A 56134-nucleotide genomic window follows, 5' to 3' on the forward strand; every position below is an offset into this window, starting at 1 on the left:
GCGAGGACTATGGCCGACTCAACGCGTTGATGCGGCGCGGGTGACGCGCGAATGCTCCCATTCTTTCCACGTGTCACCGGCCGTTGGTCACTTTGTCTGCTCCGCGGGTTACGATCGCGGCAACGGCGCGGTTTTGCAGGTCCGCGCCCATGCAGAACGCGAGGATCCCCCGTGCCCTTCAGAAGCAAAGCGACGCTCGAGACCTGGCTCGAAGAGTTCCACCGCTCACGCGAGGCGGGGGACCTGATCCGTGTCGCAGTGCAGGATGGGTCCGAGGGCGCTGACACCGGTCTCGTGATCGTGCCGCTGCACAACGCGGACATCTCGCTCTACATGGAGCCGATCGAGGTCGGAGACTCGCGGTGGCGCGTCACGATCGAACCTCAGGCCGAGATGACGGTCCTCACGAGCTTCGAGATGCAGCGCCTCGCCGCCGAGCTCTCGGTCGCGGCCGAGCTCTGCGCCTTCCTCGAGGCCAAGTCGGTGGGCCACGAAGAAGGCTGAGCCCCCTCACCGACTGCGCCGCCGTTCGAGTGACCGGCGCTCAGCTCTGCAGCGGCCCGACGTACACGTTGCGCGAGACGGCGACGAAGCCCTCCGGTGAGGCACCGCCGTCGGGGACGACCGTGAATAGGCGCTGGTCGGGCCCCGAGACACCGATCTCCCCGCGTTCTCCTCCGCACACCCCGGCCCACGCTCCGTCGCTCGGATAGGTGAGTACGCAGATCTCCCCAGCCTTGCTTCCGCGCCCCAGCCACACGTCGGTTCCCTCGTGCTCGCCGACCCACCTCATCGAGTCCATATCGAAGTTGGCTCGCGCATCCTCTGTCACCGCGGCCGGCAGCGCCCTCGTGTGGGTGCTTTCCAGATCGGAGTATGCGGCCGTACTCGTACAGCCGGCGAGCGCCAGCGCCGCCGCCGCGACCGCCAGGGGAAGGACGAATCTTCGATGAGGCGTCATGCCCCCACTCTGGCAGTGCCAGGGGGTGCGCTGCCTCATGCGTTCCACCTGGTCACCCGTCGAACTCGTGGATCGGCACGTACTGCGCGCCATCGTCCAGACGGTCCACGAGCACCTCGGGGCACGGCTGCTCCGTGTCGTCCCGGGGCCGGTCCCAGCTCACGAGGCGGTCGTCGAGGAACCGGATGCGGACGGTGAAACACGTGTACACACCGGAAGGACCCGCGTACGGCACGCCGGAGGAACGGTTGACATCTTCACGAGGCAGCGCTGGATCGCGGAGCCCGGACGAAGCGAAGACGTCGAACGCCAGCAGGTTCTCCACCGCATACGTGACGTCTCCGCGCTCCCACCGATAGTTGTGGGTGAGGACGGCCGGCGCGGACGCGTCGAGCGAGTCGGGCGCTGCTCCCCCGGCCCAGTAGGTGCCCTCCTCGAGCACGGCCACCGCATCCGCCCGACTCGCCCCGGCTTCACGAAGGTCGCCGATGCGACCCACGAAGCCGCCCTCCGTGGCATCCATCTGTCGCCAGAGGACGCCGTCGTAGGACTGCGTGCATCCGCTGAGCGCCATAGCGGCGACGCCGAGCACGGCGACCGCGACCACACGACGGATCATGTGTGAAGACTATGCGGCGCACGAGGAGGAGACCGGCACTCACCGTCCGGCTCGCCCCGCCCGCCCGGAGCTCGATCAGGGCATCGTCAGGCGGGACGCAGACAAGACGAAGTGTCGCCGCAGCAGAGCTTTGGCGTCGAGAGTCTGCTGGTTATCGGGACCGGTCCGCTCGGGCGAAAACATGGAGTGCAATGTCCTCCCAGTCAACCGCGTCGGCAACGGTGGGAGCCACGTCGCCCTCCAGACTCAGCGCTGAAGCGAGTGCTGAGTTGCAGAGATCCAGCCACCGAGCATCGCTCACTTCCCCGTCACCGTCGAAGGCAGGGGCGCCTCTGTCACGCCAGACCCCCACCACGGCATTCACAGACAGAGACCGCGTCAGCGCTCCGGACGCCCATCGCCCGTACGCGAACATGTTGTTGTACGACGCAGACGTGAGCAACTGAACGTCGGGCCACTCTTCGAACCTCAGGTAGCGGCGGTGCAGGATTGCCGGGTCGTAGAGGTGAGCGTCCTTTGTCGCGATGAGGACACCGTCACCGAACACTCCAATCGCGTGCATGCCTCGCGGCTGCCAGCATGCGTCGAGAAGCCGCTGAGTCCCGACCTGCTCATATGCTGTCCGCGGATAGAGTCGCCGAATGACCGCGTGGGCCTCTTCGGCGCTGCCGGGCTTCCTGAGGTCGAGATGACCCTCCGTCGTGTAGACGATGAACGCGAAGCTCAAACCCATCGCCGCACCCTACCGCGGCAGAATCAATCAGTGTCGGACTGTCCCACATCGCTACCCTGAGGTTATGGATGTGAGCTGCGACGTCTGCGAGACCGCGCTCGTGCACAACGATGGAACGCCTCCCCACGACATCGCCATCCAGCGCACGAGCGAAGAGCTGCAGCGGCGTGTAAACGAGGGCAGGATGCGATTCATCCACGGTGATGTGCCGCTCGGCGACATGCTCGCGCTCGCGATGTCGGACCTGAAGTTCACGATCATCAGCTACCTGGAGTGCCTGGCGTGCGGGCGAACCTGGTTCTGGGGGCTCTGCATCCGCGGAGCACCGATCTACCGTCCCGTCGATGCGGACGCGCCGTTGCGGGAGCGGTGGGAAGAGGTGCCGCCCCGCGAACGGTGGGCACGCGACGCCGCATCCTGAGCTAGACGGCAGGCTTCATCCGTTCGACCGGGAGCCACAGCTCACAGGTCGCCGTGCGGAAGTCGTCGCTCCGTTCGAGCACCGCGACGATCGACGGGCCCGAGCGCAGCTGCCACGGGTTCGAGGGGAACCACTCGGTCGCGGATGCGGCGTACGCCTCCTGCAGGACCTGCGGATACGGGCCAGAGGTTCGGAACACGACCCAGGTTCCCGCATCCGCCTCGATCACATCGAGATCGGCCGGAGCATCCGCATCGGCGGCGAGCGCGACACCGTGCAGATAGGTCAGCTCGCTCCCCTCCGAGTAGTCGGGGTCGACGTCCGCGCTCACCTGCAGGAGACCGGCGGGCTCGGCGCTGCTGAGCGACGTGAGACGCGCGTGCTCCTCGACGGGCAGCGACGCGATGTGCGCCTGGATGTGCGGATTGACGCCTTCGTGGATCAGCGGCACGCGTGCGGCGTGGCCGGCGAGGCGGAAGGCGGGGCGTTCGATGAGTCGGGCGTCCATGGCGGAGCTCCCTTCGACGGTCAGGCGGAACCTGAGGATGGATTGCGGACGAAGGGGCCCACCGTCGCGACGCACGTCGCCGTGGCTCACGCCGTGCACCGCGCGGAACGCTCTGCCGAAAGCTTCGACGGACCCGTAGCGGAAGCGCACGGCGATCGTGAGCAGATCGTCGCCGTCGATCACGTCGGCGGCTGCCACAGTCATCCGTCGGCGTCGCACGTACTCCGACACGGGCATGCCCGCGAGCGTCGAGAACATCCGACGCAGGTGGTAGCCCGTGACTCCCGCGGATGCGGCGAGCGAATCGACGTCGATCTCGTCGCCCAGTCGGCGTTCGATCTCGTCGACCAGGCGATTGAGCACTTCGATCATCGCGGCTCCCTTCGCGATCCACTCTCGTCGGGCGTGGGCCCGCGCGCCCGATCGTTCCGGACCGATTCTGTCGCCTGGATCTGTGTGGTCGTTGCCCCGGATATTGAGCGAGCCGAAGGCGAGACGAAACGCTACGCGGAGGTGGACCCGCGGAGCGCATCCACGATGACCTGCGGATCGACGTCGATGCTGCCGACGGCGATCGAGCGCTTACGCCGCTTGCCCGCATCCTGCCGAGTGAACTCGATGCGCGCCGCGTGCAGGCCGGACGCGGGGATGAGAGTGGCACTCGTTCCCTCCCGGGGCCATTCCTCGGCGCGGATGCGGGGGGCCAGCACGGAAGGACGCACGACGGCCGGGAAGAGCACGGCCCAGGGAGTGATCGTCACTGCGATCTTCGGCAGGCGTGGCCATCGACGAAGCTGCCGCACACCCAGCGCGCCGATCGCGACGGGAATCGAAACGAGCAGGATGGAGCCGAGGATGAACGGCAGCGGGTTTCCCTCCACGGCGGTCGATGCGGCAATGAGCGGAACCAGCGTGATCAGGCCCCACAGGATGCCCAGAGCCACCATCGCCGCACCCTGCTTGCGCACGAGCCGGCGCAGCGTCTGTTCGACGGCCACTCGGCCAGCCTCGTCGTAGCGCACCACCAGCGTCGCGTCGGGTGTCATCGCCGATCAGCCCCGTCGTCTACGGAGGGGCGATTCCGGAGCTTCTCGAAGGCGAACAAGCGGAACTTCACCGGGCTGGGTCACGGAAGAGCGTCTCCGTCGGACAATTCGACTGGACTCGCCTGACCTTGCCCGGACAGGTCCGACTTCAGCTTCCCTCGGAGACGGTCATAGCGCCATTCCAGTTGACGAGCACGTGCAGATATGGACCCGCAGTCTCTCGTAAGAACGACATACATCTCACCAAAGTAGGCAAGCAGGTCGTCATCCAACCTCCGCACCCTCGTCACGGGAGCAGTCCTATCCATGAGGCCTTCGACCTGAACGCTATCGATAGCAGATAGGGCTTGGTTAAGAGCACCGACGTTCAGCAATCCGCATGCCGTCAGCAACTCCATTCCGAAATCCAGGCCCCGCGGACTCGGGGCGCGATCTCTGGGATACCGCTCACGCAGGAGATCGTCGAGTTCCTTGTGCGAGAGTGTCGGATCGGTGGAATCTGCGGGCAGCGAGTCCACCGAGCGACGATTCTCAGGCTTGACCTCTCCCTCGTTGGACGGGCGAGCAAGGATCCGATCAATGGCCACGAAGGTCTCGTCTAGTGCCCGTCTCGCGTCGGCCGCCGCGCCAAACAGCTGATCGATCGTGCCCCTGTCCTGTTCCCCGATCGCTCGGTAAGGCGCCCCCTTGTATCGCCGGGCATGCTCGAACTCCGCCCAGGCGTGCCCCGCGACAGTGCGCACTTGGATCTCGAGGCCGCCGAACTCATCGAAGTACTGCTCCAACTTGCCGCCCGCCGTAAGCCATTCCCCAGAGAGGTCCTCGTTCTCGTGCGAAACGACCAGATGCTGGCAGTCATAACCCCGCAGGTGCGTAGGTTTGACGTCTCCTGGATTCTTGTCTTCCCCGGGAAGCACATGGAACCTTTGCCGCAACAGGTCACACGTACGATCACGGTCGGTGACCGAGTACGTGATCACGCGCAGCGCGACGATGTCGGTCATCGCAGTTCTCGGGTCGGCGTAACCCTTCGCTTCCTGCTTACGGCGAAAGGATGTGATCGACTTCGCTCGGGCAGTTACATCGTGGGGAGTGATGCCCGACTCCTCAAGAAGCCTCAATACGTATGCCTGCATCTCCACGGCAGCAGCGGGAAGCCAGTCCCATGCGGAAAAGTCAATGGACTCGGCCGCGCTGCCCTCCCGGTTCTCCTGACCGCCACTAGCCTCGCTCCCCATGCGCACGACGATAGCCGGAGGTATACGAATCGCGCACGAGTCAGCCAGCGCGCCTTCCGTCCCGAACGGCTCGCTCAGTTGTTGAAGCGGAACTCCACGACGTCGCCGTCCTGCATGACGTAGTCCTTGCCCTCGAGGCGAGCCTTGCCCTTCGCGCGGGCCTCGACGACCGAGCCCGTCGCGACGAGATCGTCGAACGAGATGACCTCGGCCTTGATGAAGCCCTTCTCGAAGTCGGTGTGGATGACGCCGGCAGCCTGCGGGGCCTTCCAGCCCTTGCCGATCGTCCAGGCGCGCGCTTCCTTCGGACCCGCGGTGAGGTAGGTCTGCAGGCCGAGCGTGTCGAAGCCGATTCGCGCGAGCTGGTCGAGGCCGGATTCGTCCTGACCAGTCGAGGCGAGAAGCTCAGCGGCCTCCTCGGGGTCGAGGTCGATCAGCTCCGACTCGATCTTCGCGTCGAGGAACACCGCCTGCGCGGGCGCGACCAGCGCGGCGAGCTCGGCCTTGCGGTCCGCATCCGTGAGCACGTCCTCATCCACGTTGAAGACGAAGATGAACGGCTTCGCGGTCAGCAGGCCGAGCTCCTTGATGGGAGCCAGGTCGATTCCGGATGCCGACAGCAGCTGTCCGCGCTCGAGCGCGTCCTTCGCGGCCTGCGCCGTCTCGAGCACGACCGGCTCCAGCTTCTTGCCGCGCACTTCCTTCTCGTATCGCGTGATCGCGCGCTCGAGGGTGTCGAGGTCGGCGAGCTGCAGCTCGGCGTTGATGGTTTCCATGTCGTTCTTCGGGTCGACGTTGCCGTCGACGTGCACGACGTCGGAGTCGGCGAATCCGCGCACGACCTGCGCGATCGCGTCTGCCTCGCGGATGTTGGCGAGGAACTTGTTGCCGAGCCCCTCCCCCTCGCTCGCGCCGCGCACGATGCCCGCGATGTCGACGAACGACACGGCGGCCGGCAGGATGCGCTCGCTGCCGAAGATCTCGGCGAGCTTGTCGAGGCGCGCATCGGGCAGGTTGACGACACCCACGTTCGGCTCGATCGTCGCGAACGGGTAGTTCGCCGCGAGCACCTGATTCTTCGTCAGGGCGTTGAACAGGGTGGACTTGCCGACATTCGGCAGCCCGACGATTCCGATGGTAAGAGCCACGGGCATCAAGTCTAGGCGCCCCACGGCTCGGCGCCCGCCGGAGTCTGCCGGGGTGGCCCGCCCGGTCCGCCTCAGTGCGCACCGCACGAGCCAGCCCGCCGCATCCGCCGCTCGGAGAAACGCACGAATTTCGGAGAATGCGGCGCAAAACCTCCGAGGGAACGCCGAATCTCCGACATCCGTACGCCCGAGCAGTCACCGCCCGGCACCCCAGCCCGACCACCACGCGCCCCCGGATGCCCCCACCCCGGCGCGCCTCACCGCGCACCGCACGCATCCGGGTGAGGGTGAGGGCGTGTCACTGGATTTCACCGCGATCGACTTCGAGACGGCGAACTCCTCCAGCGCTTCGGCGTGCGCGGTGGGTCTGGCCCGCGTCCGCGATGGGCGCATCGTCGCGACCGCCGGTTGGCTGATCCGCCCACCCGAGGGTCACGACCGCTTCTTCGAGCTGAACATCGGCATCCACGGCATCCGCCCGGAGCACGTCGTCGACGCGAAGGGCTGGAGCGAGCAGCTCGATGACATCGCCGCCTTCGCCGGTGCGGATGTGCTCGTGGCGCACAACGCCGGATTCGACATGGCCGTGCTGCGGCGCGCGTGCGCCGCGACCGGCGACATCTGCCCGCCCTACCGCTACGCCTGCAGTCTGCAGCTCGCGCGCCGCACTTACGACCTGCCGAGCTACCGGCTGCCGATCGTGGCGGCCGAGGCGGGCTTCGCCGAGTTCCGTCACCATGACGCGACAGCGGATGCGGCTGCCTCCGCCGCCATCATGATCGATGCCGCACGGCGCTGGAACGCGCCCGACATCGATGCCCTCGCTGATGCCTCCCGCATCCGTATCTGCGAGATCGACACGGCGGTCGCCGCAGCCGCCTGACCGGCGATGTCCGGAGCCGGGGGCATGCTGTGCACATGGACCCCGTGATCCTCCTCGTCGCCGCGCTGTGCCTCGCCGCCGGCATCGCCCTCGGCTGGTTCGCCGCGCACTCGCGCGCCTCCGGGCAGCAGGGCGCGCTGTCTGCCCGAGCCGCCGCCGCGGAGTCCGCCGCCGCGGCCGCGCGTGCCGAGCTCGAACGACAGGGCGGACTGTACCGGGAGTTCGTGGAGCGCCAGCGCGCCGAGCAGCGAGAGCGCGACGACCGCGATCGTCGCGAGAACGCGGTGGTGGCGGCCCTCGCGCCGGTGCGCGACACCCTCGCCCAGGTGCGGATCAAGGTCGACGACCTCGAGCGGGAGCGCCACGCCCAGTACGGAGCTCTGGCCGAACAACTCCGCCGCGCGCAGGAGACCGACGACCTGCTGCGCGACACGACGGCATCGCTCTCCTCCGCCCTGCGCTCGACGAGCACCCGCGGCGTGTGGGGCGAGGTGCAACTGCGGCGTGTCGTCGAGGCTGCGGGCCTCACGCGCCACGTCGACTTCGACGTGCAGTCCTCGATCAGCTCGGATGCGGGCTCGGGCCGCCCCGACATGATCGTGCGGCTCCCCGGCGGCAAGGCGATCGCCGTCGACGCCAAGGTGCCGCTCGACGCGTTCATCGAGTCGCAGGCGATCCCCGACACCGCGCAGGGAGAGGATGCGGTGCGCCGCCGCGCGCTCCGCGACAAGCATGTGAAGGCGCTGCGCGCCCACATCGACGCGCTCGCGAAGAAGCAGTACTGGGCAGGGATCGATTCCAGCCCTGAGTTCGTCATCTGCTTCGTGCCGAACGAGGCGCTCCTGGCGACCGCCCTCGACGAAGACCCCGCGCTGCTCGACTATGCGTTCCGCCAGCGTGTCGCGCTCGCCTCCCCCGTGAATCTCTGGGCGGTGCTGCGTACGGTCGCTTACACGTGGACGCAGGAGGCCGTCTCCGACGACGCCCGCGAGCTGTTCACGCTCGGCACGCAGCTCTACGAGCGGCTCGGTGGGCTCACCAAGCACATCGACGACCTGCGGCGCGGCATCGAACGCACGGTCGACGGCTACAACCGGTTCGTCGGTTCGCTCGAGAGCCGCGTCCTGGTGACCGCACGACGCTTTCCCGGTATCGACGAGACCAAGCTGGATGCGGTCGCCGCACCCGCCGCGCTCGAGTCCACGCCGCGCCGGCTCAGCGCCCCGGAGTTCACCGCCGCGCTCGACGAGGTGCGACGGGCCGCATCCGATTCTGCGGTTGAGACCGCATCCGCCGACGAGGCGCAGCTGCCGACATCCCCCTCCTGACACGGGTGTTCGCCCGTCGCGGATACGCCTGCGCGGACGCGCATTCCCGACGACGATGAGGCTATGAAGCTTCTCGTTCTCGGCGGCACGGCGTGGCTCGGGCGCACGACGGCCGCATCCGCGATCGCCGCCGGCCATGACGTGACCTGCGCCGCCCGAGGCACGGACGTTCCGCACGGGGCGCAGCACGTTCGCGTCGACCGCGACATCGCCGACGGCCTCGCGTCCTTGATCGACACCCGGTGGGATGCGGTGATCGACGTCTCGCGTCAGCCGGGGCAGGTGCGGCGCGCCACACGCGGGCTGCGCACCGACCGGTTCGTCTTCGTCTCGACCTGCAACGTCTACGCGAGCCAGGCGGAGATCGGCGCCGACGAGTCGGCGACACTGCTCGACCCTCTCGACGCCGACGTCATGACCGACCCCGAGGACTACGGGCGCGCCAAGGTCGCCTGCGAGGATGCGGTGCGCGAGGCGTTCGGTGCCGATCGCTCGGTCATCGTGCGCCCCGGCCTCATCGGCGGCCCCGGCGACCCGACGGGACGCAGCACCTACTGGCCACGCCGCTTCGCCGCGCCGTCGAACCCAGACGACGTCGTGCTCGCGCCGGACGCACCCGGCTTGCCGACCGCGCTCATCGACGTGCGCGACCTCGCCGCGTGGCTCGTGCGACTCGCGGAGGGCGCGGGATCGGGCGCCTTCAATGCCCAGGGCGAGCCGCATCCGTTCCCTGCGCACCTCGATGCGGCGAGGGCCGCAGCCGGAAAGCGCAGCGAAACGGCGACCGCAGCAGAAGACTGGCTCGCGGCGCAGGGCGTCAACGAGTGGTCAGGGCCGCGGTCGCTACCGCTCTGGCTGCGTGACCAGACCTGGTACGGGATGAACGCGCGGTCGACGCAGCGGGCGGTGGCGGCCGGGCTCGAGCGTCGTCCCCTGGAATCGACCCTCGCCGATGTGCTCAGCGGGGCGGTGGTATCGGGAGCAGGACTCACCGACGACGAAGAACGCGAGCTGCTCGCGCAGCTGACGGCGTAGGTCAGGCGCCGCCGGGAACGAAGCTCAGCAGCAGGAGCACGACGGCGGAGACGCCGACGAACGCGCCGATCGCCCACCACGGGCTCGGCTGGTGACCTTCTTCGCGGCGGACGCGGAAGAGGACATCGGGGCGGCGCGCGGGGTCGGGGTTGTTGACAGCCACGGCGTCGGCGACGACGGCGAGCGCTCCGGTGTGCGGATGCGCGTTCTCCTGGGTTGCGGACATCGTTCGTCCCTTCGTCTCGGTGCAGAGATCGACATCGACGGTGATACGACGTCGTTCATTCTGCCACCTGCATCCGCGAGCGCACCGGAGGCTTGCGCTCCTTGCCGCATCCGGCTCCACGCCCCTCCGTCGCAGCATGTCCCACTTGCTGCACTATTCAGGCCCCAAACCTGCGGGAAGTGGGACATGCACTGCGGGAAGTGGGACATGACCGATCGGCGCAGCGAAGGCACTGGATCGGCGCAGCGAAGGCACCGGTCCGGGACCAGTCCGGCGCGGCAGCGCCGCGGCTCAGCGCTCCGGCGTCAGAGCCACTTGGAGGTCAGGTGCTCGCTCGAGATGCGGCGGAGGGTGCCGGAGGCGCCGCGCAGCACGACACTCTCGGTGTAGATGTGCTCGCCCTCGCGGCGCACACCGGCGACGAGCTGGCCGTCGGTCACGCCGGTGGCGACGAAGATCGTGTTCTTGCCCTTGACGAGATCCTCGGCCTCGTAGACGGTGCCGTCGACCTTGAGCCCCGCGTCGATGCCGCGCTGCTTCTCCTCGTCGTTCCGCGGCGCGAGACGGCCCTGGATGTGGCCGCCGAGCGCCTTGATGGCACAGGCGGTGACGATGCCCTCGGGGCTCCCGCCGATCCCGACGCACATGTCGGTGCGAGCGTTGTGGCGGGCGGCATTGATGCCGCCGGCGACGTCGCCGTCGCTCATGAGACGGGTGCCGGCGCCGGCCTCGCGGATCTCCTCGATGAGCTGGTCGTGGCGCGGGCGGTGCAGCACCGACACGACGATCTCGTCGACGGGCTTGCCGAGGGCCTTCGCCAGCAGACGGATGTTCTCGCCGATGGGCAGCCGGATGTCGACGACGCCCACGCCTGCGGGACCGGTGACGAGCTTGTCCATGTAGAAGACGCTGGATGCGTCGAGCATGGCGCCGTGGTCGGCGACCGCGATGACCGACAGCGCGTTGTTGCGGCCGGCGGCGGTCAGCGAGGTGCCGTCGATCGGGTCGACGGCGATGTCGCACTGCGGGCCGCGCCCCGTGCCGACGTGCTCGCCGTTGAAGAGCATGGGCGCGTTGTCCTTCTCCCCCTCGCCGATCACGATCACGCCGTCGAAGTTGACCGTGGTAAGGAAGGCGCGCATCGCGTCGACCGCGGCGCCGTCGGCCAGCTCCTTCTGACCGCGCCCGATGAAGGGAACGGAGCGGATGGCCGCCGCCTCCGTCGCGCGCACGAGCTCGAGAGCGAGGTTCCGATCGGGATGCAGCGGGCTCATGTCCGCGGTAAGACTCACCATGCGGCCCAGCCTAAGCAGGATCCCGCAGAGCCGACGCGACTTTCGGCTCTGAAGACGCGAAGAATTCGACGTTCTTTCAGCAGGAGGAAATCCACCGCCCCCGCGGCGATATTCCTGGCGCTCCGAGCACGCGGGCGCCCGCATCCCCTTCGATAGAGTGACGGGTAACCACTGCACACAGCAAGGAGCGGACATGCCCGTCGCAACACCCGATCAGTATGCCGAGATGCTCGACCGCGCGAAGGCGGGCGGCTTCGCGTACCCGGCCATCAACGCGGCGAGCTCGCAGTCGATCAACGCGATCCTGCAGGGCCTCACGGAAGCCGGTTCCGACGGCATCATCCAGGTCACCACAGGTGGCGCCGACTACTTCGCCGGCCACACCGTCAAGGGGCGCGCGACCGGCGCTATCGCCTTCGCGAAGTTCGCCACCGAGGTCGCCAAGAACTACCCCATCACGGTCGCCCTCCACACCGACCACTGCCCCAAGCCCGCCCTCGAAGACTTCGTGCTGCCGCTGATCGCCGCATCCGAAGAAGAGGTCAAGGCCGGTCGAGGCCCGCTCTTCCAGTCGCACATGTGGGACGGCTCGGCCGTGCCCCTCGACGAGAACATCGCGATCGCCAAGGAGCTGCTGCCCCGCATCAAGGCGATCAACGCGATCCTCGAGGTCGAGATCGGCGTCGTCGGCGGCGAAGAGGACGGCGTGAAGCACGAGGGCTCGAACGAGGCGCTCTACACGACCACGGCGGATGTGGCCAAGGCCGTCGAGGCCCTCGGCCTCGGCGACGCGGGCCGCTGGATCGCGGCGCTCACCTTCGGCAACGTGCACGGCGTCTACAAGCCCGGCAACGTGAAGCTGCGCCCGGAGCTGCTCGGCGAGATCCAGGAGGGCATCGCCGCGCAGTTCGGCACCGGCCCGAAGCCCCTCGACCTCGTGTTCCACGGCGGCAGCGGCTCGACCCCCGAAGAGATCGCCCTCGCGGTCGCGAACGGCGTCGTGAAGATGAACATCGACACCGACACCCAGTACGCGTTCACGCGCTCGGTCGCCGGCTTCATGTTCTCGAACTACGACGGCGTGCTGAAGGTCGACGGCGAGGTGGGCAACAAGAAGGCCTACGACCCGCGCGCCTGGGGCAAGGTCGCAGAGTCCGCCATGGCCGCTCGCGTCGTCGAGGCGACGCAGCAGCTCGGCTCGGCCGGCAAGTCGCTCGGCGCCTGACCCGACATCCTTAACGCGAATGCCCCGGCCCCGGCCGGGGCATTCCGCGTTTCAGGATGCGGCGCGCTCATACGCCGTCGAGCAGCCCCGGGGCGCCTTCGGGACGCGAGAGCACGACGATCTCGTCTCCGGCGGAGATCGCACCCGACTTCACGACGCGGAAGTAGGGGCCGAGCCGGCGCTCGTCGGCGAAGCGCTTGACCCAGCCCCGCGCCTCGGGACCGCCGAGGCGTCGGGCGAAGGTCTGGCAGGGATTGCGGTGCCGGGTGACCTCGAGCTCGAGCGTGTCGCCGATGCGCCACCGCTCCCCGATCACGACCGCATTGACATCGACGCCCTCGGTGCGCAGGTTCTCACCGAACCAGCCGGGTGCCAGCTCGCGGCCCAGCTCGCTCTCCCAGAACTCAGCGTCCTCCTGCGCGTAGGCGTAGACGGCCTGCTCGAGCCCGCCGTGGTGCTTGCGGTTGGCCTGCACGTCGCCGCGCACCCCATACGGGCCGACGCGCACGGCGCCGTCGAGGGGGCGCTTGTCGATCGCGGTCACGCCGATCGTGCCCGCATCCGGGATGAGCGCGTGCACGGCACAGACGGCGACGATGCGCGCCGTCATGTCGCGCTCGGAGTGGGAAGGGGCGTGACGCCGGCGATCTGCTGCATGAGGGCGGGGTCCATGAACACCGGAGTCAGAATCAGAGCGCCCGCAATGAACATGAAGACCACTCCGCCCACGAGAGGAATCCAGAAGCTCAGACGGCCCGCACGCAGATTCCAGACCGATACGGCGGCGGTCGTGAACCAGCCCACCACGACGACGATGGCGGCGGCCGCTCCCCAGGCGCGGGCACCCGCGGCATCCGCCAGTCCGCCCTCGATCCCGAACTGCCCCAGCACCTGTGCGAGCAGCGCGTTCGGGTCGACGTACCCCGGCATCGAGCGCAGGACGTCGATGAGCCCGATCGCGAGCAGCGCGATCGTGGCGACGCGGTCCATGGCCCGCGGGTTGCGCGCCACGGGCCCCGCGGCAGGAGTCGGGGCGGGTGCGGGCGGCGCCGCATCCGGAGCCTTGCCCGCGTCGAGATCGAACGTCGCGTCGGGCTGACGGATGCGGGCGCGCTGCTCTTCGGGCGTCGCGTACTCGCCGTACTGGGGGCGGGGGCGCTCGTCGCTCATGCGCGCCCCCGTCCGCCGCGGGCACGGGCGTCGGTGGCGCCGGATGCGTCGCGGCGCAGCTCCTTGGGAAGCGAGAAGATGAGGTCCTCCTCGGCGGTGCGCACCTCGGCGACGTCGGCGTAGCCGGCACCGGCGAGCACGTCGAGCACCTCCTGCACGAGGACCTCGGGAACCGACGCACCGCTGGTCACACCGACCGTGGCGACGCCGTCGAGCCACTCTTGGCGCACCTCCTCGGCGTAGTCGACGCGGTAGGCGGCCTTGGCGCCGTGCTCGAGGGCGACCTCGACGAGGCGCACGCTGTTCGACGAGTTGGCGGAGCCGACCACGATCACCAGATCCGCGTCGCGCGCGACCTTCTTGATCGCGACCTGGCGGTTCTGCGTGGCGTAGCAGATGTCGTCGGAGGGCGGGTCCTGCAGGTTCGGGAACCGCTCGCGCAGGCGCCGCACGGTCTCCATCGTCTCGTCGACCGAGAGGGTGGTTTGAGAGAGCCACACGACCTTGTCGGGATCGCGCACCTCGACGGTGTCGGCGTCGGCAGGCGAGTTCACGATCGTGACGTGCTCGGGCGCCTCGCCGGCGGTGCCCTCGACCTCCTCGTGTCCGAGGTGGCCGATGAGCAGGATCTCGAAGTCGTCGCGGGCGAAGCGTACGGCCTCGCGGTGCACCTTGGTCACGAGCGGGCAGGTCGCATCGATCGCCTGCAGGCCGCGGTCGGCGGCGGCCGAGACGACGGTGGGCGAGACGCCGTGCGCGCTGAAGACGACGTGGGCGCCGGCAGGCACTTCGTCGACTTCCTCGACGAAGATGGCCCCCTTGGCCTCGAGCTCGGTCACGACGTGCACGTTGTGCACGATCTGCTTGCGCACGTAGACGGGGGCGCCGTAGCGCTCGAGCGCCTTCTCGACGGCGATGACCGCCCGGTCGACACCCGCGCAGTAGCCGCGGGGGGCTGCCAGCAGCACTCTCTTGCGTCCGACGACCGGGATATCCTGAAGCCGGCCGCTGCGCGCCGGCATCCGGGGGGTGGGAAGGTGCACGGCGGGTGAGCTCACGCCCGTGATTCTACGGGCGCGTGCTGGGCAGAGGCCGAGCGACGGAGGATGCATGACGAGGTTCGCACCGGATGCGGCGGCAGAGGCCCCGCACGGCGATGACGTCCACCCCCGTGACGCGACCCGCGAGGCGCCCACATCCGTCGCCCGGTTCAACGAGACGATCCGGGCGTTCATCTCGTCCTGGGGATCGGTGTGGGTCGAGGGCGAGATCACCTCGTGGAACGTGCGCGGCGGCAACGTCTACGGCCGGTTGAAAGACCTCACGGGCGACGCCAGCGTGTCGTTTCGCATCTGGTCGTCGACGCTGCAACGCCTGCCCGACGATCTGAAGGTGGGCGATCGCGTCGCCGCCAGCGTCAAGTCCGATTACTTCGTGCGCACGGGCGACTTCAGCGTGCTGGTCTCCGCGATGCGCCACACCGGCATCGGCGACCAGCTCGCCGCGATAGAGCAGCTGCGCGCCAAGCTCCGCACCGAAGGGCTGTTCTCGGCGGAGCGCAAGCGCCCGCTCCCCTTCCTCCCGCACCTCGTCGGACTCATCACGGGTGAGCGATCTGATGCGGAGAAGGACGTCCACCGCAACGCCGAGCTGCGTTGGCCGCAGGTGAGCTTTCGCACCGAGTACGCCGCGGTGCAGGGCGACAGGTGCGTGCCCGAGACGATCGCGGCGCTGCAGAAGCTGGATGCCGACCCCGACGTCGACGTCATCATCATCGCCCGCGGCGGCGGCGACCCGCAGCACCTGCTGGGCTTCAGCGACGAACGGCTGCTGCGCGCGGTCGCCGCGGCCACGACGCCCGTCGTCTCGGCGATCGGTCACGAGAACGACCACCCACTCCTCGACGACGTCGCCGACCTCCGCGCCTCGACGCCGACCGACGCCGCCAAGCGCGTCGTGCCGGATGTGGGCGAGCAGCGCACCCTCGTGCGCCAGCTGCGCGCGCGCCTGGGCTCGCGGCTGAGCATGCGCGTCTCGCACGACATCGCCCAGCTCGAGCAGCTGCGCTCGCGCCCGGTGCTGCGAGACCCCGACGCGCTTCTCGAGCGCCGCGCCCACGAGATCGAGCTGCTCGCGGCCCGCGGTCGCGACACGATCGACCGCTCGCACACCCATGCGGCGCGACAGACGGCCGAGCTGCGGGCGTCGCTGCGGGCGCTCTCCCCCGGCGCCACGCTTGCCCGCGGGTACGCCATCGCCCACATCGACGGCGGCGTGATCGTGCGGGATGCGGCGCAGGCGCCGGAGGGCACCGAGCTGACCGTCACCGTGGCGCGCGGCTCCTTCGCGGCCACCTCCGGCGGCGAGGTGCCCGAAACCTCCTCGGCAGCGACGGACGCCTAGGATGGAAGCCATGTCCGCGCCCGAGGAGACCGCTCCCGAGATCGCGTCGTTGTCGTTCGAGCAGGCGCGCGACGAGCTCGTGCGCGTGGTCGCCGAGCTCGAGCAGGGCTCCCCCACCCTCGAGCAGTCGCTCTCGCTGTGGGAGCGCGGCGAGGCGCTCGCGGCCCGGTGCGAGGAGTGGCTGCTGGGCGCCAAGCGTCGACTGGATGCGGCGCGCTCCAGCGCCGAGGGCGAACTCTGATGGCCCGAGGTCCCCGCGTCGTCGCCGAGCTCGGCCGCCCCGAGACTCCCGACGAGACCGCCGCCCGCAAGGCGGAGTCCTCGCGCATCTATCGCTCGAGCCAGACGTTTCGCAACCTGATCGCGGCGCTGCTCGCGACCCTCGGCGTCGTGATCGTCATCGTCTTCGCCGTCCCGCGCGGCAACCCGGCGCCCGCACCCGCCGTGGACGTCGCCGAGATCGCGGACGGCTTCGCCGACGCCTACGGGCGCCCCGTCATCTCCCCCGACGTGCCGGAGAACTGGCGCGTCAACCAGGCGCAGCTCGAGGGCAACAGCGTGCCCGCCTTCACGATCGTCTACGTGCCCGACGCCGAGAGCTACATCAACATCGCGCAGGCCTTCGACGCGGACGAGGGGTGGGTCGCCCGCACCCTGAACGGCGCCGCCCCGACCGGCACCGAGACGATCGACGGCATCGAGTGGCAGCGCTACGAGATCTCCGACGCCCGCTCCGCCGGCGGCGTGTCCTACGCCCTCGCCACCCCGGCAGGACCCGACCAGATCCTCGTGTACGGCACGGCCAAGCCCGACACCGCCGCACAGCTGGCCACGACCGTCACCGACACCATCCTTCAGCTGCGCGAGGAGACACCGTGACCGACGCCCACCCCACCCCCGCCCAGGTCTGGGCAGAGATGCTCGAGGGCAACGCCCGCTTCGTCGCCGGCACGCCGCGCCACCCGCGGCAGGACGTCGAGCGCCGTCACGAGCTCGCGACCGGCCAGCGCCCGCGTGCGGCCCTGTTCGGCTGCTCCGACTCCCGCCTGGCCGCCGAGATCATCTTCGACGAGGGCCTCGGCGACCTCTTCGTCGTGCGCAACGCCGGTCAGGTCATCTCCGACTCGGTCGTGGGCAGCCTCGAGTACGCGGTCGAGGTGCTCGAGACCCCGCTCATCGTCGTGCTCGGCCATGACGAGTGCGGTGCCGTGCGCGCCGCCATCGACAGCACCTCCCCCGACGCGCCCGCTCTCCCGCCGCGCATCTGGCGCCAGGTCGCGCCCATCGTGCCGGCCGTGCGCCGGGTGCAGGATGCGGAGGGCACCAACGCCGCCACGGTCGACGCCCTCCACGTCGGACGCGAGCACCTGCGCGACACCGTGACCGAACTGCTGCACTCGTCGGAGCTCATCAGCGCCGCCGTCGCGAACGGCTCGCTCGCGATCGTCGGCGTCAACTACCGCTTGGCGCAGGGCGTCGCCGAACCCGACTTCATCGTCGGCGCGGCGACCGAATCCGCCGCCTGAACACCTACCGCCCGCACACCGTCAGAGGAGACACCCGTGGCTGAGACCGAATACCGCATCGAACACGACACGATGGGCGAGGTCCGCGTTCCCGCATCCGCTCTGTACAGCGCGCAGACCCAGCGCGCCGTCGAGAACTTCCCGATCTCGGGCGACGCACTGGCGCCGGCGCAGATCGTGGCGCTCGCACGGATCAAGAAGGCCGCCGCCCTCGCGAACAAGCAGCTCGGCACCCTCGACGCGCAGATCGCCGACGCGATCGCCCGCGCCGCCGACCGGATCATCGCCGGCGAGTACGCCGACCAGTTCCCGATCGACGTCTACCAGACCGGCAGCGGCACGTCGTCGAACATGAACATGAACGAGGTGCTCGCCACCTTGGCAACGCGCGACCTCGGCTCGACGGTGCACCCGAACGACCACGTCAACGCCTCGCAGTCCTCGAACGACGTGTTCCCCACCTCGGTGCACATCGCCGTCACGCAGGAGATCATCGACGCCCTGATCCCTGCCCTCGACCACCTCGCGGTCTCGCTGGAGGAGAAGGCGGAGGCGTGGAGCGACGTGGTGAAGTCGGGCCGCACGCACCTCATGGATGCGACTCCCGTCACCCTCGGCCAGGAGTTCGGCGGCTACGCGCGCCAGATCCGCCTCGGCATCGAGCGCGTGCAGGCGACCATCCCCCGCGTCGCCGAGGTTCCGCTGGGCGGCACCGCGGTCGGCACCGGCATCAACACTCCGCTGGGCTTCCCGCAGAAGGTCATCGAGCTGATCGTCGCCGAGACCGAGTTGCCCATCACCGAAGCCAAGGACCACTTCGAGGCACAGGCGAACCGCGACGGTCTCGTGGAGGCATCCGGAGCCCTCCGCACGATCGCGGTGTCGCTCACCAAGATCAACAACGACCTGCGCTGGATGGGCTCGGGGCCGAACACGGGTCTCGGCGAGTTGCACATCCCCGACCTGCAGCCCGGCTCCTCGATCATGCCCGGCAAGGTCAACCCGGTCGTTCCCGAGGCCACGCTCATGGTGTGCGCCAGGGTCATCGGCAACGACGCCACGATCGCGTGGGCGGGCGCATCCGGCTCGTTCGAGCTCAACGTCGCGATCCCCGTCATGGGCACCGCGCTGCTCGAGTCGATCCGTCTTCTCGCCAACTCGGTTCGCGTGCTGGCCGACAAGACGATCCGAGGCCTCGAGGTCAACCGCGAGCGCGCCGCCGCCTACGCCGGCATGTCGCCCTCGATCGTCACACCGCTGAACAAGCTCATCGGCTACGAGGCCGCGGCCAAGATCGCCAAGCATGCGGTCGCCGAGGGCATCACGGTGCGCGAGGCCGTCATCGCTCTCGGGTACGTCGAGCGCGGCGAGCTCACCGAGGCGCAGCTCGACGAGAAGCTCGATCTGCTCTCGATGACGCACCCGGGCTGAGCTACACGCGAAACCGCCCGACGAGACATAATCGGAAGGTGAAGCAGACGCCGAGAATGCTCTCGGCGCGCGTGAAGACTCTGGGGGCGATCCTCCTTGTGGCGTGCGTCGGGTTGATCGTCGCGGGCGGGGTCTCCTTCTGGATCCAGCGGGCGCGTCTCGTCGACGACGTGGACGACCGTCTGATCGAGAAGGTGCAGGCTCTGCGACCCGTGGGCGATGCGCCGTCGCCCGGCATCTATCTCACGCGCACCGTGACCGGCTTCCTGCCCTCGCAGACCGAGGGCGTCGTCGGGGTCGTCGACGGCGAGATCGTCGTGTCGCCCTCGGCGGGCAACCTCTTCCGCGCGATCGAGGACCCGGCGGTGATCGCCGCGGCCACCAAGGCGGTCACGGGCAGCGACATCGTGCTGGGCACGGTGTCGACCGACCAGGGCGAGGTGCGCTACGTGGCCCTGCCGGTGCAGATCGGCGGCGAGACGGGCATCTACCTGCGCGGCGTCGACATGGAGGCCGAGATGGCGCCGTTCCAGGCGTCGATCATGACGTATGTCGTCGCTGCCGTGGTCGTCATGGCCGCCCTTGGTTTCGCGAGCTGGTTCTTCACCGGCCGGCTGCTCTCCCCCCTCCGGCAGTTGCGCGAGGCAGCGGATGCGGTGACGCTCGACGATCTCGGCACACGTGTGCCCGAGGAAGGCGATCACGAGATCGCCGACCTCTCGCGCACCATGAACTCCATGCTCGACCGCCTCGAGTCGTCCGTCAGCAGTCAGCGACAGCTTCTCGACGACATCCGGCACGAGCTGAAGACGCCCATCACGATCGTGCGCGGGCACCTCGAGATGATGAACGTCGACGATCGCGAGGATGTCATCGGCATCCGCGACATGGGGATCTCCGAGCTCGACCGGATGACACGTCTCGTCGACGACATCGACCTGCTGTCGTCGGCGCAGGGCGATCAGTTCGAGATGCGCCCCGTCGACCTCGGAATGCTCACCGAGCGCGTCGGCGAGCTCGTCTGCGCCATCTCCGGCCATCCCTTCTCGCTCGCCCGCAGTGCGCGCGGTGTCGTGGTCGCAGATGCCGACCGGCTCACCCAGGCCTGGTTGCAGCTCGCCGACAACGCCGCGAAGTACACGCCCGCCGGAAGTCCCATCGAGGTCGGCAGCGACGTCGTGGACGGCGAGGCGAGGCTGTGGGTGCGCGACCACGGTGCGGGCATTCCGCCTGCGGCCCGGCGCCGCATCTTCCAGCGGTTCGCCCGCGTCGACGCGAACCGCGCCGTCGAGGGCTCTGGTCTGGGTCTCGCCATCGTCGAGGCGATCGCGCAGGCCCACGGCGGCTCCGTCGACGTGACCGACACGCCCGGCGGCGGCGCCACGTTCACGGTGCGTGTGCCGACCAGCGGCCATCCGTCCACTCTGGTCCCGACGCCCGTGCGCGCCGGCGACGTCGTTATGCAGCGAGAGGCAACCACATGACCTTGATCCTGATCGCGGAGGATGAACCCCGCATCTCTGCTTTCGTGAAGCGGGGACTGGAGTCCGCGGGATTCGCCACCGAGGTGGTCGAGGACGGGAACGACGCTCTGGAGCGTGCGCTCTCGGGCGAGGTCGACCTTCTCCTGCTCGATGTCGGGCTGCCCGGCATGGACGGCTTCGAGGTGCTCCGGCACGTGCGCGGGCAGGGTTCGCACCTGCCGGTCATCATGCTGACCGCCCGCAGCAGCACCCGCGACACGGTCGACGGCCTGAATGCCGGTGCGAACGACTATGTGCCGAAGCCGTTCAAGTTCGACGAGCTCCTGGCTCGCGTGCGCTCGCGCCTGCGCGAGAACGTCGCGACCGGCAGCATCGCGATCGTCCACGGCGATGTGATCCTCGACGTGCTCTCGCGGCGTGCGAGCGTCGAAGGACGCGAGATCGATCTGTCTGCGCGAGAGTTCGCCCTCGCGGAGCAGTTCCTGCGCCACCCCGGTCAGGTGCTCAGCCGCGAGCAGCTGCTGAGCCGCGTCTGGGGACTCGACTTCGACCCGGGCTCCAACGTGGTCGACGTCTATGTGCGCTACCTGCGCGCCAAGTTCGGTCACGAGCGCATCGTCACGGTGCGCGGCGCCGGCTACCGCTGGGAGTGAGCGCCCCGCATCCGCACCTGCCCGAGGGCGGGTGATCTCGCGCGCCCCGAAACGGAGAAGGCCCCCGGCGCTGGGGGACGCCGGGGGCCACAGAGAGATCACGGGACCCGAACCCGTGATGCCCGCCACCTCACCGGGGGGAATCGGTGGCGGATTTCTTCTCCAGTTTTTCTTCGCCGTCAGAGTCTGGGGGAACTCGTTCCAGCGGTGAATGACAATGTCGCGTCATCCGTGTTCTCCATCATCCGCGGCCGCCGTGAGAGCACAAGGAGGATCGGGTGAGAAAGCTCTCATACGGCCTCATGAGAGCTCCCCTGCCTCCAGCAGGTCGGTCACGAGGGCCGCGATCGCGGAGCGCTCCGAGCGCGTCAGGGTGACGTGCCCGAACAGCGAGTGCCCCTTGAGGGTCTCGATGACCGAGGCGATGCCGTCGTGGCGTCCGACCCGCAGGTTGTCGCGCTGGGCGACGTCGTGGGTGAGCACCACACGCGAGTTCTGGCCGATGCGGCTGAGCACGGTCAGCAGCACGTTGCGCTCGAGCGACTGCGCCTCGTCCACGATCACGAACGCGTCGTGCAGCGAACGTCCCCGGATGTGGGTCAGCGGCAGCACCTCGAGGATGCCGCGCGCGACGACCTCTTCCAGCACGTTCGAGCTGACGACCGAGCCGAGCGTGTCGAACACCGCCTGACCCCAGGGGTTCATCTTCTCCTGGGCGTCACCGGGCAGGTAACCGAGCTCCTGGCCGCCGACGGCGAACAGCGGGCGGAACACGATGATCTTCCGCTGCTGCTGGCGCTCCAGCACCGCTTCCAGCGCCGCGCACAGGGCGAGCGCCGATTTGCCGGTGCCGGCGCGGCCGCCGAGCGAGACGATTCCCACATCCGGGTCCGAGAGCAGGTCGATCGCGATGCGCTGCTCCGCCGAGCGGCCGTGCAGCCCGAACACATCGCGGTCGCCGCGCACGAGCCGGAACTCGCCGTCGCCGGTGACCCGGCCGAGAGCGGACCCGCGCTCGGAATGCACGATGAGCCCCGTGTTGACGGGCAGACCCCGCACGTCGTCGCTCGAGGCGACATCGCTCTCGTACAGGTCGCTCATCTCGTCGCCCGAGACGTCGATGTCGGCGATGCCGGTCCAGCCAGAGTCCGCCGCCTGCTCGGCGAGGTACTCCTCCGCGAGGATGCCCAGAGAGGCAGCCTTGACGCGCATCGGGAGGTCCTTGGAGACCACCGTGACGTCGTGGCCCTCCTGCTGGAGGTGCATGGCGACGGCGAGGATGCGGGTGTCGTTGTCGCCGAGCCGCATCCCGCTCGGGAGCACCGAGGGGTCGGTGTTGGTCAGTTCGACGCGCAGCGACCCGCCGGCGCCGACGGGGACGGGGAAGTCGAGGCGACCGTGCTCGACACGAAGCTCGTCGAGGTGTCGCAGCGCCTGGCGCGCGAAGTAACCCAGCTCCGGATCATGTCTCTTGGCCTCCAGTTCGGTGATGACGACGACGGGGATCACGACCGAGTGCTCCGCGAAGCGGAAGAACGCTCGGGGATCGCTCAGAAGCACCGAGGTGTCCAAAACATAAGAGCGCAGGTCAGTTTCCTGATCTGCGCTCTGCTGGACGGTCGCCCGCTGCTGCTGGTGTGGTGCTCGTGTGGTCACAACCCACTCCCCTTCCGGGCCCGTGGCCCGGGGTCTCTCGAGTCGACCGGTGGGTAGCGAGTCGCTTCCTGGGGCCGACTCGAACGGGCGCCGTGCCCGTTGTGATGACCGTACGACCTCCGCGGGATCCGCGGGGCCGAAATCGGCGCGTGTCGCGTTAAGAGTTCGTGAACGGCGCCGCGGCGCTCACTTGCCGAAGCGACGGTCGCGGCGCGCGTAATCGCGGATGGCGCGCAGCAGGTCGACCTCGCGGAGGTCGGGGCCGAGGGCCTCCACGAAGTAGAACTCGCTGTGGGCGGACTGCCAGAGCAGGAAATCGCTGAGGCGCTGCTCGCCCGACGTGCGGATCACGAGGTCGGGGTCGGGCTGGCCGCCCGTGTAGAGGTGCTCGCCGATCTGCTCGGGCGTGAGGCTCTCGGCGAGCTCTTCCAGCGAGCCGCCGGTGTGGTCGTACTGCGTGATGATGCTGCGCACCGCATCCACGATCTCGCCGCGACCGCCGTAGCCGACGGCGAGGTTGACGTGCATGCCGGTGTTGCCCGCCGTACGTTCCTGCACGTCGGCCAGCACGTGGGCGAGCTCCTGGGGCAGCGGGGCCGCGCGGCCCACGTGCTGCACCCGCCAGTCGCGTTCGTGCGACAGCTCGTCGGCGAGCTCGGCGATGATCTCGATGAGATCGGCCAGCTCCTTCGAGTCGCGCTTGGTGAGGTTGTCGATCGAGAGGAGGTAGAGCGAGACGACCTTCACCCCGAGCTCGTCGCACCAGCGCAGGAACTCGCGCATCTTGGCCGCGCCCGCACGATGCCCGTGCGCCGCGGAGTCGTACCCCAGCTGACGCGCCCAGCGCCGGTTGCCGTCGATCATCATCGCGACGTGTCGAGGAACGGATGCGGGCGGGATCTGCCGGCGCAGACGATTGCTGTAGAGACGGTAGAGGGGCCCTCGCCCCTCACTCTCCCGACCGCTGGTCACTCCCCTACGCTACCGCCAGCACGGCTCAAGACACGCGCATTCGGCGAACGCTGAGGCTATGTGCGGCCTGCGGCATACCCCGCGGCATACCCTGGGCACATGACCCCCTCCGGCGTTCCCGACGTGCCCTCGCTGCCGCTGATCGACGCCGCTGAGAAGGATGCCAACACGGAGATCCGCCCCACCTGGCGCGGCTGGATCCACGCGGGCACCTTCCCGGTCGCGATCGCCGCCGGCATCGTTCTGATCGTTCTCGCGCACGGCACCGCGGCCAAGTGGTCTGCGGCCGTGTTCATGACCACCTCGCTGCTCTTGTTCGGCAACTCCGCGTTGTATCACCGCTTCGATTGGAAGCCGCGCACGAAGGTCGTCCTCAAGCGGATCGACCACGCCAACATCCTGCTGCTGATCGCGGGAACCTACACACCGCTGGCGGTGCTGGCGCTTCCTCCCGAGAAGTCGGTGCTGCTGCTGAGCCTCGTGTGGGGCGGGGCGATCCTCGGCATCCTCTTCCGGGTCTTCTGGATCCACGCGCCGCGCTGGCTGTACGTGGCGCTGTACATCCTGCTCGGCTGGGCGGCGGTCATGTACATCGTCGACCTGCTCAATGCGAACGTCGCGATGATGGTGCTCGTCATCGTCGGCGGTCTGCTCTACACCGGCGGCGCCGTCGTCTACGCGCTCAAGCGGCCCAACCCGTGGCCCGGAAAGTTCGGGTTCCACGAGATCTTCCATGTCTGCACCGTGCTGGCGTTCCTCTGCCACTGGGCGGCGTGCCTGCTCATCTGCCTCGCCCCCGCCTACAACGGCTGAGACTCAGCGCTGCGCGGGGTCGATGTCCTCGTCGTCGGTCTCCGAGTCGCGCTCGGCGGCATCGCCCTGCTTCGCCGCCAGCTCTTCCGCATCCAGCTGCTCGCGGATCTCGGACCGATAGCGCCCACGACGGATGCGGCGCAGCATGTCCCACACCAGCACGATCACCGCGACACCCACGAGCGCGATGGCGGCGAAGCCCCAGGGGCCGGGGGTCACGAGCAGCGGGTCGACATCGGTCGGCGTCGGGGTCGGGGTCACCTCGGCGAGCCACACGGCCAGGTGCATGGATGTCTCCGTTCCGCGCGCGAGCGCTTAGCCTGGACTCAAGCCTAATTCCCGATCCGAGGGTCCATGACGACGCAAGAACTGCTCGACGAGCGTTACGGCCGCACCCGCGGTGCCCGTTCCGGACGTTTCTGGGCCGTGTTCGCATCCGTCGGTATCGCGGCTGCTGTGATCATCGCCGGCTGGTACGCGTTCTCGGCCAGTTCCTCGTCGGTGGATGCGGTCACGACCGGCTACCAGCTGGTCGATGAGCACACCACGAGCGTCTCGTTCCAGGTGACCGTGCCGCCGAACACGGCGGTCGCGTGCGTGCTCGAGGCGCAGGATGAGGAGCACGGTGTCGTGGGCTGGCGAGTGGTCGAGTACCCGCCCTCCCCCGAGCACACGCGGGCTTTCGTGGAGCAGATTCCGATCACCGCTGAGGCGACCACGGGATTGGTCAACGGATGCTGGGTGCCGTAGGCTGACGGAAACTGATCGACGACGCCCTGGCAACCGCCAGGGCGTCTTGGCATAGTTGCGGCGCCTTGCGCTGCGACTCACGACGAAGGAGAGACCGTGTCTTCTGACGCAACGGTGAGCTTCCTCACTCAGGACGCCTACGACCGGCTGGTTGCCGAGCTCGAGCACCTGTCCACGACCGGCCGCGAGGAGATCGCGAAGCGGATCGAGGCGGCTCGTGAAGAGGGCGATCTCAAGGAGAACGGCGGCTACCACGCCGCGAAGGACGAGCAGGGCAAGCAGGAGGCCCGCATCCGCACGCTGCAGGCGATGCTGAAGAACGCCAAGGTGGGCGAGGCTCCCGAGTCGACCGGTGTGGTCGAGTCCGGCACCGTGGTGACCGCGATCGTCGCCGGCGGCGAAGAGGTGTTCCTGCTGGGCAACCGCGAGATCGCGGCGGGCAGCGAGCTCGACGTCTACAGCGAGGCGTCGCCGCTGGGTGCCGCCATCCTGGGCCTGCGCGAGGGCGAGAAGACCTCGTACACCGCCCCCAACGGCCGCGAGATCGCGGTCGAGGTCGTGAAGGTCGAGACCTACACGGGCCAGTGAGCGCGGACGCGCCGGTCAGTCGGCGACGACGACCGGCGCGAACCCCGCAGCCTCCAGTGCTGCGATCACTTCCGCGCGGTGCTCCATGCCCCGCGTCTCGACGCTGACCTGCAGGATCACTTCGCTGATCTGCAGGCCCTGCCCGTGACGGGTGTGCTGCACCTCGGTGACGTTCGCCCCGACGCGCGCGATGACCTCGGAGACCTGCACGAGCTGACCCGGACGATCGGGCAGCGGGATGCGCATCGTCATGTAGCGGCCCGCGGCGCTGAGTCCGTTGGAGATCACGCGCTGCAGCAACAGCGGGTCGATGTTGCCGCCCGAGAGCACTGAGACGACCGGACCCGACGCCGAGATCTTGCCGGTCATGAGGGCTGCGACGCCAACCGCACCCGCAGGCTCCACGACGAGCTTCGCGCGCTCCAGCAGCATGAGGATGGCGCGCGCGATGTCGTTCTCGTCGACCGTCACGACCTCGTCGACCAGCTGGCGGATGATCTCGAACGGCACATCGCCGGGGCGGGCCACGGCGATGCCGTCGGCGATCGTCGGCGTCGTGGCGACCTCCAGGGGCACGCCCGCCGCCAAGGATGCGGGGTAGGCGGCGGAGTTGGCCGCCTGTACGCCGATGATGCGCACGGTGCGACCCTCGGCCGCGGCGCGGGCCTTGATGGCGGCGGCGACGCCGGCGGTGAGCCCGCCTCCGCCGATGCCGAGCACGACGGTGTCGACGGCCGGCAGGTCGTCGTAGACCTCGAGGCCGAGCGTGCCCTGGCCGACGACGATGTCGCGGTGGTCGAAGGGGTGGATCAGCACGGCGCCGGTGCGCTCGGCGAACTCGGCCGCGAGCCGCAGCGGCGTCTCGACGGTGTCGCCTTCGAGCACGACCTCGGCGCCGTAGCCGCGGGTGGCGAGAAGCTTCGGCACGGGCACACCCAGCGGCATGAAGATCGTCGCGGCGATGCCGAGCCGCTGCGCCGCGAGGGCGACGCCCTGTGCGTGGTTGCCCGCGGATGCGGCGACCACGCCGCGGGCGCGCTCCTCCTCGGTGAGGCGGGAGAGCCGATAGATCGCGCCGCGGATCTTGAACGAGCCGGTGCGCTGGAGGTTCTCCATCTTGAGGATCACGGGGGCGCCCACAATCTCGCTGAGCACCTGCGACTCGTCCATGGGCGTGCGGGTGATCAGGCCGGTGAGGGTGCGGGCCGCATCCTCGAAATCGGCCAGTGTGGGAAGACTCACCGCGTGGTTCTCCTTCGTTCGCGGGGCACAGTGCTCCAGATGAGTTCGCCCGGTTCGGGTGGCCTACCGGTCTCCCACGCGCGGCGGGAGAGGTAGAGGGCGAAGACGTTGACGAAGGCGGCCAGCGGTACGGCGAACAGGGCGCCCGGGATGCCGGCGATCATGGCGCCGCCGGCGACCACGAGCACCACCGCGAGCGGGTGCACCTTGACGGCGGTGCCCATGAGGATGGGCTGCAGGATGTGGCCTTCGATCTGCTGCACGCCGAGCACGACGACCAGCATCCACAGCGCGATCCAGGGCCCGTTGTAGACGAGGGCGAGGAAGACCGCGAGGGCGCCGGTGACGACGGCTCCGACGAACGGGATGAACGCGCCGAGGAAGACGAGCACGCCGACCGGGATCGCGAGGGGCACGCCCAGCAGGAACGCGCCGAGGCCGATGCCGATCGCGTCGATCGTGGCCACGAGCAGCTGGGTGCGGGCGTATGTGACGACCGTCAGCCAGCCGGACTTGCCGGCGCCGTCGACGGCGGGGCGGGCGGCCTTGGGGAACAGGCGGATGACCCACTTCCAGATGCCGCCGCCGTCGGCGAGCACGCAGAGCAGGATGAAGATGGTCAGCAGCAGGCCGGTGGCGACGTGGCCGACGGTGGAGCCGATCGCGAGCGCGCCCGACCAGAGGAGCGAGGCCTGCTGTTCCAGCATGCCGAGACCCTGGCGCAGCATCCCGTCGATCTGGTCGGCGGTGAGGTGCAGCGGGCCGTCGATGAGGTAGGTGCGGAGGTCTTCGATCGCGCCGACGGTGCGGTCGCGCACCGATCCCCACTCCCGGGTGATCTGCCAGATCGCGAGCCAGAACAGGCCCGAGACGATGGCGATGGTGCCGAGCACGGAGGCCACAATGGCGAGCCAGCGCGGCCACCGGTGGCGCAGCATCCACGTGAACGCGGGCCACACGAGGGCGGCGATGAGGATCGCGATGAGCAGTGGAATGACCAGCAGCTTGAGCTGGATGATGATCCAGATCGCCACGCCCAGGGCCGCGGCGATCAGCAGGAAACGCCACGAGTATGCGGCGGCGATGCGGACGCCGCGCGGCACGCTGTGCGTGGTGTCGGAGCTGACGGTGCGCTGACGCAGGGCGTCGAAGAACGATCCGCGAGGCTTCTCGTCGGGCTCGGTCATCACGTCAGTCTAGTTGTCGGAGCCTGACGCTACGCTGACGCGGTGCGTGACAGATTGAGCCGGTCCGAAGCCCGACGTATCGCGCTGCGCGCGCAGGGTCTGGGCGCTCCCCGACCCGCCGAGGTGACGGGTGTGCACCTGCGGCGCGAGATCCGGCGGATGTCGGTGCTGCAGATCGACTCGGTCAACGTGTTTGCCCGCTCGCACTACATGCCGCTGTTCTCGCGGCTCGGTCCCTACGACCCCGCGAAGCTCGACCGGCTGCTGTTCCAGCGCCGCGCGCCGTTCGTGGAGTACTGGGCGCACCAGGCATCCTTCATCGACGCGGCGGACTGGCCGCTGTTCGCGTTCCGGATGCAGCACTATCGCGCCCGGCATGAGGCCAAAGGCTGGCGCGGCATCGACGCCGCGACGCTCGACTGGGTGCGCGGTGAGCTGGCTGCGCGGGGGCCGCTGCGTCCGGCCCAGATCGAAGACGACGCGTCGCGCGCGCCGCGGGGGCCGTGGTGGGACTGGAGCGTCGTGAAGAGCGCGCTTGAGCTGCTGTGGTTCACCGGCGAGGTGGCGATCGCCGGGCGCCGCGGGTTCGAGCGCGTGTACGGGCTGGCGGAGCAGGTGCTGCCCGCATCCGTCGCCGGCGTGGAGGCGCCGAAAGACGACGCCGTGCGCGAGCTGGTGCGTCGTGCGGCGCGGGCATACGGGGTGGCGACCGCGCGCGACCTCGACGACTACTGGCGGCTGGGTGATCAGCGCGCGACGCTGCAGGCGATCGGCGAGCTGGTGGATGCGGGTGAGCTGCAGCCGGTGCAGGTGGAGGGGTGGACGCGGGCGGGGCGCCCGGCGCCGGCGTGGGTGCATCGCGAGGCGACGCTCCCCCGCACGATGGATGCGGCCGCGCTGCTCACGCCGTTCGATCCGGTCGTGTGGTTCCGGGATCGCGCGGAGCGGCTGTTCGACTTCTCGTACCGCATCGAGATCTACACGCCCGCGCCGCAGCGACGGTTCGGCTACTACTCGCTGCCGGTGGTGATCGGCGACCGGGTGGCGGCGCGGATCGACCTGAAGGCGGATCGCGCCGCATCCGTGCTGCGAGTGCAGTCGGCGTGGTGGGAGCCCTCGCGTCTGCCGGGCGATGTGGAGCGGGTCGCGGATCTGTTGCGGGACGCGGCCGCGTGGCAGCAGCTGGAGACCATCAGCGTGTCGCGGTGGGGCGATGCGACGGATGAGATCGCGGCGGCGCTGAGCGCCGAGCGCCACGAATCTCGACCCGAGCCCGTCGCCCTGGCGGGCGACGAACCAGGCTGAGTCTCAGAACTGGATGCGGGGAGGTTCGGCGATGGCGGCGCCGTCGACGACCTCGAAGAACTCGCGCTCGTGGAAGCCGAGGTTGCGGGCGAAGAGGTTGTTGGGGAACACCTTGATCTTGGTGTTCAGCTCGCGCACTCCCCCGTTGTAGAACCGGCGCGAGGCCTGGATCTTGTCTTCGGTGTCGACGATCGACTGCTGCAGGTGCAGGAAGTTCTGGCTGGCCTGGAGCTGCGGGTAAGCCTCGGCGACGGCGAACAGCGACTTGAGCGCCTGCTGCAGGTGGCCTTCCGCAATGCCCGCTTCGGCAGGGCCCTGCGCGTTGATGGTCTCGGCGCGCGCCTGGGTGACGTTCTCGAAGACCGCCTTCTCGTGGGCGGCGTATCCCTTGACGGTCTCGATGAGGCTCGGGAGCAGATCGGCGCGGCGCTTGAGTTGCACCGTGATGTCGCTCCAGGCCTCGTCGACGCGGACGTTGAGCTGGACGAGCGAGTTGTACGTCGCCCACAGATAGATTCCGACGACCAGTACGATCAGTACGACGACCGCGACAGGGATCAGCCATTCCCACATATGACGAGCGCTCCGTTCTCTCCGGGTCATCCTACTGCCGCGGCCCGCGCTGATGACGGGCGGTTGCGGACTCTCAGCCCATGCCCACCCCCGGCATCAGCTCGGCTGCGTGGAAGGCTTTCGCGAGGCGTCGATCTCGAGGAGGACGACGACGCCGATCATGACGGTCGCGGCGACGATGTACTCGCCGACCGGCAGCAGTCCGGATGCGGCGACGAGCGCGACGCCGCCGAGGATCACCCACCAGATCGTGCGCCGCACGGTTCCGCGCAGCAGCACGGCCCAGGTGGCGAGCAGGAAGAGCGCGAGCGGCAGGGTCAGGGCGAGGCCGGCAGCGGCGCCTGAGATCTCGGTGGCGCCGGTGACGTGATCGATCTCGACCTCGACGCCGGACGAGACGGCGCCGACGGCGGCGAAGAGGAAGTAGTGGAGGTAGCCGAAGACGAAGCCGTCGGAGGTGCTGCGCAGGCGGGCGGCCTGTTCGCGGGCGAAGTAGATCCACCAGATGGATGCGGTGATGACGACGCCGGATGCGGCGAGGCCGATGAGCTGGCCGGTGTGCTCCCCCGTGCTGAGCGCGTCGATCATCGCGTTGGCGCTCGCGAGCAGACTCTCGCCGAGAAGGATGAGGGTGAACAGCCCGTAGCGTTCGGCGATGTGGTGCGGGTGCCACTGTGTGCGCCCGTGCCGCTCCGCCCAGACCGGCACGGCGATCTCGACGAGCATGAGCGCGAAGAACCCGACGAGCTGGGGCGCGCCCTCGGGCAGGGCGAGGCGGGCCACCCAGAGCACCTGGACGCCGGCGACCCCGATGGCGAAGCGGAGGGCAGTGGGGCGGGATGCCGCATCCGAGATCGCGGCGCGCAGCCACTGCGCGACCATCGACAGGCGCATGATGACGTAGCCGATGGTGACGATGAGGAAGTCGTCGTGGAGCATCGCCTGTTGCACGCCCGCGGCGAGCACGAGCACGCCGCCCATCTGGGCGATGGTCATGACGCGGTAGAGCCAGTCGTCGGTGTCGAACGCGGAGGCGAACCAGGTGAAGTTCATCCACGCCCACCACACGGCGAAGAACACCATCGCGTAGGAGAGGAGCCCGTGGGCAGCCTGCCCCTCGCTGATCAGATGATGCAGCGTGCTGGACGCCTGCGACACCGCCACCACGAACACGAGGTCGAACAGCAGCTCGAGCGGACTCGCCACACGGTGGGGCGAACGCGGATCGAGCGCCCGCATCCGGCGCAATCCCGCCCGGGTGGTTGCGATCATGAGTCGATTGTGGCTGATGTGCCAGGTTCGGTGGATCTCAGGCGTACCCGCTCGCCCGGTGCCTGATCGCATTCCACGGTCAGTGAGCCGGTGCGGCGATCGCGTGTGCCACTAGTGTCAACAGAAAGCGTGGGGACGCGTAAACAAACTGGGGGTGAGCGTGGGCTTCTACGTGCGCACGAGCGTCAAAGCCGGACCGTTCCGATTCAACATGAGTCGGAGCGGGGTGGGCGTTTCGGTCGGAGTTCCTGGATTCCGAGTAGGAACGGGCCCGCGAGGGAACTACATACGCACCGGCCAGCACGGCGTTTTCTACGGGTCGACCCCAAGATCGTCGTCTGTTCACGCGACACCGACCTATCCCCTCGCACAACCGTCGAACGACGTGGTGATGGAGGACGTCACCGGTGCAACGGTGTCGGAGATCATTCCGTCGGGTCGCGACGATGTTGTCGAGCAACTCAACGCAGCGGGCAGTGCGTTCCGCTGGGGTTGGCTCACTTTGATTGTGGCCCTCATTCTGGGTGCGGCAACGCTTCCGTGGGGTCTGATCGTCTGGCTGGCGGCCGCGCCTCTTTGTATCTGGTTGTTCCTCCGTGACGCGGCCAAGCGCAAGGTTGTGTTGTTCTACGACCTGAACGACCTCTCCGCCGCCTGGTACAACAGCATCGTCGATCGTTGGTCGTGGTTCACCGAGTCTCAGAGGTTGTGGCGCACCGTGTCGTCGGGCGCTGTCACCACGTTGAATCAGCACAAGCGCAACGCTGGCGCAAGCGCACTCATAAGACGCATCCCAGCCCTTGCTGGGCTCAGCGGCCCGCCGCACCTTGCGTCGAACATCGCCGTTCCGGGCTTCACCGCAGGCAAAGACGGTATCTACTTCCTGCCTGACCGCATTCTCCTGCGCGACGGCAAGCGGTACACCGATATCTCCTATCGGCAGGCGCAGTTGATGGGGGTTCAGACCCGATTCATCGAAGACGAAGCGGTGCCCCGCGACTCGCTCGTTGTGGGGGAAACGTGGCGCTACGTGAATAAGAACGGCGGCCCGGATCGGCGGTTCTCGAACAACAGGAAGCTTCCTATCGTTCGTTACAGCGAATTGAGGGTCACTAGCGTCCACGGGGTCGACTGGCGCTTGCAGTGTTCGCGGGCAGATGCAGCACCGGCGGTCACAGCGACGCTGGATTCTGCGCCTCTCGCTGAGCTCGCCTAACGTCAGGCACGGCTCCACGTACGTCGACAGCCTGGAACACTCCTCATCGCGTCATCGTGTCCTGAGGTCCGGCAGGATGTGTATGCGCCCGGATTAGTTCCGGGATTCCGTTGGGGCGGAAGTTGCACGAGTGAATGGATCAAGCCACATGGGGATGTTCGACCGACTCTTCCGCAGACGCACGCCAGCACCATCGGTGGCCACGTCTCCCCCGCCGCCACCCGCATCGGTGAGGGTCGCTCCTCACTTCGCGATTCTCGATGTAGAGACAACGGGGTTATCGCCGCACCAGAGTCGAATCGTCGAGATCGCTGTCGTGCGGATCGACGGCGCCGGACAGATCCTAGATGAGTGGTCGACTCGGCTTAACCCAGAGGGGCCTGTGGGGGCCACTCACATCCACGGCATCACTGAGGCTGACGTGGCAACAGCTCCGCTGTTCCGCGACATCGCAGCCTACTTGACTTCATACATCGCGGGTATGCCGATTGCGGCGCACAACGCTGCATTCGACCTTGGATTCCTCGGAGCGGAGTTCCAACGGGCAGGCTGGGACGTGCCGCGGCTTCCTTCCTTCTGCACTCTCAACGGCAGCCGCGAGTATCTGCCGCACCTGGATCGCCGTCGGCTGGCAGATTGCTGCTGGGCAGCAGGCGTTCAACTCGAGAACGCGCACTCAGCTCTCGGCGACGCGCGTGCCACGGCGCAGCTCCTTGGGTTCTACCTCAACCACGCGGGACGACGTCAGCACCAGACTCTGAGTGCGCTCCGTGACGAAGCCCAAGCGTTCAGGTGGCCGGCCGGGCCGTCGCGCGCACCTGAGACCTGGTCCGCGCCCGCATCTGTACGAACGCGGAGCGGGTCGCGGCGAGTGACACCGCCTCGCCCGAAGCAGCCGCCGCTGCTCCGGCAACTCACCGATGTCAGCTTGCTCGAGGCGGTTGAGGAGGGTGCGCCGGACGGCACGCTCGCGTACCTCGAGATGCTTCTCGAAGCTCTCGAAGACGGCGCGATTGATGATCAAGAGGCCGCTGACCTCGGCGAGTTGATCCGCTTCTACGAACTCGACGACACCGACCTCCACGCTGCCCATCGCGCGTTGGTTCTCGCTGTCGCGCACAAGGCCGTCGACGACGGCGTCGTCTCTCGAGACGAACGCGAAGAGTTGCACGTGCTTTGCGATGTGCTGGATGTGCCACGCAGCACGGTCGTCGAGCTGATCGCGCACGCCGAAGCAGCACGAGCCTCACGGATGAGCGCGGGTCTTCGGCCGCTTCCCTCAAATTGGAGCTACGGCGAGCCCCTCCGCGTCGGCGACAAGGTCGCGTTCACCGGTTGTGATGACCGCCAGCGCGAGCGCCTCGAACGGCGCGCGTCCGATCTTGGAGTGCGCGTCATGGGCAACGTGTCCCGGTTGACCGCGATGCTCGTTACGGACGGGACGATGGATGGCACGAAGCTCGCGAAGGCCAGCGAAGTCGGAACCCGCATCGTTCATCCCGATACCTTCGAGGTTCTGCTCACGCACCTCCAGCCAGCCGCTCTCCCGCAACAGACGGCGCCTGCGGTAGCGCCTCCGTCGCACACTGACGTCGCGACTGGCGACGCTGCTGCGACGACGGAAGACAGCGCACCCCTCGCGGTAGCCACGACGGGTGCGCAAGCGACAACCACAGCGTCACCGAGCGTTGTGCGCGCGTGGGCACTCACCAACGGGCACGCGGTGGGTGTGCGCGGACGTATCTCAGCTGAGGTTTGGAGCGCTTACGCTTCAGCTTCCGCTCTTCAGGAGCACTGACGCCGAAGGGATGAGGGCGCGGAGATGCTCTCGAAGGGGCTCATCGCACACGTACACGTACGTACCGCGGATGCCGCGCGTCAGTAGCACGGCGTAGATGTTCTTGACGTACCGCTCGATCTCCGCATCGGTGTAGACGATCCCGCGTTTGTGGTTGTTCTGGAGACCTTTCTTGTCGCGGTACTCGGAACGGTCGAAGCGAATCCGGCCGGTCTCAGCATCGAAGCGCAGGTCGCGTCCGATGATGACTCCGGCGTAGTTCAGGTCGTAGCCCTGCACAGTGTGGATGGAGCCCACTTCGTCGAGCGCATCCGGTGACGTGATCCAGTCCTTATCCGCGGAGTTCCACCGCCACCTGTGACCGTCGATGCGAATGTCGAACGGACGCTCGCGCAGCGGGATCTGCTTCATCCCCTTCTTCTTAGGATCCGACTCCCAATTCCAGGCATACCCCGCGACGAGCCGAGCCAAGCCCTGCTCCCGATCGCGCTGACGAACCAACCGCTCCATCGCCCCGATGTCGTCGAAGAGCAAGAACTCGTAGTCGCCCAGATCGGGGCGCTCCGGCACGCGGTCGCCGAGAACGTCACGGATGTACCGGACGTAGTCCGTCCCCGCTTTGACGCGCATTTGCGTCTTGAGCGGGAAGAAGTGGTGGCTCACTTTCGCTTCGCCGATCACCTCGCCCACAACCTCAGGGGGAAGGTCCGCCGGGCGCACACTCTGAGCCGCATCCATGAGCAAGATCGTGTGCTTACTCTGCGCGCGAATCCAGTCGAGCTGCGTGTACTCGAGGGAGTCCTCGCTGAAGAGTCGTGTGTTGATGTCGGCGAACAACTTGTTCAGCACCCCGGACGATTGGCTGGCGCGTTGATTAAGGCGGTGCGCTTCGTCCACGACGAGCACGTCGAACTTCTGCGTTGCGTTGCCGACATCCCACGCTGTCAGAACCATCTCGGGCTTCAAGCCAGGCGCCCGCCCGAAGACCCTCGCAATGGAGGCTCGGAGCGATTGCTGCGGTACCACCATGCCGACTCTGAGATCGGCGAGAAGCTCCGGGTAGCCCTGCGCGAAGAAGTCGGAGATCGGTCCGCCCTGTTCTGCGTCGTCGACGCCGCGGGATGCCTGGATGTCGCGCAGAGTCTTGATGAGCGAGATCCCGACCACTGTCTTTCCCGTCCCGGGGTCGCCTGCGACGACAGATGTCGTTGACCGACCGTCCTCGATGTCTTCGAAGAGCGCCTGCAGGATGTCGACGATCGCGCGCTCTTGATCAGGAACGAGCGCCTTGAACGGAGAGAGCTTGAAGAAGTCGCTGTTCTCGATGTCTCGGAGCGAGTGACGAAACAGACCCCGAGCCCGGAGTTCCTCGAAGATCTCACGGAACCGCAGTTGAAACGAAGGACGGCCCGCATAGTCGGCGTTGCGGTGACCGTCGTTCGCGTTGATCACCGTGTACGCACCGTCGGAGTAGAACCACTGGATCAAGAGCGATTCGAGGTCGTAGCAGGCTGATCGGTGGAACGAGTCGTCAAGCAGGATGCGCGCGACCTCAAGGTGTTGCTTCTTCGGATCCCGCTTGTGCTGGCTCATCCGGAGCAGCGCGTTGCCCGTCTCCCCGACGTAGACGTCGTTCTTGTCGTTGATCGCGTACACCGCGGGCCAGTTGCTCAGCTTGCCGCTCGGGTCCGGGTAGTCACGGAGAGCAAGCGAGTCGAACGGAAGCTCTTCGATCTCAAAGCTGGTCATACTTGGCGCTTCTGCCTCGCGACGTCTCGACCGGGTACTTTGCCCGAGTGATCTCGAGCTTCTCGAGGACGATCTCGTCGGGATCCGCCCCCAAGCGATCCGCGAGTTGGTAGCAGTAGGTCAGAACGTCGGCCAGCTCCATCCGGACGCGCTGCGGGTCGAACTCCGGCGACCATTGGAACTCTTCGAGGAGTTCGGCAGCTTCGATCACGATCGACTTCGCGAGGTTCTCCGGCGAGTGAAACTGTCCCCAGTCGCGCTCCTCAACGAACGCACGTAGCGCACCCTTGGCATCCTCATCCGTCACGCGCTCAGCCTAGCGAGCACTCGCCGCGTCGATTTGAGACGCATCAAGGCCAGACACAACGTGTGCCTGAGAGGCTCATCTCGAAGAAACGACCGCGGCTTCACGAACGGCTCTCGGCTGCTCCTCGCTCAGCGCACGACCAGGGAACGCCACAGAGCGTTCCACGACTCCGCCGAGCGGACGAGAACAGCGAGGCGACGGTGCACTGGCCCACCGAGCATCATAAGCCGCTCGCGCTGCGCAATGCCCGAGTACCTAGGGGCCCCGATCCGACATGGCCAGGACAGGGGGGATCGCTCTATGCGGAGCGGCCAAACTGTCGCCACAATGAAACAATGGGTCGACTTTTACGCCATCGCAAGTTGAAGCCGCGTCATGGGGGCTATCGCGGACGCGCATGGGAGCCGCGCGACCTCGACGCGCTCGCTACGGCCGTCGCAGATCTTGCCCTTGGGCAATGGTTGCACGTTGAAGAGTTGCTTCGATCCGAGGAACCGTGGCGGGTTTCAGGCGCTGACTACGCGATTGACGGAGCCATTAGCCTGCTGACTGTTCCCGCTGGCAAAGACCCGTGGCATCGCGATGGCTGGGTTTTCCAGTTGGTATCGTGGCTTGCCGCGGTCGAGGAGAACGACGGTCCCGCCCGAATCCCACAAATGGATCAGGCTTCGAAGGGATTCGACGGACTACAGATTGCAGTCAACAGTAGATCAGGGCAGCCCAAGCGGATCGTCGTGTTTGAGGATAAAGCGACAAATTCACCGCGAGACACCGTGCGTGATGACGTGTGGAAATCATTCGCTGAACTGGAAACCGGGTCCCGAAATCCCGCCCTCGCCGCGGAGGTTGGATACCTCCTGTCTCGGATTCCCTTAACCGATCCTCGAAAGACAATCGACCATTTGATGCGCAAGCAGTCTGGTCGCGCCTACCGAGTCTCGATAACCACGAAAGCGCACCACGCCCGCGCAGAGAGATTCAACGGCCTGTTCGATGGATTCGAGGAAACCGTCCCAGGCAAACGGAGGCGCCGTCGCGCAAACGTTCTCGAAATCGCAGACCTGAGGCCTTGGATGGACGACCTGTGCGATCGTGCGATCGCAGTCTTGGAGGGCCAACGTGTTTGATAGCGTGACTGCCGCGATCATTGCTGCGGCGCCGCGCTTATCAAACGTGGACGCTGAACGGCTGCCCACGGCGATCACCGACGCATATCTGAAGGTCACCATGGCAAGATCACTCGTTCGGAATGATCTAGTCGCCAATGACGAGGTCTTTGGCGAGCTCCGCTCGATCGGCGCCGCCCAGGAAGCGATTGCGCTCAATCAGGAGCCCGGAGATGTGCGCGCGTCCGCCGCGTATGTCGCCGCTTCCGCGTACAGAATCCTCGCCGACGCCGACGCGGGGCGACCTAACGACGATCGCCATCTGACACCGGGCACCGTCGGGCCACGCATCGCATCTATGATGCTCTACCTCGTGGCCGACGCGCCGGCCGACGCTTCCGAGGTTGCTGACGGGATCGACGGAGTCGAACAGGAGCAATTCTCTGACCTTGTGGCTTCACTGAAACGCCTGGGGAAGGGTGAGATCAATGGTGCGGAAAGCTCAGAAGAACCTTTCCAACTTGATCTGGACGCCGATCCGTTAACGATCGGCGCTGTCATCGGCTATCGCAAGTGCGCGCGCTCGCTCGCAGATCTGGTGCGGCTCCTCCGAACCCCAGACCCCGCGGCCGATCCGCTGGCCGGACAATTCGCCTCGATCGCAACAGCGATGTCAATGAGTGTGGACTTCAACATCGGAGACCGCGCCCATGTGTCATCAAACCTGATCGCTGGCCCCTGGCATCTGGCGCGGCTTCTTGAGATGGCGAGCCCAGTATTGGTCGCTGCGTCCACCGCGTCACTGCCTGCACCGAGCGGCATCTCTGCAGAGGACTGGCAGCGCGTTACGGCTCGGACAGCGCGACTTAGACCGCTGCTCTGGCGTAATCATCGCCAGGCTCTAGACGCTGGACTTCTTGAGCCCGGAGTCTCAGCAGTCCTGGCGTTCCCCACAGGCGCCGGGAAGTCAACGATGTCGGAACTTAAGGTCGGAGCAACAATTCTCCGCGGGCTAAACGTCATTTGCCTTGCGCCAACCCTCTCGTTGATTGACCAACTCGCACGATCATTCAAATTGGCGGTCCCGGGTGCACGAGTGCTAGCTCAACGCGACGCGGACGAAGAGATCGAATCCGCATCAGATGGTGTCCCTGAGATATTCGTCATGACTCCCGAGAGCTGCCTAGCAGCCCTCGGAACAGATCAGACTCGGTTTGGGGAAGTCGGCCTCGTCCTGTTCGACGAGGCACACCTCATGCATGTCGAAGGCGATGCACCTAACCGGCGCGCACTAGATGCCTCGCTTTGTTTTCTCACGCTCGTCTCTCGCTTCGGTGACGCAGATCTGATGCTTGTCTCCGCGATGTTCGCAAACTCTCAGGAACTCGCAGACTGGCTCAAATTCGTTACGGGGCGTCCTGCTATAGCGTTGGATACCCCTTGGAAGCCAACGAGACAGGCGAGGGGTGCTCTCGTCTATCCGTTACATGAGGTTGAGCGGCTGCGGAAACTTCGAGACGAAATGTACCGAACCTCGACGACCGACGGGCCCCCGGCCGCGCTCAAGCAGCAGTTGCTTGCACAGCCACACGGATTCTTCAGTCTTAAGTCGACCTGGGAGTCGACCCAGACCAGGGACTACCGACTAATGCCGCTGCTCGAGTCTCAAGTGACGCTCGGCGTCAGCGGATCGCGAACGCGGGATCGCGCCTGGCGATTGACTGCTAACGCAAACCGCGTAGCTGCAAGGCTCGCTCAAGCCGCTGCTGATGGAGGTCTGAAGACTCTCGTCTTCACCCACCAAGTCGGCTGGACGAGTTCAATTGCTCGCCTCGTCACCACAGCACAGCCGAATACTACGCCGCTGCTGAGATCTGAGCAGCGACTGCTAGCACGAAGCGTGGAGCTACTTGGCGCGGAATCTGCACTCTACCTGAAACTCGAGGACGGGGCAGTTGTGGGCAGCGCGATCCCGCATCACGGCTTACTGCTGCCGGACGAGCGGCGTCTTCACGAGCTACTCTTCCGTCGCCCGGACGGGGTACCCGTTCTAGTGGCTACCTCCACCGTCACACAGGGCATGAACTTTCCGAGTGAGTTCGTAATCATCGCCGGGGACCGCCGCTTCGACGCCAGCGCGAACGGGCGAATCCGCCTTGAAGCTCATGAGCTATTGAACGCTGCCGGTCGCGCGGGCCGAGCGGGCTCCCACGCCAACGCACTAGTGCTCGCAATCCCCAGCGAGATAGTGGATTACGACGGCGCCACTCGGATCGGCTCCGGCTGGGCTGCGCTTAGAACTGCATTCTCACAAAGCGATCAATGTGTAACCGTGCGTGACCCCATCGGCGCATTGCTCGATGCAATGGAGGAAGAGACTGAGCCGCCGTTGCTACGTTACCTTGGGCGGCGAGTCGACAGCGTGACCGATCCAGTGATTGGTCCTGGAATGCTACGCCAGAGTTTCGCGGCGTTCTCGGCGAAGACCGCCGGTAAGCCCGATTGGATCGAGCGGCGCCTGGAGCAGCTGTCCGGCCTCTTTGCTGACGACAGTGTGGAGGACTGGCTTCGCCAGTGTGCCCTCGTTTCCGGGCTTCCGCTCGACGACGTTAGCTATCTAGCAGACCAGCTCAGCACACAAACCACGACCGAGTGGGATCACATTGGCTGGTCGGAATGGATGCTCGACCTCCTCCGTGATCGGCCATCGATGGTCGTTGAGGTACTCCGAGTCGGTAGCCGCGCCGCGATGTCAGGCGCACCGGACGATCTTGGAGAGTGGGACACCGACAACCTGATAGACCATGTTCGGGCCTGCCTTGCGCCATGGATGCGAGGGGCGAACCTCACTCAGATCCAGGAGGTCGGCATAAGCCGCGGATTGGCTCGGGGCGACCAGCATCTAGAGTTTGCAAGAAAGTTTGTCCTCCGGGTCGTCCCGGATCTCGCCTACCTGTTCACTCTGCCATCACTCGTTCGCTCCGAACAGGCGAAGCTTGGACTAGCCGAGCCACTGCCTGACGATCACCCATTGACGACGCTGTCAAGGTGCGTAGAGTTGGGCGTCGACTCCGCTGAGAAGGTACACGTCCTTGAGCTGGCGCCACGAACGACCCGGGCTCAAGTGCACGGATCCTGAGCTCAGGATTGCGTGAGGACCGAGCGATGATCTGCCCGGCAGGTGTGGAAGATACCCACACTGAACATTGGCGGCGCCTGCATGGACACAGAGCCCGGTCAGCGAAATGCCCAACGAGCAAGTCGCTATACCTCGGCTGGCAAGCGATCACCATCGTCGTGAGTTTTACCTGTCGAGCTTCCCTCAGGCCCTTCGTCTGGTGAAACTCAAGCGCCAACGAGGTCTGGTTCACCACGACCACTCGTGCCCCCACTGGGACTCGAACCCAGACTGAAGCGATTTTAAGTCGCCTGCCTCTGCCATTGGGCTATGGGGGCCCGCCTCCACGCTAGCGCGCCGCCGGGCGCCGACCGCGCATGACAATGCCCCCGTCACCGAAGCGACGGGGGCATCATCCAAGCCGGAGAGGGTCAGCCCTTGGCGGCGACCTTCTTGTCCTTCTCGGCGGGAGCCACGGCGGCGGCGCCCTCATCCTTCGCGACGCTCTTCGGGTCGATCGCAGGGGTGGCGGGCTTCTCGGCCGGAGCCTCGGCAGCCGCCGGACGCGGACGGGCGGCGAACGCCTCGAACGTCTCGCGCGGGTTCTGAACCGTGATGAGCGTGACGTTGTCACGGCCCAGGAAGAAGTTGTGCAGCCAGTCACCGATCACACGCCACTTGCGCTCCCACGACGGCATCGCCAGGCCGTGGTAGCCACGGTGCGCGAGCCAGGCGAAGAAGCCCTTCATCGCGAACTTGCCCGACTGGAACACACCGTTGTACAGCCCCAGGCCCGCGACGGCGCCGAGGTTCTTGTGCACGTACTCGCGCGGCAGCTCGCCACGGATCACGGCGGTGATGTTCTTGGCCATGAGCTTGGCCTGTCGCACGGCGTGCTGCGCGTTCGGCACGCAGTAGCCGCCCACGCCGCCACCCGACAGGTCGGGAACGGCCGCGACGTCACCGGCGGCCCAGGCGCCCTCGACGATCTCTTCCGGCGTACCCACGCGGAGGTCGGCGCGCGCACGGATGCGACCGCGCTCTTCGACGGGAAGGTCTCCCCCGCGCACGACGGTGGGGTTGGCCATGACACCGGCGGTCCACACGATCAGGTCGGTGGGGATGACCTCACCGGTCGAGAGCTCGACGTTGCCGTCGACGGCGCCCTTGACCTGCGTGTCGAGGTGCACGAACGCACCGCGCTCGGCGAGGCTCTTCAGCACCCACTCGCTCGTCTTCTGCGACACCTCGGGCATGATGCGCCCCATCGCCTCGATGAGGTGGAAGTGCGTGTCGTCGAACGTCAGCGTCGGGTAGTCCTTGACGAGCGACGACGCCAGGGCACGCAGCTCGGCGAACACCTCGATCCCCGCGAAGCCACCACCGACGACGACGACGCTCAGCAGGCGGTCGCGCTCGGGGCCGGCCGGCAGGTTCGACGCCAGCTCAAAGTTCTTGATCAGGCGGTCGCGGATCGCGACGGCCTCCTCGATCGTCTTCAGACCGATCGCGTTCTCGGCGATGCCCGGAATCGGGAACGTGCGCGAGACGGCGCCGGCGGTCACGACGATCTGGTCGTACTCCTCCTGCCACGGCTCACCCATCTCGGGCGTGATCGTGGCGACCTTGTTCGCGTGGTCGATGCCGGTCACCTTCGCGGCCACGACGCGCGTGGTCTTCAGGTGACGACGGTGACCCACCACCGCGTGCCGCGGCTCGATCTCGCCGGCGGCGACCTCGGGCAGGAACGGCTGGTACGTCATGTAGGGAAGCGGGTCGACCATGGTGACCTCGGCTTCGCCCTTGCGCAGATGCTTCTCAAGCTTCCAGGCGGTGTAGAAGCCGGCGTAGCCGCCGCCGACAATGAGGATCCTGGGCACGGTGCTGGTCACGGTGGAACGAACTCCTAGACGATTCAACGGCTGCGCGCGCGTTCGGCACGCGCCAATCGGATGCGTCGGACAGCAGCACTGACGCCGAGCGCTATCAGTATAGCGGCCACAGAGAACACCAGCAGCGGAATCGACCCGTACAGCAGCGTATCCATGCTAGGCAGCAGCGGAGACGTGGGCCGCGACGCCGCCTCGGCCGGCGGCAGCGGCGGCACCGACACCTCCCCCACCGTCGGCAACGGCGCCGGAGACTCCTGCGCGCGACGGTGCACGCGGATCCACTCCGACAGATCCCCCATCGGGTTCGCCGACACCTGCGGAACGGATGCGGACACCGCCGCCGCCGCATCCACCAGCCCGTATCCGTACTGGTCGTCCGGCAGCGAACCCACCCCGGCGGGCGCCTTCGCGGTCGCGATGAGCCGCTCGATCACGTTCGCCGCATCCAGTTCCGGATGCGCGGCCCGCACGAGCGCGGCAATGCCCGCCACGATCGGCGCCGCACCGCTCGTGCCCTTCCACACGACCACCTGACCGTCGGCCGAAACCCCGAGCAGCTGCTCGCTGGGAGCCGAGACACCGAGCGTGATGCCCTGCGTCGACGCCTCCACGCTCGCCTTGCCCTGCGGGTCCACACCCGCGACCGGCAGCACACCCGGAATCGTCGCCGGCGCGCCCACGCGCGCCGTGCCCGAACCGCGGTTGCCCGCCGCGACGATCACGACCACGTCGTGATCGAACGCGTACTGGAACGCGTCATCCCAGCTCGGATCCCAGTCGAGGGTGTTCGTCGTGAACGACAGGTTGATGACCTTCGCGCCGTTGTCGACCGACCAGCGCATCGCGTTCGCGATCTGCTCCGAGAACGGCACCGGCGAACTCGTGCCGAACCCGACCGACACCGACAGCAGCGATGCCTCCGGCGCCACCCCGATCATGCCCGTCTCGTTCGGCAGTCCGCGGGATGCGGCGAGCGATGCCACCCAGCTGCCGTGGTTCGCGTCGACCGCGCCCACGGGCGTGCGACCGTCGGCTGTGCCGAGACCCGACACATCCGTGCCGCCGACGACCGCGCCGTCGAACTCGGGCGCCTTGCCGATGCCCGTGTCGATGATCGCGATCTTCACGCCCTTGCCGCGCGTGGTCTCCCACGCCTTGCGGATGCCGTACGCGTCGAGCCAGTACTCCTGCGCGCGCATCGGGTCGACGCCCGGGCTTTCCTGCGGCACCGGCGCGGGCGTCGTCTGCGCGTAGGCAGCGGGCGCGACACCCGCCGTCAGCGCGACGAGAACCAGCGCGGCGGCGACCCGCAGGGCGAGCGCTCTCACCCCGGGGTGCCCTCGGCGAGCGCCGCACCGGGGTCGGCGCACACGCAGCGAGTCGGCGACCAGGTGCTGCGCGCGAGCGCGGCGTCGCCGATCGGGTTGACTCCGGGGCCCGCGGCCAGGGCGTGACCGGCGAGGGCGTGCAGGCACTTCACGCGGGTGGGCATGCCGCCGGCGGAGATGCCCGCGATCTCGGGAACCTCGCCGAAGCTCTCGCGGTCGGCCAGGTACGCCTCGTGCGCCGCCTGATACGCGGCGGCCGTGTCTTCGTCCTCCAGCATGGCCGCGAACTCGGGCATCACGTGCTCGGCCTCGAGCGTCGACATCGCCGCGGTCGCGGCGGGATGCGTGAGGTAGTAGAAGGTGGGGAACGGCGTGCCGTCGGCCAGTCGCGGTGCGGTGGCGACCACGGTCGGATTGCCGCACACGCAGCGCGCGGCGATCCCGACGACATCACGCGCCGGGCGCCCCAGCTGGGAGCGGAGCACCGCGAGCTCGGCGTCGGTGACCGGGGGGAAAGGCGCGGAACTCACCCTCCCAGGCTACCGTGAGCCGCCTGGGAGCCCGGGTTCAGGGCGCGGGGGTGGCGGGCGTCCCACCGTCCGCGGGAGCCGTGGGGTCGGCGACCGCGGTCTTCGCGGCACCGGCGGTTACCACCGAGCCCACCAGCTGCGCCATCCAGTCAGTGCGCGTCTGCTGCACCTGGTCGCTCACCGCATCCTGCTCACGCGGCTGCTGCGCCTCGGTCAGGTCGTTGTCGACGATGTAGGCGATCTCGCCCGGGTTCATGTAGTACAGCCGCTCACGGGCCTGCGTCGTGATGTACGCCGGGTCGTCCCAGCGCTCGCTCTGCGCCTGCAGGTCGGCGATCTGGGACTCCGTCAGCTGCACCGAGTTCTTGAGCGCGGCGATCCGCTGCTGCTGGTCGAGGTAGGTGCCCACGGTCGGCACCAGCACGAGCACGCCCAGCACGACCAGTCCCAGCATGATGATCATGAAGCCGGAGAGGCGGATGCCGCCGAGCCAGTCGCGCACGTCGACACGGCGGCGGGGCGCATCCGAGGAACGCCGGGAACGAGAAGGAGGAGCCGTTCGTGCTGCCACGGCTCCTCCTCTCGTTCAGTGACGATTAGTCGTCACTCAGCCCTTGAAGCGCGGGAACGCGGCGCGGCCGGCGAACACAGCCGCCTCGCCCAGTTCCTCTTCGATGCGCAGAAGCTGATTGTACTTCGCGACGCGCTCGCTCCGAGCGGGCGCACCGGTCTTGATCTGACCCGCGTTGGTCGCGACAGCGAGGTCGGCGATCGTGGTGTCCTCGGTCTCGCCCGAGCGGTGCGACCACATCGAGCGGTAGCCGTTGCGGGTCGCGAGGCTGACCGCATCCAGCGTCTCGGTGAGCGAGCCGATCTGGTTGAACTTCACCAGGAGCGCGTTGGCGACACCGAGGTCGATGCCCTGCTGCAGGCGCTTCGGGTTGGTGACGAACAGGTCGTCGCCGACGAGCTGCACCTTGGTGCCGATGGCGTCGGTGAGGGCCTTCCAGTTGTCCCAGTCGTCCTCGGCGAGGGCGTCCTCGATCGTGACGATCGGGTAGTTGGCCACGAGGTCGGCGAAGTAGTCGACGAGCTGACCGGGCGTCCACGGCTTGCCCTCGACGGTGTACACGCCGTCCTTGTAGAACTCGGTCGCGGCGACGTCGAGGCCCACGGCGATGTCGGAGCCGGGCGTGAAGCCCGCCTTCTCGATGGCCTTGAGCAGGAAGTCGAGGCCCTCGCGGTTGCTGGGGAGGTCAGGGGCGAAGCCGCCCTCGTCGCCCAGGCCCGTGTTGTAGCCGGCCGCCTTCAGCTCGCCCTTGAGGACGTGGTACACCTCGGTGCCCCAGCGCAGCGACTCGGCGTAGGTCTCGGCGCCGATGGGCGCGAGGAAGAACTCCTGGAAGTCGATGCCGTTGTCGGCGTGCTCGCCACCGTTGATGACGTTGAACAGCGGAACGGGCAGCAGGTGCGCGTTCGGGCCGCCGAGGTAGCGGAACAGGGGCAGGTCGGCCGAGTCGGCGGCGGCCTTGGCGACCGCGAGGCTGACGCCGAGGATCGCGTTCGCGCCGGTGCGCGACTTGTTCTCGGTGCCGTCGGTCTCGATGAGGATCTGGTCGATGACGCGCTGCTCGCTCGCCTCGACACCCTCGATCGCCGGGCCGAGCTCGTCGATGACGGCGTTGACGGCCTTCAGCACGCCCTTGCCGCCGTAGCGGCTCTTGTCGCCGTCGCGCAGTTCGTACGCCTCGAACGCGCCGGTGGATGCGCCGGAGGGCACTGCCGCACGCTGCACGACACCGTCATCGAGGAGCACCTCCACTTCGACGGTCGGGTTACCGCGCGAGTCGAGGATTTCGCGCGCGCCTACAGCCTCGATAAGTGCCACAGTGGGACTCCTTGAGTTTGGGGGTGTGATCTCGGAGCGACATCGGTCCGCTTCCGAGTCTAGTGACGCGCGGGCTCGGCCCCACCGGAAGAATCCCCCGGATGCGTGATGAGCGCCACCGCGAAGCCGTCCCAGCCCTTCGCGTCGAGCGTCTGCACGGCCGTCGCGTCGAACCGGTCGTCGTCCGCCAGCATCGCCAGCGAGCGCCGCACGCCCTCCACCTGGCTCTCGTGGTTCTCCGGATCGACGATGCGCCCGGCGCGCACGACGTTGTCGACGACCACGACGGTCCCCTCGCGACCGAGACGCGCAGCCCAGTCGAGGTAGATCGTGTTGGATTCCTTGTCAGCGTCGATGAACACGAGATCGAACGGCCCCTCCAGCTGCGGGAGCACCTCCGCCGCCCTCCCCTGCCGGATCTCGACGCGCGCGCCCACGCCCGCGTCGTCGATGCTCCGCCGAGCGACTGCGGCGTTGCGAGGCTCTGCCTCGATCGTCGTCACCCGACCTTCCTCCCCCACGGCGCGGGCGAGCCAGATTGTGGAGTAACCGCCGAGGGTGCCGATCTCGAGTACCCGGCGCGCGCCGATCATCCGCGCCAGCAGGTGCAGCAGCTTGCCGGTCAGCGGCACGACCTCGATGGCGGGCAGGCCCGCCGCATCCTGCGCCGCCCGCGCATGCTCCAAGGCCGAGTCCTTCTCGACCAACGTCTCGGTCAGGTACGCGTCGACGGACCGCCAGCCGTCCGGCGTCGGTGCCGGGTTCGTGTCGCTCATGCGGCCAGCGAATCGGCCGTTCGGATGCGGGGTCAACCCCTGCCGGCGAGCGCGTCCCGCGTGTCAGGAGCCTGGTGGCCGGTCGGCAACCGCACGTCCTCGCCCAGGGCCGCGAGCACCGACGGCAGCAGTGCGTCGGCGGTGCGGCGATAGCCGACGGCGCTCGGATGGAACCGATCGAGGCTGAACATCTCGTCGGGGTTCGAGATGAAGAACGGGCCCACGACGTGCCGCAATGACACAGCCCAAGCGCCCGCTGCTGTCGCGGCGCGCGCCTGGGCCTGGGCGAGCTGGCGCGACAGCCGCGAGCCGAGCGAGCGCAGCGGCTGCGGCACCGGTCGTAGTGCGCCGAGGTCCGGGCAGGTGCCGACGACGACCTCCGTGCCGAGCTGTCGCAGCCGCTCGATCGCCTCCTCCAGCGACGCCACGGAGCGGGAGATCGGGATGCGGTGCGTCACGTCATTGCCGCCGACCACGATCACGGCCACGTCCGCGCGGTAGTCGTCGGGCAGGGCGTCGAGCTGGCCGGCGAGCGCGGCGGACTCGGAGCCGACCACGGCCGCGGTGCGCAGACGCACGGGACGCTGCGTGCGGCGGGCGAGCGCGCGGGACAGACGCGCGCCGAGAGTGTCCTTGCGCCGCTCGGCACCGAGTCCCGCGGCGATCGAGTCCCCCAGCACGAGCAGCTCGATCGGGGTGCCGTCGTAGCCGGGACGCCACACGCGGTCGGCCTCCGGCGCCTGCTCGCCAAGCGGCTTGCCGATCTGCCGGCGGGCGTGCGCGGCCTGGCGCCGCAGCACTTCTCGGGCGGCGGCGAGCGCGAACGCGATCACGCCGGCGAACGCTGCGACCGTGCGCGCGGGGAATCGGATGCGGGCCACGCACCCATCCGAACCCCTCGCGGTGAACGGGTCGTGACGGCTGGGTGACCGATCGGCGCCCCGGCGGTTCACACCGCTGCAGTAGGGTGCCCGACGTGACCGGCCCCACCCTCCAGCGACGCCTCGGACTCGGCGACGCCGTGGCGATCGGACTGGGCTCGATGATCGGCGCCGGAGTGTTCGCCGTCTTCGCCCCCGCCGCGCAGGCCGCCGGCGCGGGACTCCTCGTCGGGCTCGCGATCGCGGCCGTCGTGGCTTTCGCGAACGCGACCTCCACGGCGCAGCTCGCGGCCGCATATCCTGTCGCCGGCGGCGCGTGGGCCTACGGTCGCGCCGAGCTCGGCCCGTGGGCGGGGTTCGTGGCGGGCTGGGGGTTCGTGATCGGCAAGCTCGCGAGCTGCGCCGCCATGGCGATGACGTTCGCCGCCTACGCGGCCCCGGCTGGTTTCGAGCGGCCCGTGGCCGTCGCGGCAGTCGCGGCGCTCACGATCGTGAACCTGCTCGGCGTCACCCGCACGGCCCGGCTCACCCGCATCCTGGTCGCGATCGTGCTGCTGTGCCTCGCCGTCGTCGTGGCCGCCGGTGCCACGTCGCTGCCGACCGGCGCCGGCTGGACAGGCGGCGAGGTCAGCCCGTACGGAGTGCTGCAGTCGGCGGGGCTCATCTTCTTCGCCTTCGCCGGCTACGCCCGCATCGCGACGATGGGCGAGGAGGTGCGCGATCCCGCCCGCACGATCCCCCGCGCGATCCTCGGCACCTTCGCCGGCGCACTGTCGGTGTACGCGGTCCTCGCCGTGCTGTGCCTGCTCGCGCTCGGCCCCGAACGGCTGGCGGCCGCATCCGCACCCCTCGCGGAACTCGTCTCGGCCGCGGGCTGGGAATGGGCGCAGCCGGTCGTGCGCGTGGGTGCGGCCGCCGCATCCCTCGGCGCACTCCTCGCCCTCATCGCCGGCATCGGGCGCACCTCGTTCGCGATGTCGCGCGGCGGAGACCTGCCGGGCTTCTTCGCCGCCGTGCACCCGTCGCGGCACACGCCCTACCGCGCCGAGATCGCCGTCGGGGCGATCGTCATGATCGCCGTCGCCCTCGTCGATCTGCGCGGCGCGATCGGGTTCTCCTCACTCGGCGTGCTCGTCTACTACCTCGTCGCCAACCTCGCCGCGCTGCGACAGGATGCGGCCCACCGCCGCTTCCCGCGCGCGCTCGCCGCCCTCGGGGCCGCGGGCTGCGCGGTGCTCGCGGTGACGCTGCCGTGGCAGGCCGCGATCGCCGGAGCCGGCGTGCTCGCCGTCGGCGTGGTGCTGCGGCTCGTGTTCGGCCGCCGCAGCGCTACGCGAGCGGCTTGAGCTCGAGCTCCGACGGGTCGTCGCCCGCGGCGACGGTCGCGAACGCCGTGTAGCCGTCGGCGGCCGCGCGCTCCAGCAGCGCCTTCAGGTTCTTCGTGCGCTGCTCGAGCCGCACGCGCGACCCCGCCGTCACGAGCGCGGACTTGACGCGCACGAGCTCGGCGACCGGCACGTCGCGGTCGTGCACGAGCACGACGGCGTCGAGTCCCGCATCCTCCCCCGCCGAGACGAGGTCGACGATGCGCTCGAAGCCGATCGAGAAGCCGACGGCCGGCACGTCCTGACCGAGGAACCGGCCGATCATGCCGTCGTAGCGTCCGCCGCCGCCCAGCGAGTAGGGCACGGACGGGTGAGCCAGCTCGAAGATCGTGCCCGTGTAGTAGCCCATGCCGCGCACGAGGAACGGGTCGAACACGAGCGGCACCTCGTCGAGCCCGACCGCGGCGCTCACGGCCTCGCCGATGCCGACCAGGTGCGCGACGACCTCGTCGGTGATGCCGTCGGGCAGCTGCGCACGGATGTGCGCTTCGCCGAAGGTCGTCTCCTCCGCCGTGGGGCGGGCGAGGTACGCCGCGAACGCGTCGACGGCGGATGCGGTCGCCCCGCGCTCGCGCAGCTCCGCCTCCACGCCGGCGGGTCCGATCTTGTCGAGCTTGTCGATCGTGATGAGCACGCCCGCACGCTCGGACGCCTCGAAGCCGAAGACCTCCAGCATCCCGTCGAGGGCGCGGCGGTCGTTGATGCGCACGCTCGCGCCGACGAGGCCGAGCGCGTCGAGGGTGTCGAGGGTCGCGACGATGAGCTCCGCCTCGGCGCGCGCTCCGGCGTCGCCGATGATGTCGATGTCGCACTGCACGAACTGGCGGTAGCGCCCCTTCTGCGGGCGTTCCGCGCGCCACACCGGCGCGATCTGCACGGAGCGGAAGACGCCCGGAAGCTCGGCGCGGTGCGAGGCGTAGAACCGCGCCAGCGGCACGGTGAGATCGAACCGCAGACCCAGGTCGCTGAGCGCGGCCGGGTCCTCCGCCGCCGCGGCGATCGCCTCGGGAGAGAGCGCGCGCTTGAGCACATTGAACGCGAGCTTCTCGTTGTCACCGCCCATGCCGGCGTGCAGGCGGTCGTAGTCCTCCATGACCGGCGTCTCGATCTCGTCGAAGCCGTGCGCGCGGTAGCGGTCGCGGATGACGGCGAGCACGCGCTCGCGGCGGGCCTTGTCGGCGGGTAGGAAGTCGCGCATGCCGCGCGGGGGGTTCACTGCTGGCACCAGACCATCATCCCAAACCGGCCTCGGCCCGACGCACACCCTCCTCCAACGCGCGCGTGCGCGTGCGCAGCGCCCGCTCCGCATCCCAGCCCTCGGCCCTCGCGCGCGCCACGAGCGCGAGCAGGGCGTCGCCCAGCTGCTCTTCCGAGGTGATCTCGAGCGGACGCGCCGGGATGGCGGCGCCGGGCGCGCGCCCGACGACCTTCTGCGCACGGGCGAGCGCCGGCATCGCCGCGGGGATCCCGTCGAGCACGCTCCGGCGCTCGCGCTTCTCCGCCGCCTTGGCCGCATTCCAGTGCACGAGCACCTCTTCGGGCGTCGTCGCCGTCTCGCCCGCGAACACGTGCGGATGCCGGCGCACCATCTTGTCGGCGAGATCGCCGGCGACATCGTCGATGTCGAAGGGGTCGTGCGGATGCCGCGAGGCGATCTCGGCGTGGAACAGCACCTGCCACAAGAGGTCGCCGAGCTCTTCGCGCAGTTCCGCACGGTCGCCGTTCTCGACCGCGTCGATGACCTCGGCGCTCTCCTCCACGAGATAGGGCACGAGGGCGGCGTGGTCGATCTGCTGCGACCAGACGCATCTCTCGCGCACCTCGTGCATCACCTCGGCAGCCCGCCGGAGTCCGTCGGAGGCCGCATCCGCGTCGTTCATACCCTGCGCTCCTCGCGTCGGTAGTGCCGTGCCCGCCATGCTACGAGCACCGCGGCGACCACGAGCGAGACCAACGACCCACCGAGCACGCCCAGGGTCGCCTCGTCGCGCAGCAGGCCGTCGCCCGCGAAGGCGAGCTCCGACAGCAGCAGCGAGACGGTGAACCCGATGCCGCCGAGCGCGCCCGCCGCGAGCAGGTCGGCGAGCCGCAGGCGGCCGTCGGGTTCTTCGAGACGCTGCGCGAGCCACCCGAAGACGGTGATGCCGAGGATCTTGCCCACCGGAAGCGCGATCAGCACGCTCCAGAACACCGGCTGCAGCTCGTCGAGTCCGACAGACGGGATCGCGACGGATGCGGCCGACAGCGCGAACAGCGGCAGCACCAGCCCGTTCACCCACGGGTCGAGCGCGTGACGCACACGTGCCGCGGGGCGCGGAGCCATCGCGAGTCCCAGGGCGACGCCCGCGATCGTGGCGTGGACGCCGGAGAGGTAGACGAGCACCCAGACGAGGATGCCGAGCAGCACCAGCAGGATGCCGAGCGGCACGCGATTGCGCTCGGTGAGCCGTCGACTCAGCAGCGCGAACAGCACGACGCCCACGAGGGCGGCGAGCAGGAGGAACACGTCGACGCCGTCGGTGAAGAGCACGGCGATGAACACGATGCCGACGATGTCGTCGAGGATCGCCAGCGCGAGCAGGAACGCCCGCACGCCGGTCGGCAGCCCGCGGCCGAAGACGGCGAGCACGCCGAGGGCGAAGGCGATGTCGGTGGCGGTGGGGATCGGCCAGCCCGCAGCGGACGAGGTGCCCAGCGAGAACGCGAGGAAGATCGCGATCGGCACCAGCACACCGCCCGCCGCGGCGATCGCCGGCTGCACGGCACGGCGGGGCGAGCTCAGCTGCCCGGCCGTCAGCTCGTGCCACAGCTCGATGGCCGCGACGAAGAAGAAGATCGCGAGCAGGCCGTCCTGGATCCAGTGACCGACCGAGAGGGAGAACACCCCTGGAATGCCGACATAGGCATCCTTCACCGCGGCGACGCCGGGAGCTGCCGGCGAGTTCGCCAGCACGAGGCCGAGAGCGGCCGCGATCAGCAGCACGACGGCGGGAAAACGTTCGGAACGAAGCAGGCGCATACGCCCTCCAGGGTGGGGGAAACAGTGTCCGTCGCCAGGCGACGAGGCGACCAGACTTCCCGCCACTCCGGAGTCCATCGTAACCAGACGCCGCGCGTGTCATTTGTGGTCTCCGGCTCCCAGTACCGTTGTTCCCATGCTCGAACCCACCCCCACCGAGGCCATTCGCGTCGTCGGACGCCACGAGGCAGGGCAGGAGATCCCCGACCAGATGCGCGCGGATGTGCGCGTGCTGGGCTCGCTGCTGGGACAGGTGCTGCAGGAGAGCGGTTCGGCGGGTCTGTACGAAGACGTCGAGCGCCTCCGCGTGGCGACCATCCAGGCCTACACCGACCCGAGCGACGAGGCCTTCGAGCGCGCCGCCGAGATCGCCGACTCGTTCACGATCGAGCGCGCCGACGAGGTCGCCCGCGCCTTCACCGTCTACTTCCACCTCGTGAACCTCGCCGAGGAGCACCAGCGCGTGCGCGTGCTGCGCGAGCGCGACGGCCAGCCCGAGCCCGAGGGCCGCACCGACTCGATCCGCTCGGCCCTGCGCCAGCTGGCGTCCGAGGTCGGCGACGACGTGGCACTCGAGCGCCTGCAGTCGCTGCGGTTCCACCCCGTCTTCACCGCCCACCCGACCGAGGCCCGCCGCCGCGCGATCTCGACCGGCATCCGGCGTCTGTCCGAACTGCTCGACGAGTACGACTCCCTCACCCCGGGCGGCGTCGACCAGCGCCGCGCCCGCCGGCGGATGCTGGAGGAGATCGACACGCTCTGGCGCACCGCCCCGCTGCGCGCGGAGAAGCCCTCGCCCACCGACGAGGTGCGCGCCATCATGGCCGTCTTCGACGACACCCTCTTCACGACGGTTCCCCGCGTCTACCGCCGCGTCGACGACGCGCTCGGCGAGGGTGCCGGCAGCCGTCCCCCGCTCGTGCGGCCCTTCGTGCGGGTGGGCACCTGGGTCGGCGGCGACCGCGACGGCAACCCGTTCGTCACCGCGAAGGTCACGCGCAAGGCGGCCGGCATCGCGAGCGAGCACGTGCTGCTCGGGCTCGAGCGCACCGCGCTGCGGATCGGCCGCACGCTGACCCTCGACGCCGCATCCACCCCTCCGAGCGACGCACTGATCGCGCTCTGGAATCGCCTCCGCAGCGCCGACGAGGAGGCGGCGGCCGAGATCGCGAAGCGCTCCCCCAACGAGCCGCACCGCCGCATCCTGCTCATGGTCGCGCGCCGCATCGCCGCGACCCGCACCCGCAATGCCGACCTCGCCTACCGCGACCCCGAGCACCTGCTCGCGGACCTGCGCACCGTGCAGCAGTCGCTCGCGGATGCGGGCGCCGCCCGCCAGGCCTACGGCGCGCTGCAGCAGCTGGTGTGGCAGGTCGAGACCTACGGCTTCCACCTCGCCGAGCTCGAGGTGCGCCAGCACTCCGCCGTGCACAAGAAGGTGCTCGCGGAGCTTGAGGCCGGCGGCGAGCGCAGCGAGCTGACCGAGGAGGTGCTCGAGGTCTTCCGCGCGATCGCGTACATCCAGGAACGCTTCGGTCCGCGCGCCGCGGGCCGCTATATCGTCTCGTTCACGCAGTCCGCCGAAGACCTCGCCAACGTGCACCGCCTCGCGCGCTACGCCGTGGGTCCGGACGGCGCGGCGCCCGTGCTCGACGTGATCCCCCTGTTCGAGACGTTCGCCGACCTGCAGGCCGCTCCCGGCATCCTGGCCGAGATCGCCGAGCACCCCGAGTTCGCCGCGCGGCTGGAGGCCACCGGCCGCCGCCTGGAAGTCATGCTCGGCTACTCCGACTCCTCGAAGGATGTCGGACCGGTCGCGGCGAACCTCGCCCTCTACGAGGCGCAGGCCGAGATCGCGGCGTGGGCACAGGCGAACAACATCGAGCTCACGCTCTTCCACGGCCGCGGCGGCGCCCTCGGCCGCGGCGGCGGGCCCGCCAACAGCGCCATCCTCGCGCAGCCGCCGCACTCGGTCGACGGCCGCTTCAAGCTCACCGAGCAGGGCGAGGTCATCTTCGCCCGCTACGGCGACCCGCAGATCGCCATGCGCCACATCGACCAGGTGGCCGCAGCCATCCTCATGGCCTCGGCGCCGTCGAACGAGGCACGCAACCGCCGCGGTGCCGAGATGTTCGCCGAGATCGCCCAGGTGCTCGAGGACTCCTCGCGCGAGCGGTTCTACTCCCTCGTGAAGGCTCCCGGCTTCGCGCCGTGGTTCGCGACCGTCACCCCCATGGAGGAGGTGGGACTCCTCGCCCTCGGCTCGCGTCCCGCCCGCCGCGGCCTGTCGGTCGAGTCGCTCGAAGACCTGCGCGCCATCCCGTGGGTGTTCGCGTGGTCGCAGGCGCGCATCAACCTCGCGGGCTGGTTCGGCCTCGGCACGGCGCTGGAGACCGTCGGCGATGAGCAGCTGCTGCGCACCGCCTACGCGGAATGGCCGCTGTTCCGCGCGATGATCGACAACGTCGCCATGAGCCTCGCGAAGGCCGACGACCGTATCGCCCGCGAGTACCTCAGCCTCGGCGACCGCGACGACCTCGCCCAGCTGGTCATGGAGGAGATGTCGCTCACCCGCGACTGGGTCGTGCGCATCGTCGGCGGCGACGCCCCGCTCGCCAACAAGGCCGTGCTGCAGCGCGCCGTGAAGCTGCGCAGCCCCTACGTCGACGCCCTGTCGCTCCTGCAGCTGCGCGCCCTTCGCGCCCTCCGCGACGCCCCGGCCGACGCTCCCGCCGACACCGCCAACCAGCGCCTGCTGCTGCTGTCGGTCTCCGGCGTCGCGGCCGGCCTGCAGAACACCGGCTGACCCGCATCCGGCGTCTTTCGGCCGTCGCCTCGACTCAGTCGAGGAGGCGGTCGTCGTCGTGGCGCGCGAGGCTGCGGCCGTAGCGCTCCGTGAGCTGCACCATGAGGTCGGGGGTGTCGCGGTCGAGGCCGAACACGTACCCCGGGAAGTCCAGCTCCTGCTGGCGCGCCCAGATCTCGTCGTGCTTGTCGGGCGAGACGACGATCGCGGGATCCCCCACCGCGACCCAGCCGATCGGCACGACCGAGCCCTCGACGAGATGGGTGCGCAGGTGCACCGTGGCGCCGATGCGCACCTCGGTGCGGCGATCGATGCGCGCCCCGTTGAACACCCGCGCGCCCGTCGCGATGAAGACCTCTTCGGCGATCGTCGCCCCGGCGATACTCGCGGTGGGACCGATCAGGGTGTGGTCGCCGATGTGCACCGGGTTCGCGGCCGTCGCGCGCACGAGCGCGTTCTCCATGACGATGACGTGCTCGCCGAGCGTCACTGGACCGCCCTCCGAGGTGAGGATCGCGCCGTGCAGGATGCGGCATCCCGCCCCGACGGTGACGTCGCCGCTGAGCACGGCCGTGGGTGCGACGCTGGCCGACGGATGGACCGACGGCGCGGCGCCGAGGTGCTCGTAGCGCATGCCGTCACCC

Annotated in this window: 56 protein-coding genes, 1 tRNA gene and 1 pseudogene (1 of these 58 cut by a window edge); 25 read left to right on the forward strand and 33 right to left on the reverse strand. The window is 68.5% G+C overall.

From position 1 onward, the window contains the following. Both PQV94_RS10175 and PQV94_RS10180 read left to right on the forward strand, forming a co-directional pair. On the forward strand, positions 1-44 hold the 3' end of the coding sequence (locus PQV94_RS10175) for an isocitrate lyase/PEP mutase family protein (RefSeq protein WP_274285732.1). The gene continues 766 nt to the left of window position 1, outside the view; 44 of the gene's 810 nt are visible here — the last part of the coding sequence; its start codon lies off the left edge, out of view; its stop codon occupies positions 42-44. 127 nt (positions 45-171) lie between these two features. Further along, positions 172-504, forward strand: a complete 333-nt coding sequence (locus tag PQV94_RS10180; protein WP_274285733.1) for a hypothetical protein — start codon at positions 172-174, stop codon at positions 502-504. 40 nt (positions 505-544) lie between these two features. On the opposite strand, the gene PQV94_RS10185 is transcribed toward PQV94_RS10180, so the two are convergent. From PQV94_RS10185 to PQV94_RS10195, 3 genes are all read right to left on the reverse strand, one after another. Next, positions 545-961 carry a hypothetical protein gene (locus PQV94_RS10185; protein ID WP_274285734.1) on the reverse strand — a complete coding sequence of 139 codons (417 nt, stop codon included), beginning with the start codon at positions 959-961 and terminating at the stop codon, positions 545-547. A 52-nt stretch (positions 962-1013) separates the two neighbouring features. After that, complete coding sequence (locus PQV94_RS10190; protein ID WP_274285735.1) at positions 1014-1580, reverse strand: hypothetical protein; 567 nt, start codon at positions 1578-1580, stop codon at positions 1014-1016. Between the two features lie 151 nt (positions 1581-1731). Further along, positions 1732-2313 carry a DUF6928 family protein gene (locus PQV94_RS10195; protein ID WP_274285736.1) on the reverse strand — a complete coding sequence of 194 codons (582 nt, stop codon included), beginning with the start codon at positions 2311-2313 and terminating at the stop codon, positions 1732-1734. 64 nt (positions 2314-2377) lie between these two features. On the opposite strand from PQV94_RS10195, the gene PQV94_RS10200 reads away from it, so the two are divergent. Next, positions 2378-2734, forward strand: a complete 357-nt coding sequence (locus tag PQV94_RS10200; protein ID WP_274285737.1) for a hypothetical protein — start codon at positions 2378-2380, stop codon at positions 2732-2734. A 1-nt stretch (position 2735) separates the two neighbouring features. Here PQV94_RS10200 and PQV94_RS10205 read toward each other — a convergent pair whose 3' ends face one another. The 4 genes from PQV94_RS10205 to ychF all read right to left on the reverse strand — a co-directional run bounded on the left by PQV94_RS10205 (position 2736) and on the right by ychF (position 6674). After that, positions 2736-3614 carry an AraC family transcriptional regulator gene (locus PQV94_RS10205; RefSeq protein ID WP_274285738.1) on the reverse strand — a complete coding sequence of 293 codons (879 nt, stop codon included), beginning with the start codon at positions 3612-3614 and terminating at the stop codon, positions 2736-2738. Positions 3615-3745: 131 nt separating this feature from the next. Continuing rightward, on the reverse strand, positions 3746-4288 hold the full coding sequence (locus tag PQV94_RS10210; RefSeq protein WP_274285739.1) for a hypothetical protein: 543 nt from the start codon (positions 4286-4288) through the stop codon (positions 3746-3748). 80 nt (positions 4289-4368) lie between these two features. Next, entirely contained in the window at positions 4369-5526 is a 1158-nt protein-coding gene (locus tag PQV94_RS10215; RefSeq protein ID WP_274285740.1) for a GTP pyrophosphokinase, read from the reverse strand. A 74-nt stretch (positions 5527-5600) separates the two neighbouring features. Then, positions 5601-6674, reverse strand: coding sequence for a redox-regulated ATPase YchF (ychF, locus tag PQV94_RS10220; RefSeq protein ID WP_274285741.1), 1074 nt, complete (start codon positions 6672-6674; stop codon positions 5601-5603). A gap of 295 nt (positions 6675-6969) precedes the next feature. On the opposite strand from ychF, the gene PQV94_RS10225 reads away from it, so the two are divergent. The 3 genes from PQV94_RS10225 to PQV94_RS10235 all read left to right on the forward strand — a co-directional run bounded on the left by PQV94_RS10225 (position 6970) and on the right by PQV94_RS10235 (position 9920). Beyond that, positions 6970-7557 carry an exonuclease domain-containing protein gene (locus tag PQV94_RS10225; RefSeq protein WP_274285742.1) on the forward strand — a complete coding sequence of 196 codons (588 nt, stop codon included), beginning with the start codon at positions 6970-6972 and terminating at the stop codon, positions 7555-7557. A 35-nt stretch (positions 7558-7592) separates the two neighbouring features. Continuing rightward, entirely contained in the window at positions 7593-8885 is a 1293-nt protein-coding gene (locus PQV94_RS10230) for a DNA recombination protein RmuC (RefSeq protein ID WP_274285743.1), read from the forward strand. A gap of 63 nt (positions 8886-8948) precedes the next feature. After that, a complete protein-coding gene (locus tag PQV94_RS10235; protein WP_274285744.1) occupies positions 8949-9920 on the forward strand; it encodes an NAD-dependent epimerase/dehydratase family protein in 972 nt (323 codons plus the stop codon). A gap of 1 nt (position 9921) precedes the next feature. Here PQV94_RS10235 and PQV94_RS10240 read toward each other — a convergent pair whose 3' ends face one another. Both PQV94_RS10240 and glpX read right to left on the reverse strand, forming a co-directional pair. Further along, positions 9922-10146, reverse strand: coding sequence for a UDP-N-acetylmuramyl pentapeptide phosphotransferase (locus tag PQV94_RS10240; protein WP_274285745.1), 225 nt, complete (start codon positions 10144-10146; stop codon positions 9922-9924). Between the two features lie 305 nt (positions 10147-10451). Next, on the reverse strand, positions 10452-11441 hold the full coding sequence (gene glpX, locus PQV94_RS10245; RefSeq protein ID WP_274285746.1) for a class II fructose-bisphosphatase: 990 nt from the start codon (positions 11439-11441) through the stop codon (positions 10452-10454). A 193-nt stretch (positions 11442-11634) separates the two neighbouring features. Here glpX and fbaA point away from each other — a divergent pair, with 193 nt between their 5' ends. Continuing rightward, positions 11635-12666: a class II fructose-bisphosphate aldolase gene (gene fbaA / locus PQV94_RS10250; RefSeq protein ID WP_274285747.1), complete on the forward strand. Its 1032-nt coding sequence runs from the start codon at positions 11635-11637 to the stop codon at positions 12664-12666. Positions 12667-12733: 67 nt separating this feature from the next. Here fbaA and PQV94_RS10255 read toward each other — a convergent pair whose 3' ends face one another. Genes PQV94_RS10255 through PQV94_RS10265 form a run of 3 tightly spaced genes read right to left on the reverse strand, consistent with a single transcriptional unit; the run spans position 12734 to position 14858 of the window. After that, positions 12734-13276, reverse strand: coding sequence for an MOSC domain-containing protein (locus PQV94_RS10255; RefSeq protein WP_274285748.1), 543 nt, complete (start codon positions 13274-13276; stop codon positions 12734-12736). Further along, entirely contained in the window at positions 13273-13836 is a 564-nt protein-coding gene (locus tag PQV94_RS10260; protein ID WP_274285749.1) for a DUF6264 family protein, read from the reverse strand. The genes PQV94_RS10255 and PQV94_RS10260 overlap by 4 nt, the downstream gene beginning before the upstream one ends. Then, complete coding sequence (locus PQV94_RS10265; protein ID WP_337994376.1) at positions 13833-14858, reverse strand: 4-hydroxy-3-methylbut-2-enyl diphosphate reductase; 1026 nt, start codon at positions 14856-14858, stop codon at positions 13833-13835. The genes PQV94_RS10260 and PQV94_RS10265 overlap by 4 nt, the downstream gene beginning before the upstream one ends. Before the next feature lie 88 nt (positions 14859-14946). Between PQV94_RS10265 and xseA the strand changes: the two genes are divergently transcribed. The 7 genes from xseA to PQV94_RS10300 are packed head-to-tail and all read left to right on the forward strand — an operon-like array spanning position 14947 to position 21333. Continuing rightward, on the forward strand, positions 14947-16239 hold the full coding sequence (gene xseA, locus PQV94_RS10270) for an exodeoxyribonuclease VII large subunit (protein WP_274285751.1): 1293 nt from the start codon (positions 14947-14949) through the stop codon (positions 16237-16239). A gap of 1 nt (position 16240) precedes the next feature. After that, positions 16241-16480, forward strand: a complete 240-nt coding sequence (locus tag PQV94_RS10275; protein ID WP_443192684.1) for an exodeoxyribonuclease VII small subunit — start codon at positions 16241-16243, stop codon at positions 16478-16480. Continuing rightward, a complete protein-coding gene (locus tag PQV94_RS10280) occupies positions 16480-17118 on the forward strand; it encodes a DUF4245 domain-containing protein (protein WP_274285753.1) in 639 nt (212 codons plus the stop codon). The genes PQV94_RS10275 and PQV94_RS10280 overlap by 1 nt, the downstream gene beginning before the upstream one ends. Positions 17119-17156: 38 nt before the next feature. Then, complete coding sequence (locus PQV94_RS10285) at positions 17157-17765, forward strand: carbonic anhydrase (RefSeq protein WP_274288264.1); 609 nt, start codon at positions 17157-17159, stop codon at positions 17763-17765. 36 nt (positions 17766-17801) lie between these two features. Then, on the forward strand, positions 17802-19196 hold the full coding sequence (locus PQV94_RS10290; RefSeq protein ID WP_274285754.1) for a class II fumarate hydratase: 1395 nt from the start codon (positions 17802-17804) through the stop codon (positions 19194-19196). A 38-nt stretch (positions 19197-19234) separates the two neighbouring features. Further along, positions 19235-20680, forward strand: a complete 1446-nt coding sequence (locus tag PQV94_RS10295) for a sensor histidine kinase (protein ID WP_274285755.1) — start codon at positions 19235-19237, stop codon at positions 20678-20680. Continuing rightward, on the forward strand, positions 20677-21333 hold the full coding sequence (locus PQV94_RS10300) for a response regulator transcription factor (RefSeq protein ID WP_274285756.1): 657 nt from the start codon (positions 20677-20679) through the stop codon (positions 21331-21333). The genes PQV94_RS10295 and PQV94_RS10300 overlap by 4 nt, the downstream gene beginning before the upstream one ends. 300 nt (positions 21334-21633) lie before the next feature. Here the strand turns inward: PQV94_RS10300 and PQV94_RS10305 are convergent, their stop codons facing one another. Both PQV94_RS10305 and PQV94_RS10310 read right to left on the reverse strand, forming a co-directional pair. Beyond that, positions 21634-22989, reverse strand: coding sequence for a PhoH family protein (locus PQV94_RS10305; RefSeq protein WP_274285757.1), 1356 nt, complete (start codon positions 22987-22989; stop codon positions 21634-21636). A 186-nt stretch (positions 22990-23175) separates the two neighbouring features. Beyond that, complete coding sequence (locus tag PQV94_RS10310) at positions 23176-23961, reverse strand: isoprenyl transferase (protein WP_137417492.1); 786 nt, start codon at positions 23959-23961, stop codon at positions 23176-23178. Between the two features lie 99 nt (positions 23962-24060). Between PQV94_RS10310 and trhA the strand changes: the two genes are divergently transcribed. After that, positions 24061-24774: a PAQR family membrane homeostasis protein TrhA gene (gene trhA / locus PQV94_RS10315; protein ID WP_274285758.1), complete on the forward strand. Its 714-nt coding sequence runs from the start codon at positions 24061-24063 to the stop codon at positions 24772-24774. Positions 24775-24777: 3 nt separating this feature from the next. Here the strand turns inward: trhA and PQV94_RS10320 are convergent, their stop codons facing one another. After that, a complete protein-coding gene (locus tag PQV94_RS10320; protein ID WP_243227406.1) occupies positions 24778-25062 on the reverse strand; it encodes a hypothetical protein in 285 nt (94 codons plus the stop codon). A gap of 66 nt (positions 25063-25128) precedes the next feature. On the opposite strand from PQV94_RS10320, the gene PQV94_RS10325 reads away from it, so the two are divergent. After that, a complete protein-coding gene (locus tag PQV94_RS10325; protein WP_274285759.1) occupies positions 25129-25524 on the forward strand; it encodes a DUF4307 domain-containing protein in 396 nt (131 codons plus the stop codon). Positions 25525-25620: 96 nt separating this feature from the next. Continuing rightward, on the forward strand, positions 25621-26112 hold the full coding sequence (gene greA, locus PQV94_RS10330) for a transcription elongation factor GreA (RefSeq protein ID WP_137417496.1): 492 nt from the start codon (positions 25621-25623) through the stop codon (positions 26110-26112). A 15-nt stretch (positions 26113-26127) separates the two neighbouring features. Here greA and ilvA read toward each other — a convergent pair whose 3' ends face one another. Beyond that, on the reverse strand, positions 26128-27354 hold the full coding sequence (gene ilvA / locus PQV94_RS10335; protein WP_274285760.1) for a threonine ammonia-lyase: 1227 nt from the start codon (positions 27352-27354) through the stop codon (positions 26128-26130). Further along, entirely contained in the window at positions 27351-28541 is a 1191-nt protein-coding gene (locus PQV94_RS10340) for an AI-2E family transporter (protein ID WP_274285761.1), read from the reverse strand. The genes ilvA and PQV94_RS10340 overlap by 4 nt, the downstream gene beginning before the upstream one ends. 42 nt (positions 28542-28583) lie before the next feature. Between PQV94_RS10340 and PQV94_RS10345 the strand changes: the two genes are divergently transcribed. Beyond that, the gene (locus tag PQV94_RS10345; RefSeq protein WP_274285762.1) at positions 28584-29846 is read left to right on the forward strand and encodes a winged helix-turn-helix domain-containing protein; all 1263 of its coding nucleotides are present in this window, start codon (positions 28584-28586) and stop codon (positions 29844-29846) included. A gap of 3 nt (positions 29847-29849) precedes the next feature. On the opposite strand, the gene PQV94_RS10350 is transcribed toward PQV94_RS10345, so the two are convergent. Together PQV94_RS10350 and PQV94_RS10355 are read right to left on the reverse strand one after the other, a co-directional pair. Beyond that, positions 29850-30419: a LemA family protein gene (locus PQV94_RS10350; protein ID WP_137417500.1), complete on the reverse strand. Its 570-nt coding sequence runs from the start codon at positions 30417-30419 to the stop codon at positions 29850-29852. 96 nt (positions 30420-30515) lie between these two features. Next, positions 30516-31691: a low temperature requirement protein A gene (locus PQV94_RS10355; protein ID WP_274285763.1), complete on the reverse strand. Its 1176-nt coding sequence runs from the start codon at positions 31689-31691 to the stop codon at positions 30516-30518. Positions 31692-31863: 172 nt separating this feature from the next. Here PQV94_RS10355 and PQV94_RS16185 point away from each other — a divergent pair. The 3 genes and pseudogenes from PQV94_RS16185 to PQV94_RS10365 form a co-directional block, all read left to right on the forward strand. Beyond that, positions 31864-31980, forward strand: a pseudogene (locus PQV94_RS16185) (DUF4236 domain-containing protein); the annotation flags it as partial. A gap of 102 nt (positions 31981-32082) precedes the next feature. Continuing rightward, positions 32083-32907 (forward strand): hypothetical protein, encoded by an 825-nt coding sequence (locus PQV94_RS10360; RefSeq protein WP_274285764.1) that lies wholly within the window; start codon positions 32083-32085, stop codon positions 32905-32907. Between the two features lie 154 nt (positions 32908-33061). After that, a complete protein-coding gene (locus tag PQV94_RS10365; RefSeq protein WP_274288265.1) occupies positions 33062-34705 on the forward strand; it encodes an exonuclease domain-containing protein in 1644 nt (547 codons plus the stop codon). Here PQV94_RS10365 and PQV94_RS10370 read toward each other — a convergent pair. Next, positions 34679-36454, reverse strand: a complete 1776-nt coding sequence (locus tag PQV94_RS10370; RefSeq protein ID WP_274285765.1) for a DUF2075 domain-containing protein — start codon at positions 36452-36454, stop codon at positions 34679-34681. The two genes, PQV94_RS10365 and PQV94_RS10370, sit on opposite strands and share 27 nt — an antisense overlap. Beyond that, the gene (locus PQV94_RS10375; protein ID WP_274285766.1) at positions 36441-36761 is read right to left on the reverse strand and encodes a nucleotide pyrophosphohydrolase; all 321 of its coding nucleotides are present in this window, start codon (positions 36759-36761) and stop codon (positions 36441-36443) included. Before PQV94_RS10375 ends, PQV94_RS10370 begins: the two co-directional genes overlap by 14 nt. Positions 36762-37096: 335 nt before the next feature. On the opposite strand from PQV94_RS10375, the gene PQV94_RS10380 reads away from it, so the two are divergent. After that, complete coding sequence (locus PQV94_RS10380; RefSeq protein ID WP_274285767.1) at positions 37097-37888, forward strand: hypothetical protein; 792 nt, start codon at positions 37097-37099, stop codon at positions 37886-37888. Between the two features lie 4 nt (positions 37889-37892). After that, positions 37893-41006: a DEAD/DEAH box helicase gene (locus PQV94_RS10385; protein WP_274285768.1), complete on the forward strand. Its 3114-nt coding sequence runs from the start codon at positions 37893-37895 to the stop codon at positions 41004-41006. Between the two features lie 244 nt (positions 41007-41250). Here PQV94_RS10385 and PQV94_RS10390 read toward each other — a convergent pair. From PQV94_RS10390 to PQV94_RS10425, 8 genes are all read right to left on the reverse strand, one after another. Beyond that, positions 41251-41323 (reverse strand) — tRNA-Leu (locus tag PQV94_RS10390). A gap of 93 nt (positions 41324-41416) precedes the next feature. Then, positions 41417-42865 carry an NAD(P)/FAD-dependent oxidoreductase gene (locus PQV94_RS10395; protein WP_274288266.1) on the reverse strand — a complete coding sequence of 483 codons (1449 nt, stop codon included), beginning with the start codon at positions 42863-42865 and terminating at the stop codon, positions 41417-41419. A 35-nt stretch (positions 42866-42900) separates the two neighbouring features. After that, positions 42901-44205, reverse strand: a complete 1305-nt coding sequence (locus PQV94_RS10400; RefSeq protein ID WP_274285769.1) for a S8 family peptidase — start codon at positions 44203-44205, stop codon at positions 42901-42903. Further along, positions 44202-44735 (reverse strand): DUF501 domain-containing protein, encoded by a 534-nt coding sequence (locus PQV94_RS10405; RefSeq protein WP_274285770.1) that lies wholly within the window; start codon positions 44733-44735, stop codon positions 44202-44204. Before PQV94_RS10405 ends, PQV94_RS10400 begins: the two co-directional genes overlap by 4 nt. Positions 44736-44772: 37 nt before the next feature. Then, positions 44773-45306 carry an FtsB family cell division protein gene (locus PQV94_RS10410; protein WP_274285771.1) on the reverse strand — a complete coding sequence of 178 codons (534 nt, stop codon included), beginning with the start codon at positions 45304-45306 and terminating at the stop codon, positions 44773-44775. Between the two features lie 36 nt (positions 45307-45342). Further along, on the reverse strand, positions 45343-46623 hold the full coding sequence (gene eno / locus PQV94_RS10415; protein ID WP_274285772.1) for a phosphopyruvate hydratase: 1281 nt from the start codon (positions 46621-46623) through the stop codon (positions 45343-45345). Positions 46624-46682: 59 nt separating this feature from the next. After that, the gene (locus PQV94_RS10420; protein WP_274285773.1) at positions 46683-47399 is read right to left on the reverse strand and encodes an O-methyltransferase; all 717 of its coding nucleotides are present in this window, start codon (positions 47397-47399) and stop codon (positions 46683-46685) included. A 32-nt stretch (positions 47400-47431) separates the two neighbouring features. Next, positions 47432-48280, reverse strand: coding sequence for an SGNH/GDSL hydrolase family protein (locus PQV94_RS10425; protein WP_337994356.1), 849 nt, complete (start codon positions 48278-48280; stop codon positions 47432-47434). Positions 48281-48375: 95 nt separating this feature from the next. On the opposite strand from PQV94_RS10425, the gene PQV94_RS10430 reads away from it, so the two are divergent. Then, positions 48376-49626 (forward strand): APC family permease, encoded by a 1251-nt coding sequence (locus tag PQV94_RS10430; protein WP_274285774.1) that lies wholly within the window; start codon positions 48376-48378, stop codon positions 49624-49626. Here PQV94_RS10430 and hisS read toward each other — a convergent pair. The 3 genes from hisS to PQV94_RS10445 are packed head-to-tail and all read right to left on the reverse strand — an operon-like array spanning position 49610 to position 52684. After that, positions 49610-50863, reverse strand: a complete 1254-nt coding sequence (gene hisS, locus PQV94_RS10435; protein WP_274288268.1) for a histidine--tRNA ligase — start codon at positions 50861-50863, stop codon at positions 49610-49612. The two genes, PQV94_RS10430 and hisS, sit on opposite strands and share 17 nt — an antisense overlap. 34 nt (positions 50864-50897) lie before the next feature. Next, the gene (locus PQV94_RS10440; RefSeq protein ID WP_274285775.1) at positions 50898-51545 is read right to left on the reverse strand and encodes a MazG family protein; all 648 of its coding nucleotides are present in this window, start codon (positions 51543-51545) and stop codon (positions 50898-50900) included. Further along, on the reverse strand, positions 51542-52684 hold the full coding sequence (locus PQV94_RS10445; protein WP_274285776.1) for a Na+/H+ antiporter NhaA: 1143 nt from the start codon (positions 52682-52684) through the stop codon (positions 51542-51544). The genes PQV94_RS10440 and PQV94_RS10445 overlap by 4 nt, the downstream gene beginning before the upstream one ends. Before the next feature lie 136 nt (positions 52685-52820). On the opposite strand from PQV94_RS10445, the gene PQV94_RS10450 reads away from it, so the two are divergent. Then, positions 52821-55490, forward strand: a complete 2670-nt coding sequence (locus tag PQV94_RS10450; protein ID WP_274285777.1) for a phosphoenolpyruvate carboxylase — start codon at positions 52821-52823, stop codon at positions 55488-55490. A 34-nt stretch (positions 55491-55524) separates the two neighbouring features. Here the strand turns inward: PQV94_RS10450 and PQV94_RS10455 are convergent, their stop codons facing one another. Further along, on the reverse strand, positions 55525-56124 hold the full coding sequence (locus PQV94_RS10455) for a gamma carbonic anhydrase family protein (protein WP_274285778.1): 600 nt from the start codon (positions 56122-56124) through the stop codon (positions 55525-55527). Between the last annotated feature and the right edge of the window lie 10 nt (positions 56125-56134).

Source organism: Microbacterium sp. Clip185 (assembly GCF_028743715.1).
Lineage (GTDB): Bacteria > Actinomycetota > Actinomycetes > Actinomycetales > Microbacteriaceae > Microbacterium.

Bases quoted from the DNA above. Each gene is read 5' to 3' on its own strand.
- PQV94_RS10210 (WP_274285739.1), bottom strand. From the start codon at position 4,288: ATGACACCCGACGCGACGCTGGTGGTGCGCTACGACGAGGCTGGCCGA.
- hisS (WP_274288268.1), bottom strand. From the start codon at position 50,863: ATGCGCGACTTCCTACCCGCCGACAAGGCCCGCCGCGAGCGCGTGCTC.
- PQV94_RS10185 (WP_274285734.1), bottom strand. From the start codon at position 961: ATGACGCCTCATCGAAGATTCGTCCTTCCCCTGGCGGTCGCGGCGGCG.
- PQV94_RS10280 (WP_274285753.1), top strand. From the start codon at position 16,480: ATGGCCCGAGGTCCCCGCGTCGTCGCCGAGCTCGGCCGCCCCGAGACT.
- glpX (WP_274285746.1), bottom strand. From the start codon at position 11,441: ATGGTGAGTCTTACCGCGGACATGAGCCCGCTGCATCCCGATCGGAAC.
- PQV94_RS10440 (WP_274285775.1), bottom strand. From the start codon at position 51,545: ATGAACGACGCGGATGCGGCCTCCGACGGACTCCGGCGGGCTGCCGAG.
- PQV94_RS10275 (WP_443192684.1), top strand. From the start codon at position 16,241: ATGGAAGCCATGTCCGCGCCCGAGGAGACCGCTCCCGAGATCGCGTCG.
- PQV94_RS10190 (WP_274285735.1), bottom strand. From the start codon at position 1,580: ATGATCCGTCGTGTGGTCGCGGTCGCCGTGCTCGGCGTCGCCGCTATG.
- PQV94_RS10215 (WP_274285740.1), bottom strand. From the start codon at position 5,526: ATGGGGAGCGAGGCTAGTGGCGGTCAGGAGAACCGGGAGGGCAGCGCG.
- PQV94_RS10300 (WP_274285756.1), top strand. From the start codon at position 20,677: ATGACCTTGATCCTGATCGCGGAGGATGAACCCCGCATCTCTGCTTTC.
- xseA (WP_274285751.1), top strand. From the start codon at position 14,947: ATGACGAGGTTCGCACCGGATGCGGCGGCAGAGGCCCCGCACGGCGAT.
- PQV94_RS10365 (WP_274288265.1), top strand. From the start codon at position 33,062: ATGTTCGACCGACTCTTCCGCAGACGCACGCCAGCACCATCGGTGGCC.
- PQV94_RS10380 (WP_274285767.1), top strand. From the start codon at position 37,097: ATGGGTCGACTTTTACGCCATCGCAAGTTGAAGCCGCGTCATGGGGGC.
- PQV94_RS10320 (WP_243227406.1), bottom strand. From the start codon at position 25,062: ATGCACCTGGCCGTGTGGCTCGCCGAGGTGACCCCGACCCCGACGCCG.
- PQV94_RS10260 (WP_274285749.1), bottom strand. From the start codon at position 13,836: ATGAGCGACGAGCGCCCCCGCCCCCAGTACGGCGAGTACGCGACGCCC.
- PQV94_RS10230 (WP_274285743.1), top strand. From the start codon at position 7,593: ATGGACCCCGTGATCCTCCTCGTCGCCGCGCTGTGCCTCGCCGCCGGC.
- PQV94_RS10235 (WP_274285744.1), top strand. From the start codon at position 8,949: ATGAAGCTTCTCGTTCTCGGCGGCACGGCGTGGCTCGGGCGCACGACG.
- PQV94_RS10255 (WP_274285748.1), bottom strand. From the start codon at position 13,276: ATGACGGCGCGCATCGTCGCCGTCTGTGCCGTGCACGCGCTCATCCCG.
- trhA (WP_274285758.1), top strand. From the start codon at position 24,061: ATGACCCCCTCCGGCGTTCCCGACGTGCCCTCGCTGCCGCTGATCGAC.
- PQV94_RS10360 (WP_274285764.1), top strand. From the start codon at position 32,083: ATGGAGGACGTCACCGGTGCAACGGTGTCGGAGATCATTCCGTCGGGT.
- PQV94_RS10200 (WP_274285737.1), top strand. From the start codon at position 2,378: ATGGATGTGAGCTGCGACGTCTGCGAGACCGCGCTCGTGCACAACGAT.
- PQV94_RS10445 (WP_274285776.1), bottom strand. From the start codon at position 52,684: ATGCGCCTGCTTCGTTCCGAACGTTTTCCCGCCGTCGTGCTGCTGATC.
- PQV94_RS10420 (WP_274285773.1), bottom strand. From the start codon at position 47,399: ATGAGCGACACGAACCCGGCACCGACGCCGGACGGCTGGCGGTCCGTC.
- PQV94_RS10370 (WP_274285765.1), bottom strand. From the start codon at position 36,454: ATGACCAGCTTTGAGATCGAAGAGCTTCCGTTCGACTCGCTTGCTCTC.
- PQV94_RS10265 (WP_337994376.1), bottom strand. From the start codon at position 14,858: ATGCCGGCGCGCAGCGGCCGGCTTCAGGATATCCCGGTCGTCGGACGC.
- PQV94_RS10240 (WP_274285745.1), bottom strand. From the start codon at position 10,146: ATGTCCGCAACCCAGGAGAACGCGCATCCGCACACCGGAGCGCTCGCC.
- PQV94_RS10325 (WP_274285759.1), top strand. From the start codon at position 25,129: ATGACGACGCAAGAACTGCTCGACGAGCGTTACGGCCGCACCCGCGGT.
- PQV94_RS10205 (WP_274285738.1), bottom strand. From the start codon at position 3,614: ATGATCGAAGTGCTCAATCGCCTGGTCGACGAGATCGAACGCCGACTG.
- PQV94_RS10450 (WP_274285777.1), top strand. From the start codon at position 52,821: ATGCTCGAACCCACCCCCACCGAGGCCATTCGCGTCGTCGGACGCCAC.
- PQV94_RS10350 (WP_137417500.1), bottom strand. From the start codon at position 30,419: ATGTGGGAATGGCTGATCCCTGTCGCGGTCGTCGTACTGATCGTACTG.
- fbaA (WP_274285747.1), top strand. From the start codon at position 11,635: ATGCCCGTCGCAACACCCGATCAGTATGCCGAGATGCTCGACCGCGCG.
- PQV94_RS10285 (WP_274288264.1), top strand. From the start codon at position 17,157: ATGCTCGAGGGCAACGCCCGCTTCGTCGCCGGCACGCCGCGCCACCCG.
- PQV94_RS10195 (WP_274285736.1), bottom strand. From the start codon at position 2,313: ATGGGTTTGAGCTTCGCGTTCATCGTCTACACGACGGAGGGTCATCTC.
- PQV94_RS10340 (WP_274285761.1), bottom strand. From the start codon at position 28,541: ATGACCGAGCCCGACGAGAAGCCTCGCGGATCGTTCTTCGACGCCCTG.
- PQV94_RS10355 (WP_274285763.1), bottom strand. From the start codon at position 31,691: ATGATCGCAACCACCCGGGCGGGATTGCGCCGGATGCGGGCGCTCGAT.
- PQV94_RS10455 (WP_274285778.1), bottom strand. From the start codon at position 56,124: ATGCGCTACGAGCACCTCGGCGCCGCGCCGTCGGTCCATCCGTCGGCC.